This window comes from Pelomonas sp. Root1444 (genome assembly GCF_001426885.1).
Taxonomy (GTDB): Bacteria; Pseudomonadota; Gammaproteobacteria; order Burkholderiales; family Burkholderiaceae_C; genus Pelomonas.
The window spans coordinates 212,699-267,083 of record NZ_LMFP01000008.1; the positions used below are offsets into that span (position 1 = coordinate 212,699).

The 54,385-nt window shown below is 69.2% G+C and carries 52 protein-coding genes, 1 tRNA gene and 1 pseudogene; 34 read left to right on the forward strand and 20 right to left on the reverse strand.

Annotated features, from left to right (window positions below; all coding sequences use genetic code 11):
• Positions 1-166, forward strand: a pseudogene (locus ASD35_RS28000) (twin-arginine translocase subunit TatC); the annotation flags it as partial.
• 4 nt (positions 167-170) lie between these two features.
• Here ASD35_RS28000 and ASD35_RS10775 read toward each other — a convergent pair.
• Positions 171-1,355 (reverse strand): S1C family serine protease, encoded by a 1,185-nt coding sequence (locus ASD35_RS10775; RefSeq protein ID WP_056874925.1) that lies wholly within the window; start codon positions 1,353-1,355, stop codon positions 171-173.
• 17 nt (positions 1,356-1,372) lie between these two features.
• Between ASD35_RS10775 and ASD35_RS10780 the strand changes: the two genes are divergently transcribed.
• Positions 1,373-2,119: a Nif3-like dinuclear metal center hexameric protein gene (locus ASD35_RS10780; protein WP_056874926.1), complete on the forward strand. Its 747-nt coding sequence runs from the start codon at positions 1,373-1,375 to the stop codon at positions 2,117-2,119.
• On the opposite strand, the gene ASD35_RS10785 is transcribed toward ASD35_RS10780, so the two are convergent.
• Positions 2,116-3,036, reverse strand: coding sequence for a DUF2817 domain-containing protein (locus ASD35_RS10785; RefSeq protein WP_056874927.1), 921 nt, complete (start codon positions 3,034-3,036; stop codon positions 2,116-2,118). The genes ASD35_RS10780 and ASD35_RS10785 overlap by 4 nt on opposite strands.
• 41 nt (positions 3,037-3,077) lie before the next feature.
• On the opposite strand from ASD35_RS10785, the gene pdxA reads away from it, so the two are divergent.
• Positions 3,078-4,094, forward strand: a complete 1,017-nt coding sequence (pdxA, locus tag ASD35_RS10790) for a 4-hydroxythreonine-4-phosphate dehydrogenase PdxA (RefSeq protein ID WP_056874928.1) — start codon at positions 3,078-3,080, stop codon at positions 4,092-4,094.
• Here the strand turns inward: pdxA and ASD35_RS10795 are convergent.
• Together ASD35_RS10795 and mscL are read right to left on the reverse strand one after the other, a co-directional pair.
• Positions 4,081-6,459: a DUF1631 family protein gene (locus tag ASD35_RS10795; RefSeq protein WP_056874929.1), complete on the reverse strand. Its 2,379-nt coding sequence runs from the start codon at positions 6,457-6,459 to the stop codon at positions 4,081-4,083. The genes pdxA and ASD35_RS10795 overlap by 14 nt on opposite strands.
• A 130-nt stretch (positions 6,460-6,589) precedes the next feature.
• Positions 6,590-7,003, reverse strand: coding sequence for a large conductance mechanosensitive channel protein MscL (gene mscL / locus ASD35_RS10800; protein ID WP_056874930.1), 414 nt, complete (start codon positions 7,001-7,003; stop codon positions 6,590-6,592).
• 168 nt (positions 7,004-7,171) lie between these two features.
• On the opposite strand from mscL, the gene petA reads away from it, so the two are divergent.
• The 6 genes from petA to ASD35_RS10830 all read left to right on the forward strand — a co-directional run bounded on the left by petA (position 7,172) and on the right by ASD35_RS10830 (position 11,383).
• On the forward strand, positions 7,172-7,768 hold the full coding sequence (gene petA / locus ASD35_RS10805; protein ID WP_056874931.1) for a ubiquinol-cytochrome c reductase iron-sulfur subunit: 597 nt from the start codon (positions 7,172-7,174) through the stop codon (positions 7,766-7,768).
• Between the two features lie 20 nt (positions 7,769-7,788).
• A complete protein-coding gene (locus tag ASD35_RS10810; RefSeq protein WP_056874932.1) occupies positions 7,789-9,195 on the forward strand; it encodes a cytochrome bc complex cytochrome b subunit in 1,407 nt (468 codons plus the stop codon).
• Positions 9,196-9,215: 20 nt separating this feature from the next.
• Positions 9,216-9,986, forward strand: a complete 771-nt coding sequence (locus tag ASD35_RS10815) for a cytochrome c1 (RefSeq protein WP_056874933.1) — start codon at positions 9,216-9,218, stop codon at positions 9,984-9,986.
• A 139-nt stretch (positions 9,987-10,125) separates the two neighbouring features.
• A complete protein-coding gene (locus tag ASD35_RS10820) occupies positions 10,126-10,743 on the forward strand; it encodes a glutathione S-transferase N-terminal domain-containing protein (protein WP_056874934.1) in 618 nt (205 codons plus the stop codon).
• On the forward strand, positions 10,743-11,252 hold the full coding sequence (locus tag ASD35_RS10825; protein ID WP_056874935.1) for a ClpXP protease specificity-enhancing factor: 510 nt from the start codon (positions 10,743-10,745) through the stop codon (positions 11,250-11,252). Before ASD35_RS10820 ends, ASD35_RS10825 begins: the two co-directional genes overlap by 1 nt.
• Positions 11,253-11,307: 55 nt before the next feature.
• A tRNA-Thr gene (locus ASD35_RS10830) sits at positions 11,308-11,383 on the forward strand.
• Between the two features lie 69 nt (positions 11,384-11,452).
• Here ASD35_RS10830 and ASD35_RS10835 read toward each other — a convergent pair.
• Entirely contained in the window at positions 11,453-11,791 is a 339-nt protein-coding gene (locus tag ASD35_RS10835) for a hypothetical protein (RefSeq protein WP_056874936.1), read from the reverse strand.
• A 173-nt stretch (positions 11,792-11,964) separates the two neighbouring features.
• Between ASD35_RS10835 and secA the strand changes: the two genes are divergently transcribed.
• The 5 genes from secA to ASD35_RS10860 all read left to right on the forward strand — a co-directional run bounded on the left by secA (position 11,965) and on the right by ASD35_RS10860 (position 19,794).
• Positions 11,965-14,709, forward strand: coding sequence for a preprotein translocase subunit SecA (gene secA, locus ASD35_RS10840; RefSeq protein WP_056874937.1), 2,745 nt, complete (start codon positions 11,965-11,967; stop codon positions 14,707-14,709).
• A 225-nt stretch (positions 14,710-14,934) separates the two neighbouring features.
• Positions 14,935-15,477, forward strand: coding sequence for an FxDxF family PEP-CTERM protein (locus tag ASD35_RS10845; RefSeq protein ID WP_056874938.1), 543 nt, complete (start codon positions 14,935-14,937; stop codon positions 15,475-15,477).
• Between the two features lie 8 nt (positions 15,478-15,485).
• Positions 15,486-16,082, forward strand: coding sequence for an FxDxF family PEP-CTERM protein (locus ASD35_RS10850; protein ID WP_056874939.1), 597 nt, complete (start codon positions 15,486-15,488; stop codon positions 16,080-16,082).
• An 85-nt stretch (positions 16,083-16,167) separates the two neighbouring features.
• The gene (gene argJ, locus ASD35_RS10855) at positions 16,168-17,397 is read left to right on the forward strand and encodes a bifunctional glutamate N-acetyltransferase/amino-acid acetyltransferase ArgJ (protein ID WP_056874940.1); all 1,230 of its coding nucleotides are present in this window, start codon (positions 16,168-16,170) and stop codon (positions 17,395-17,397) included.
• Positions 17,398-17,664: 267 nt separating this feature from the next.
• Entirely contained in the window at positions 17,665-19,794 is a 2,130-nt protein-coding gene (locus ASD35_RS10860) for a prolyl oligopeptidase family protein (RefSeq protein WP_056874941.1), read from the forward strand.
• A 31-nt stretch (positions 19,795-19,825) separates the two neighbouring features.
• Here ASD35_RS10860 and ASD35_RS10865 read toward each other — a convergent pair whose 3' ends face one another.
• The 3 genes from ASD35_RS10865 to ASD35_RS10875 are packed head-to-tail and all read right to left on the reverse strand — an operon-like array spanning position 19,826 to position 22,266.
• The gene (locus ASD35_RS10865; RefSeq protein ID WP_056874942.1) at positions 19,826-21,106 is read right to left on the reverse strand and encodes a hypothetical protein; all 1,281 of its coding nucleotides are present in this window, start codon (positions 21,104-21,106) and stop codon (positions 19,826-19,828) included.
• Positions 21,107-21,164: 58 nt separating this feature from the next.
• Entirely contained in the window at positions 21,165-21,824 is a 660-nt protein-coding gene (locus tag ASD35_RS10870) for an alpha/beta hydrolase (protein WP_056874943.1), read from the reverse strand.
• Positions 21,817-22,266, reverse strand: a complete 450-nt coding sequence (locus ASD35_RS10875) for an N-acetyltransferase (RefSeq protein ID WP_056874944.1) — start codon at positions 22,264-22,266, stop codon at positions 21,817-21,819. Before ASD35_RS10875 ends, ASD35_RS10870 begins: the two co-directional genes overlap by 8 nt.
• Positions 22,267-22,317: 51 nt before the next feature.
• Here ASD35_RS10875 and ASD35_RS10880 point away from each other — a divergent pair, with 51 nt between their 5' ends.
• Positions 22,318-22,989, forward strand: a complete 672-nt coding sequence (locus tag ASD35_RS10880) for a histidine phosphatase family protein (RefSeq protein WP_056874945.1) — start codon at positions 22,318-22,320, stop codon at positions 22,987-22,989.
• Positions 22,990-23,072: 83 nt separating this feature from the next.
• Here the strand turns inward: ASD35_RS10880 and ASD35_RS10885 are convergent, their stop codons facing one another.
• On the reverse strand, positions 23,073-23,681 hold the full coding sequence (locus ASD35_RS10885; protein ID WP_056874946.1) for a PEP-CTERM sorting domain-containing protein: 609 nt from the start codon (positions 23,679-23,681) through the stop codon (positions 23,073-23,075).
• Between the two features lie 209 nt (positions 23,682-23,890).
• On the opposite strand from ASD35_RS10885, the gene ASD35_RS10890 reads away from it, so the two are divergent.
• Both ASD35_RS10890 and ASD35_RS10895 read left to right on the forward strand, forming a co-directional pair.
• Complete coding sequence (locus ASD35_RS10890; protein WP_056874947.1) at positions 23,891-25,114, forward strand: SAM-dependent methyltransferase; 1,224 nt, start codon at positions 23,891-23,893, stop codon at positions 25,112-25,114.
• 61 nt (positions 25,115-25,175) lie between these two features.
• On the forward strand, positions 25,176-26,978 hold the full coding sequence (locus tag ASD35_RS10895; RefSeq protein WP_056874948.1) for a thiamine pyrophosphate-requiring protein: 1,803 nt from the start codon (positions 25,176-25,178) through the stop codon (positions 26,976-26,978).
• Positions 26,979-27,295: 317 nt separating this feature from the next.
• On the opposite strand, the gene ASD35_RS10900 is transcribed toward ASD35_RS10895, so the two are convergent.
• The 3 genes from ASD35_RS10900 to ASD35_RS10910 all read right to left on the reverse strand — a co-directional run bounded on the left by ASD35_RS10900 (position 27,296) and on the right by ASD35_RS10910 (position 30,659).
• A complete protein-coding gene (locus ASD35_RS10900) occupies positions 27,296-27,823 on the reverse strand; it encodes a YcnI family protein (RefSeq protein ID WP_056874949.1) in 528 nt (175 codons plus the stop codon).
• Between the two features lie 11 nt (positions 27,824-27,834).
• Positions 27,835-30,192 carry a TonB-dependent receptor gene (locus ASD35_RS10905; protein WP_082580077.1) on the reverse strand — a complete coding sequence of 786 codons (2,358 nt, stop codon included), beginning with the start codon at positions 30,190-30,192 and terminating at the stop codon, positions 27,835-27,837.
• Between the two features lie 80 nt (positions 30,193-30,272).
• Positions 30,273-30,659, reverse strand: a complete 387-nt coding sequence (locus ASD35_RS10910; RefSeq protein ID WP_056874950.1) for a DUF2946 family protein — start codon at positions 30,657-30,659, stop codon at positions 30,273-30,275.
• Positions 30,660-30,778: 119 nt separating this feature from the next.
• On the opposite strand from ASD35_RS10910, the gene ASD35_RS10915 reads away from it, so the two are divergent.
• The 3 genes from ASD35_RS10915 to ASD35_RS10925 are packed head-to-tail and all read left to right on the forward strand — an operon-like array spanning position 30,779 to position 33,495.
• The gene (locus ASD35_RS10915) at positions 30,779-31,408 is read left to right on the forward strand and encodes a hypothetical protein (RefSeq protein ID WP_056874951.1); all 630 of its coding nucleotides are present in this window, start codon (positions 30,779-30,781) and stop codon (positions 31,406-31,408) included.
• A 3-nt stretch (positions 31,409-31,411) separates the two neighbouring features.
• Positions 31,412-32,206: a hypothetical protein gene (locus tag ASD35_RS10920; protein WP_056874952.1), complete on the forward strand. Its 795-nt coding sequence runs from the start codon at positions 31,412-31,414 to the stop codon at positions 32,204-32,206.
• The gene (locus tag ASD35_RS10925) at positions 32,206-33,495 is read left to right on the forward strand and encodes a hypothetical protein (protein ID WP_157275491.1); all 1,290 of its coding nucleotides are present in this window, start codon (positions 32,206-32,208) and stop codon (positions 33,493-33,495) included. The genes ASD35_RS10920 and ASD35_RS10925 overlap by 1 nt, the downstream gene beginning before the upstream one ends.
• Here the strand turns inward: ASD35_RS10925 and ASD35_RS10930 are convergent.
• From ASD35_RS10930 to puuE, 4 genes are read right to left on the reverse strand one after another with little or no spacing between them, the layout of a single operon-like run.
• Positions 33,484-34,704, reverse strand: coding sequence for an ArgE/DapE family deacylase (locus tag ASD35_RS10930; protein WP_056874954.1), 1,221 nt, complete (start codon positions 34,702-34,704; stop codon positions 33,484-33,486). The two genes, ASD35_RS10925 and ASD35_RS10930, sit on opposite strands and share 12 nt — an antisense overlap.
• Positions 34,705-34,706: 2 nt before the next feature.
• Positions 34,707-35,168, reverse strand: coding sequence for a hypothetical protein (locus ASD35_RS27125; protein ID WP_157275492.1), 462 nt, complete (start codon positions 35,166-35,168; stop codon positions 34,707-34,709).
• 9 nt (positions 35,169-35,177) lie between these two features.
• Positions 35,178-36,947: a 2-oxo-4-hydroxy-4-carboxy-5-ureidoimidazoline decarboxylase gene (gene uraD, locus ASD35_RS10935; protein WP_056874955.1), complete on the reverse strand. Its 1,770-nt coding sequence runs from the start codon at positions 36,945-36,947 to the stop codon at positions 35,178-35,180.
• Positions 36,944-37,900: an allantoinase PuuE gene (puuE, locus tag ASD35_RS10940; protein WP_056874956.1), complete on the reverse strand. Its 957-nt coding sequence runs from the start codon at positions 37,898-37,900 to the stop codon at positions 36,944-36,946. The genes uraD and puuE overlap by 4 nt, the downstream gene beginning before the upstream one ends.
• 32 nt (positions 37,901-37,932) lie before the next feature.
• Between puuE and uraH the strand changes: the two genes are divergently transcribed.
• The 5 genes from uraH to ASD35_RS10965 all read left to right on the forward strand — a co-directional run bounded on the left by uraH (position 37,933) and on the right by ASD35_RS10965 (position 42,539).
• Positions 37,933-38,286, forward strand: a complete 354-nt coding sequence (uraH, locus tag ASD35_RS10945) for a hydroxyisourate hydrolase (RefSeq protein ID WP_056874957.1) — start codon at positions 37,933-37,935, stop codon at positions 38,284-38,286.
• Entirely contained in the window at positions 38,276-39,043 is a 768-nt protein-coding gene (gene xdhC, locus ASD35_RS10950) for a xanthine dehydrogenase accessory protein XdhC (RefSeq protein WP_369819201.1), read from the forward strand. The genes uraH and xdhC overlap by 11 nt, the downstream gene beginning before the upstream one ends.
• A 106-nt stretch (positions 39,044-39,149) precedes the next feature.
• A complete protein-coding gene (locus tag ASD35_RS10955) occupies positions 39,150-40,331 on the forward strand; it encodes a urate hydroxylase PuuD (RefSeq protein ID WP_056874958.1) in 1,182 nt (393 codons plus the stop codon).
• On the forward strand, positions 40,328-41,623 hold the full coding sequence (locus ASD35_RS10960) for a glycerate kinase (RefSeq protein ID WP_056874959.1): 1,296 nt from the start codon (positions 40,328-40,330) through the stop codon (positions 41,621-41,623). The genes ASD35_RS10955 and ASD35_RS10960 overlap by 4 nt, the downstream gene beginning before the upstream one ends.
• 76 nt (positions 41,624-41,699) lie before the next feature.
• A complete protein-coding gene (locus ASD35_RS10965) occupies positions 41,700-42,539 on the forward strand; it encodes an HDOD domain-containing protein (protein ID WP_056874960.1) in 840 nt (279 codons plus the stop codon).
• A 12-nt stretch (positions 42,540-42,551) separates the two neighbouring features.
• On the opposite strand, the gene ASD35_RS10970 is transcribed toward ASD35_RS10965, so the two are convergent.
• Positions 42,552-43,088 (reverse strand): histidine phosphatase family protein, encoded by a 537-nt coding sequence (locus ASD35_RS10970; RefSeq protein ID WP_162254446.1) that lies wholly within the window; start codon positions 43,086-43,088, stop codon positions 42,552-42,554.
• A 97-nt stretch (positions 43,089-43,185) separates the two neighbouring features.
• On the opposite strand from ASD35_RS10970, the gene ASD35_RS10975 reads away from it, so the two are divergent.
• Genes ASD35_RS10975 through ASD35_RS10990 form a run of 4 tightly spaced genes read left to right on the forward strand, consistent with a single transcriptional unit; the run spans position 43,186 to position 46,803 of the window.
• Entirely contained in the window at positions 43,186-44,442 is a 1,257-nt protein-coding gene (locus tag ASD35_RS10975; protein ID WP_056874962.1) for a lipoprotein-releasing ABC transporter permease subunit, read from the forward strand.
• Positions 44,435-45,124: a lipoprotein-releasing ABC transporter ATP-binding protein LolD gene (lolD, locus tag ASD35_RS10980; RefSeq protein WP_056874963.1), complete on the forward strand. Its 690-nt coding sequence runs from the start codon at positions 44,435-44,437 to the stop codon at positions 45,122-45,124. The genes ASD35_RS10975 and lolD overlap by 8 nt, the downstream gene beginning before the upstream one ends.
• Positions 45,121-45,975 (forward strand): formyltetrahydrofolate deformylase, encoded by an 855-nt coding sequence (gene purU, locus ASD35_RS10985; RefSeq protein ID WP_056874964.1) that lies wholly within the window; start codon positions 45,121-45,123, stop codon positions 45,973-45,975. Before lolD ends, purU begins: the two co-directional genes overlap by 4 nt.
• 15 nt (positions 45,976-45,990) lie before the next feature.
• Positions 45,991-46,803, forward strand: a complete 813-nt coding sequence (locus ASD35_RS10990) for a TatD family hydrolase (RefSeq protein WP_056874965.1) — start codon at positions 45,991-45,993, stop codon at positions 46,801-46,803.
• On the opposite strand, the gene ASD35_RS10995 is transcribed toward ASD35_RS10990, so the two are convergent.
• Together ASD35_RS10995 and ASD35_RS11000 are read right to left on the reverse strand one after the other, a co-directional pair.
• A complete protein-coding gene (locus ASD35_RS10995; RefSeq protein WP_056874966.1) occupies positions 46,804-47,625 on the reverse strand; it encodes an MOSC domain-containing protein in 822 nt (273 codons plus the stop codon).
• Between the two features lie 12 nt (positions 47,626-47,637).
• Positions 47,638-48,447 (reverse strand): mechanosensitive ion channel family protein, encoded by an 810-nt coding sequence (locus tag ASD35_RS11000; protein WP_056874967.1) that lies wholly within the window; start codon positions 48,445-48,447, stop codon positions 47,638-47,640.
• Positions 48,448-48,494: 47 nt separating this feature from the next.
• Here ASD35_RS11000 and ASD35_RS11005 point away from each other — a divergent pair, with 47 nt between their 5' ends.
• From ASD35_RS11005 to ASD35_RS11025, 5 genes are all read left to right on the forward strand, one after another.
• Positions 48,495-49,016, forward strand: coding sequence for a DNA-deoxyinosine glycosylase (locus ASD35_RS11005; protein WP_157275493.1), 522 nt, complete (start codon positions 48,495-48,497; stop codon positions 49,014-49,016).
• A 1-nt stretch (position 49,017) separates the two neighbouring features.
• Positions 49,018-49,800 (forward strand): spermidine synthase, encoded by a 783-nt coding sequence (locus ASD35_RS11010; RefSeq protein WP_369819202.1) that lies wholly within the window; start codon positions 49,018-49,020, stop codon positions 49,798-49,800.
• 9 nt (positions 49,801-49,809) lie between these two features.
• The gene (locus ASD35_RS11015; RefSeq protein WP_056874968.1) at positions 49,810-51,630 is read left to right on the forward strand and encodes a GspE/PulE family protein; all 1,821 of its coding nucleotides are present in this window, start codon (positions 49,810-49,812) and stop codon (positions 51,628-51,630) included.
• Between the two features lie 86 nt (positions 51,631-51,716).
• A complete protein-coding gene (locus tag ASD35_RS11020) occupies positions 51,717-52,181 on the forward strand; it encodes a tripartite tricarboxylate transporter TctB family protein (RefSeq protein WP_056874969.1) in 465 nt (154 codons plus the stop codon).
• Positions 52,182-52,191: 10 nt separating this feature from the next.
• The gene (locus ASD35_RS11025) at positions 52,192-53,703 is read left to right on the forward strand and encodes a tripartite tricarboxylate transporter permease (RefSeq protein ID WP_056874970.1); all 1,512 of its coding nucleotides are present in this window, start codon (positions 52,192-52,194) and stop codon (positions 53,701-53,703) included.
• 423 nt (positions 53,704-54,126) lie between these two features.
• Here the strand turns inward: ASD35_RS11025 and ASD35_RS27575 are convergent.
• Positions 54,127-54,385 (reverse strand): hypothetical protein (locus ASD35_RS27575; RefSeq protein WP_162254447.1); only part of this gene is annotated, 259 nt, incomplete at its 5' end.

A 54,385-nucleotide genomic window follows, 5' to 3' on the forward strand; every position in this document is an offset into this window, starting at 1 on the left:
CTACTTCATCGTCGTCGCCTTCGTCGTCGCGGCCGTCATCACGCCGCCGGACATCGTCTCTCAGCTCGCGCTGGCGATCCCGATGTGCCTGCTGTACGAGCTGGGCCTGTTCGCGGCGACCTACTTCGTGCGCCACACCAAGGCGCCGGACGACGCCGCCGACTGACCGCTCACTCGTCTTCGCTGAGCCGCTGAGGCCTGGGCCGCTGGCCCACCGCGAGCAGGAAGCTCATCGCCTTGCCGCCGCGCTGCACGCCCACCTCGACCTGACTCTTGGGCTTGAGCGCCGCAACGCTGGCGAGCAGCTCGGCCGGCGTCGCGACCGTGTGCTCGCCGATGCGGGTCAGCACGTCCCCCGGCTTGATGCCGGCCTTGGCCGCCGGCGCGTCGTTGACCACGCCGCCGATCAGCACGCCCCGAAGTTGCGATTTCCCGTCGCCCAGCCGCAGCGCCTCGGCCAGTTCCGGCGTCAGCTCGCGCGTCTGCACGCCGATCCAGCCGCGGGCGACGGCGCCATCCTTCAGGATGGCCGTGGCCACCTGGCGCGCCACGTCGACGGGGATGGCGAAGCCGATGCCCAGGGACCCGCCGCTGCGCGAGAAGATGGCCGTGTTGATGCCCACCAGCCGGCCATCGGCGTCCACCAGCGCACCGCCCGAGTTGCCCGGGTTGATGGCCGCATCGGTCTGGATGAAGTTCTCGAAGGTGTTGATGCCGAGCTGGTTGCGGCCCAGCGCCGACACGATGCCCGAGGTCACCGTCTGGCCGACGTTGAAGGGGTTGCCAATGGCCAGCACCACGTCGCCCACCTGCAGGTTCGCCGCATCGCCCAGCCGGATGGCGGGCAGGTCGGGCAGGGCGATCTTCAGCACGGCGATGTCGGTCTCAGGGTCGGTGCCGACCAGCTTGGCCTGGGCCTGGCGGCCGTCGCTGAGCTGCACCTCGATGTCGGAGGCGCCCTCCACCACGTGGTTGTTTGTCAGCAGCACGCCGTCGGCCGAGATGATGACGCCCGAGCCCAGGCCCAGCTGCGGGTTGCCGCGCGGCTGGCGCAGGCCGAAGGGGAAACCGAAGATGGGATCGCGTGCGCGGGCCGCCGAACGCGGCGGCGCCTTGCTCGCGGTGATGCTGACGACGGCCGGCGCGGCGGCACGCGCGGCCTGCGCATAGCCGGCACGCACGACGGAGGCCGGCGGCGTCGGGGGCAGGGCGATCTGGTGGGCCGTGGCGGCGACGGGTGCCTCGTGCCAGCGGGACTGCTGCAGCCATTGCGGCTTGAGGGTCGCGACGACGAAGAGGGCCGCCAGCATCACCGTCACCGCCTGCGCGAAAATCAGCCAGAGCCGCTTCAACACCCGATACCTCACAAGCCATGACCGAACGCGCCGCGCTGGAACTCCGACTGAACCAGTGGCTGGAGCCCGCACGGTTCAAGGATTATGGGCCGAACGGTCTGCAGGTCGAGGGCCGCGCCGAGGTCCGCCGGCTCGTCTGCGGGGTCACCGCGAGCCTGGCCTTGATCGACGCCGCCATCGCGGTGGGCGCCGACGCCATCCTCGTCCACCATGGCCTGTTCTGGCGCGGGCAGGACGGCCGCGTGACCGGCTGGATGAAGCAGCGCCTGGCGCGCCTCATCCAGCACGACATCAACCTGTTCGCCTACCACCTGCCGCTGGACGCCCACCCCGAATTCGGCAACAACGCCCAGTTCGGCGCGCGCCTGGGCTGGGCGGCCGACGGCCGCTTCGGTGACCAGGAGCTGGGCTTCATCGGCAGCACAGCGCCGACGACCTTGGCCACGCTGGCCACGCAACTGCGCGCCTTGACCGGCCGCGACCCTGTCTGCGTCGCAGGCGACGGCCGGCCGCTGCGACGCGTGGCCTGGTGCTCGGGCGGTGCCCAGGGCTATTTCGAGGCGGCCATCGCGGCCGGCGCCGATGTTTTCGTGACCGGGGAGATATCCGAACCGCAGGCCCACTACGCCCGCGAGACCGGCGTCGCTTTCATTGCCGCCGGCCACCATGCCACCGAGCGCTACGGCGTGCAGGGCGTGGGCGAGCGCGTCGCGGCCGAGCTGGGTTTGAGCTGGCAGTTCATCGACGTCGACAACCCGGCCTAGGCATGGGCCAGTGCGTGCGAGATGGCGGCGCGCACGGCGGTGACCTGGGCCAGTACGCAGGCCTGCGGCGCCGTTCGCGGGCTGTCTGGGTAGACCTCGGTGGTGGTGCTGAAGCGCGCCCCGGTGATGGCTGCACACAGGTGACGCTTGGCGACTGCAAAACTGATGACGCCCGGCGATTGCAGCGGTGTGCCGATGATCTGCCCATTCGCGTCGGCCGGTGCGATGTGCGTGACGCGGGCGACGGCGTCGATGACGGCGCGCTGGAAAGCCGGCTGCGGGCGGTCGACGTCGTCCACCAGATAGAAGCCGTCGGGCACCGTGTCCGGCACGAACGCCTCGCCGTCGCGCGCCGCCAGCGCGGGGCGGAACTCCGACTCGTCCGAGTCCGTCGTCTCGTGCAGGTCGATGTGCATCAGCACCCGGCCGCGCAGCGGCGCGAGCAGCGCCACCAGCGCCGCGGCTTCCGGCACGGGGCTGCCGTCGCGGAAATTGCGGTTGGGGTCCTGCGCGTCGCGGTTCCAGCGCTGCACCCGCTCGTAGGACCACGGGCTGACGCAGGGCACGACCAGCAGGTTCGCGCGGCCGGCCTGCGCCAGCCCGTGCTCGGCGACGAACTGCAGGGCACCCAGCACGCCGCTGGTTTCATAGCCGTGCACGCCGCCCGTCACGACCAGGATGGGCAGTGCGTCGTTCCACGGCCGGCTGCGGATCGCCAGCAGCGGGAAATGCCCGTCGTCGTTGTCCAGCGCGCCGTACTCGGCCACGTCGAAGGCCTGCCGCAGCGGCTCGATGGCGCGCAGCACGTCGTCCGCGTAGCTGCGCTGCCGGGTCACGCGGGCGCGCCATGCGGCGACTTCCGCTGGGCCCCAGGGCTCGCCGGGGGTGCCGATGGGGTAGAAGCGCTTGTCGTTCATGGCCCGATTCTGTCGGACGCGGGCTGATGGAAGAATGCCCCATGACCCCGGACCCGTCACCCGCACCCCCTCTCGTCATCAGCATGGGCGATGCCTGCGGCATAGGCCCGGAGATCATCGCCAGCCTGTGGCGGCGCGAGGCGCCGATGGATGCGGTCGTGGTCGGTGATGTCGCCGTGCTGCGGCGGGCCATCGCGGCGACCGGCGGCGGGCTGGCCGTCGCGCAGTTGGCGTCGGTCGCGGATGCGGGTCGCGTGCCGCCGCGCTGCCTGCCGGTGTGGCAGCCCGCTGCGCTGCCGGCCGACCTCTCAACGGCGCCGCTGGGGCGGGTCGACGCGCGCGCTGGCGCCGCGGCGGCGCTGTGCATCGAGGCGGCGGTCGGGCTGATCCAGGCGGGGCAGGCGGGGGCGCTCGTCACGGCCCCCATCCACAAGGAGGCCTTGCACGCGGCCGGGTCGCCCTATCCGGGCCACACCGAGATGCTGCAAGCGCTGGCAGGCGGCGTGCCGGTGCGCATGATGCTGGCCAACGAGGAGCTGCGCACGGTGCTCGTCACCATCCATTGCTCGCTGCGCGAGGCGATAGACCGCGTGACCCGGGAGGCGGTGCTGGAGACGCTGCGCATCACCGGCGCGGCGCTGCAGCGCATGGGCGTCGCGGCGCCGCGCATCGCCGTGGCCGGCCTAAACCCGCATGCGGGTGAGGGGGGGCTGTTCGGCGACGAGGAGATCCATCACATCGCGCCAGCGATTGCCGATGCGCGGGCCGAAGGCTGGGACGCCAGCGGCCCCTATGCGCCCGACACCGTCTTCATGCGCGCGCGCCGCGGCGAGTTCGATGTCGTCGTCGCGATGACGCATGACCACGGCCTCATCCCGGTCAAGTACCTGGGCGTGGAGAAGGGCGTGAACGTCACGCTGGGCCTGCCCTTCGTGCGCACCAGCCCCGACCATGGCACGGCCTTCGACATCGCGGGCCGCGGCGTGGCCGACCCCGCCAGCCTGGGGGCGGCGCTGGCGATGGCGCGCCGGTTGACGGCTTCGGTCAGCGCGGCGTAGACAGCGCCGCCAGTTGCGCGCGCGTGCGGGCGGTCGCGCGTTCCAGCAGGTAGGCCTGCTCGAAGGCGCGCATGCGGCCGGCCTCGCAGAGCTTCCTCAGCATGCGGGCCGTCATGGTCACCGTTTCCTGGTGGCGGTTGCCGTGGGTGAAGATGAAGAAGCTGCGGCCCGCGCTGATATGGGCCAGGCGCATCTTCTGCCACTCGTCGCCGGTGTGCATCTGGTAGGCGAAGCCGAGCTGCATGTTCTCCACCAGCAGCGCGCCGCTGCTCGGTTCGGGCGCGCTCTCGGCGGCGGGCAGGCCGTCGATGGAGATGTCGACGGCCTCCAGCGGCGCGGTCGCCACGTCGTTGCCGGACAGGTCCAGGTCGAGCTCGCCCTTCCAGTCGACGCCAGTGTCCTCGACCAGGCCCAGGCTCTTGGCCTCGGCCGGCGTCAGACGCTGGCTGGCGTCAAGGTCGGCAGGAAGGGTTTCGCCGGCCATCGGCCTGGCGAGGTCGGCCTCGGCCGGTGGCGCGACGCCGAAGATCTGGTCGAGCTGCTTGATGAGCAGGTTGGTGTCCAGCGCGCTGGGCGCCTGGCCCTTCAGTGATTCCGCGTGCGCCGGCAGCAGCGCGCCGAAGAAGTCCTTGCGCGGGCCGTCCGGCCAGCGGATCAGGTCCAGCCCCTCGTTGAGCGTGCGCATCAAATGAGGCAGCTCGCGCAGGAAATCGGCGCGGGCTGCCGTGCCCCCCTTGGGCTGCACGCTCATCACCAGGCTGCGGCCCAGCGTGCGCAGCCGCAGGGCGCGCTCCGGGGCGCCCTCGCGCGACGCCACCACGATGGCCTGGCTCCAGACCTGGGCGAGGAAGTTGCGCAGGAAATCCTGCATCGGCACCTTGGCCAGCTGCTGCTGCAGCTGCAGCGCATAGCGCTGTTGCAGGCGCAGGTCGGTTTCGCGGCGCTCGACGACGGCGGCGGCGTCGCCGGAGGCCTTCAGCGTGACGCGGGTCTGCTCGGCGATGAAGCCTTCGAGGTCGTCCAGCTTGGCCGTGTAGACGTCCATGCGGTCGAAATCGCCTTGGGCCACGTCCTGCACCAGGTCGCGCACATGGGCGAGGAAGGCGCGACCGGGGTCGTCGCTGAAGTCGTCGAAGGCGCAGGCCAGCGAGCCCAGGCGGTTGACGAACTGGCGCACCGGATGGCGGCGCGACGAGAAGAAGGTTTCGTCGCTCAGCGCCACGCGCAGCACCGGCAGCTGCAGTCGCGCGAGCAGGCGCGCCATCTGCGGCGGCACCTTGGGGTCCGACAGGATCTGGTCGAACAGGCTGCCGATGACGTCGATGACCATGTGGTCCAGCCGGCCCGTGGCGGCCTGGCGCAGCTCGTCGCGGTGCTGGTGGATCAGGTTCGCCGGCAGCGGCATCTGGCCCCAGGCGCTGGGTTCGCCGGTGAGCGTATCCAGTCCCATGCGGCTGGAAAGGCCGTTGTCGTAGCCGTCATAGGCGACGGGGGCCTGCGCCAGGCGGCGCAGCAGGTTCATCATCTGCGGGTCGACAGGGCCGAAGCTGCCGGCGCCGACACGGCCATAGCCACTGCGTCCACTGCCGCCGAACCCACCGCGGCCACTCGGCTGGGCCAAGCCGCCAGGGCCGCCGAAAGCGCTGTTGCGGGTCGACATGCCGCCATGGCTGGAGTCGAACTCGCCCTGCTGGCTGCTGCCGCTGAAGCCGCCAACGCGCGACGCGCCGCCGTCCGGGGTCCCGCGCACGCGCAGATCCTGCGGGCGCAGGCCGCGCGAGCGCAGCAGCTCGGCGATGTCGGCATAGCAGGCGCGCATTTCCTGGGCCAGCGAGCGCGTCAACTCGTCGGTCAGCGTCTGGCGCACCAGCGGGTCATCGGTGATGGCCTGGACGCCATCCAGCAGCGCCTGGCCGATCAGCTCCGGCCGCAGCGGATTGCGCTCGCCGATCTGGACGCCGGCCACATAGGACTCGACCTCGCGCAGTTCCCATTCGCAATGGTGGCCGACGGCCAAGCCAATGCGATCGGCCGCGACCAGGTTGTTGACCTGGTCGTCATCCATCAGCGACAGCTCGTTCCAGGCCTTTTTGGCTGCGGGCGCCGCAACGGGCTTGGTATCAGATTGTTCGGCGATGACCTGGCGGCGCAGGCTGCTGAGGAAGTGTTGGGAGAACACGCCCTGCTGCTGCCGGAACACGAATTGCGCAGCCAGCAAAGCGTTGCGCTTCTTGGCCTGGCCGGCGGACAGCGCCGACAACCCCAAGCCTTCCGCGCAGCGCTCTGCCGCCTGCTCGCCCGCGAGGCGGATGCGGGTCAGCGAGGCTTCGAGGTGCGGATTCAGGCGTATCTCGGGCGCGTTCATCAAGTGGGTGCCACAAGCGGCCTGAAAGTATCGCGCTTGGCACTTCCCCAAGTTTTCAGCGAGTTGCCAAATCCGTGGCAAAAAAAAGCCCGGTAACCATTGCTTACCGGGCTGATGAGGGGAAAACCGCTTACCGCTTCAGCGAATCGCGGATCTCGCGCAGCAACTGGATGTCCTCGGGCGTGGCCGCGGGCTCGGCAGGCGCCGGCTCGGCGCGCTTGAGGCGGTTGATCTGCTTGATCATCAGGAAGATGACGAAGGCCAGGATCATGAAGTTCAGCGACACGGTGATGAAGCTGCCATAGGCCAGCACCGCGCCTTCCTTCTTGGCCTCGGCCAGCGTCGCGGCCGTCTGGCCGGCCAGCGGGATGAAGTAGTTGCTGAAGTCCAGGCCGCCGAAGATCTTGCTGACCACCGGCATGATGACGTCGCCCACCAGCGAGTCGACGATCTTGCCGAAGGCGCCGCCGATGATCACGCCGACCGCCAGATCGATGACATTGCCTTTGACGGCGAACTCTCTGAATTCAGAGAAGAAACTCATGCGCACTCCAGGTTGGAAAGTAGTTGCCGCGCATGTTGCGACCAAGTCGGCAAAGCCAGAAGGCGGGTAAACCTGCGTCCGGCATCCCGGCCGGCACCGGTGGGGCCGGAGTAAGCGTCCGCTAGAATCCTGGGCTGCCCCGATCAGAAGTCTCTTTAGAGGACCCTCATGAGTGACCAGCAAGTGGACCAAGGCAAGCGTACCTGGTTGATTGCAACCGGTTGCGCCGGCGCCGTTGGTGGCGTCGCGACTGCCGTGCCCTTCGTCAGCACTTTTGCGCCGAGCGAGCGTGCCAAGGCCGCCGGTGCCCCCGTCGAGGTCGACATCTCCGGCATCAAGCCCGGCGAGAAGCTGACCGTCGAATGGCGTGGCAAGCCGGTCTGGATCGTGCGTCGCACGCCGGAGCAGCTCGAGGCCCTCAAGAAGATCGACGGCCAACTGGCCGACCCCAAGTCGGATCGCAAGGCTTACCCGACCCCCGACTACGCCAAGAACGAGTACCGCTCGATCAAGCCGGAATATTTCGTCGCCGTGGGCATCTGCTCGCACCTGGGCTGCTCGCCGAGCGACAAGTTCGCCGCCGGCCCGCAGCCTTCGCTGCCCGACGACTGGACCGGCGGCTTCCTGTGCCCCTGCCACGGCTCGACCTTCGACATGGCCGGCCGCGTTTTCAAGAACAAGCCCGCGCCCGACAACCTCGAGGTGCCGCCGCACATGTACCTGTCCGACGCCAAGCTGCTGATTGGCGAAGACAAGAAGGCCTAACGAGAACAACGGGACGAGACATGGCTGAATTCAAGGAAGCTCCCGCGGGCGCCTCGGCAGGTGTGAAGACCATGACCTGGCTGGAGAACCGGTTCCCGACCGCGTTCGACGCCTACAAGGTCCACATGTCGGAGTACTACGCGCCGAAGAACTTCAACTGGTGGTACATCTTCGGCTCGCTGGCGCTGCTGGTGCTCGTGATCCAGATCGTCACGGGCATTTTCCTGGTGATGCACTACAAGCCGGATGCGGGCCTGGCCTTCGCGTCGGTCGAGTACATCATGCGCGATGTGCCCTGGGGCTGGCTGATCCGCTACATGCATAGCACCGGCGCCTCGGCCTTCTTCGTGGTCGTCTACCTGCACATGTTCCGCGGCCTCATCTACGGCAGCTACCGCAAGCCGCGCGAGCTGGTCTGGATCTTCGGCTGCGCGATCTTCCTGTGCCTGATGGCCGAAGCTTTCATGGGCTACCTGCTGCCCTGGGGCCAGATGTCCTATTGGGGCGCCCAGGTCATCGTGAACCTGTTCGCCGCCGTGCCGCTGGTCGGCCCGGACCTGGCGCTGATGATCCGTGGCGACTACGTCGTCGGCGATGCGACGCTGAACCGCTTCTTCAGCTTCCACGTCATCGCCGTGCCGCTGGTGCTGCTGGGTCTGGTCGTGGCCCACCTGCTGGCGCTGCACGATGTCGGCTCCAACAACCCCGACGGCGTCGAAATCAAGAAGGGTCCCAAGGACGCGCAAGGCCGCCCGCTGGACGGCGTGCCCTTCCACCCGTTCTACACGGTGCACGACATCTACGGCGTCTGCCTGTTCCTGATGGCGTTCACGGCGATCCTCTTCTTCGCGCCGGAGTTGGGTGGTTACTTCCTGGAGTACAACAACTTCATCCCGGCCGACCCGCTGAAGACGCCGGCCCACATCGCGCCGGTCTGGTACTTCACGCCGTTCTACTCGATGCTGCGCGCCACGACCGACCCCATGGTCAACGTGCTGTGCGGCGTCATCGGCATCGCGGCGCTGGTGAGCTTCCTGAAGGGCAAGTTCGGCGGCGCTGCCAAGGTGGCCCTGCTGGTCGGCGCAGCCGTGTTGATCTTCCTGCTCAAGGTCTTCGACGCCAAGTTCTGGGGCGTGGTCGTCATGGGCGGCGCGGTCATCATCCTGTTCTTCCTGCCCTGGCTGGACCACAGCCCGGTCAAGTCGATCCGCTACCGCCCCGATTGGCACAAGTACCTGTACGCCGTCTTCGTCGTGCTGTTCCTGATCCTGGGCTACCTGGGCATCCAGCCGCCCAGCGACCTGGGCACGCTGGTTGCACAGGCCGGCACGTTGTTCTACTTCGGCTTCTTCCTGCTGATGCCGTGGTGGAGCCGCATCGGCACACCCAAGCCGGTGCCGGACCGTGTGACCTTCCACGCCCACTGAGCCGCGGAGCAAGAACACCAATGAAAAAGCTGATCGCAATCCTGCTGGCCACGCTGGGCCTGGCCGGCGCCGCGCACGCTTCCAGCGGCGGCATCGAGTGGGACAAGTTCCCCAAGGACAAGATGTCGGACATGGCCGCGCTGCAAAACGGCGCCAAGCTGTTCGTCAACTACTGCCTGAACTGCCACTCGGCCGCCTACATGCGCTACAACCGCATGCGCGACATCGGCCTGTCCGAGACCGACATCAAGAACAACCTGCTGTTCGCGGCGGACAAGGTGGGCGAGACCATGAAGGTCAGCCTGGACGCGAAGGACGCCAAGGCCTTCTTCGGCGCCAATCCGCCCGACCTGACCGTCATCGCGCGCTCGCGTGCCGACGGTGCCAAGGGTTCGGGCGCGGACTATCTCTACACCTACATGCGGAACTTCTACCGCGACGACACCAAGGCGACGGGCTGGAACAACCTGGCCTTCCCGAGCGTCGCGATGCCGCATGTGATGTGGGAACTGCAAGGCCAGCGTGTCGCCAAGTTCGAGGAAGTCGCCGACCCGCACGACCACGAGAAGAAGACCCATGTCTTCGCCGGCTACCAGCAGGTGACGCCCGGCACGCTGAACGAACGTCAGTACGACGAAGCCGTGGCCGACCTGGTCGCCTACCTGCAGTGGATGGGCGAGCCGGCGCAGGCGCAGCGCTTCCAACTGGGCGTCATCGTGCTGATCTTCCTCGGCTGCCTGACCGTGTTCGCGTGGCGTTTGAACGCCTCGTATTGGAAGGACGTGAAGTAAGCCCGTCCATCCCGGCGCTGTCTCAAAGCGGCGCCGAACCACGCAGTGGGGCGCGCTTCGGCCACCCACTGCGTTTGCTTTTTCGGCGCGGCCAGCCGCCGCGCGCTTTTGATTGACTGACCCCTCGGGAGCCCAAGCCATGATGGTCCTTTACTCCGGCACCACCGACCCCTACTCGCACCGCTGCCGCTTCGTGCTGTTCGAGAAAGGCATGGACTTCGAAATCCGTGACGTTGACCTGTTCGCGAAGCCCGAAGACATCGCATTGATGAACCCGTACAACGAGGTGCCCATCCTCGTCGAGCGCGACCTCATCCTGTACGAATCGCACATCATCAACGAGTACATCGACGAGCGCTTTCCGCACCCGCAGCTGATGCCCGGCGACCCGGTGGCACGCGCCCGCGTGCGGCTGTTCCTGCTGAACTTCGAGAAGGAGCTGTTCGCTCACGTGAACATCCTTGAAGGCCGCGGCACGACGACCAAGGCGACCGACAAGCAGCTCGAAAAGGCCCGCGCGCAGATCCGTGACCGCCTGACCCAGCTCGCGCCGATCTTCCTGAAGAACAAGTACATGCTGGGCGACGACTTCTCGATGCTCGACGTCGCCATCGCGCCGCTGCTGTGGCGCCTGGACTACTACGGCATCGACATGTCCAAGAACGCGCTGCCGCTGCTGAAGTACGCCGAGCGCATCTTCAGCCGCCCGGCCTACATCGAGGCGCTGACGCCCTCGGAAAAGGTCATGCGCCGCTGATGGACCCGACCTCGGCCTCCGGTGGTGCGGGCAACGGCACGTCCACCCGCCCCTACCTGATCCGCGCGTTGCATGACTGGTGCACGGACAACGGCTTCACGCCCTATGTCGCGGTCCACGTCGACCGCTCGGTGCAGGTGCCGATGGAGTACGTGTCCAACAACGAGATCGTGCTGAACATCGGTTTCGATGCGACCAGCGGGCTGGACCTCGGCAACGAGTTCATCCAGTTCAAGGCCCGCTTCGGTGGTGTGGCCCGCGAGATCGTCGTGCCGGTGGACCATGTCGTGGCGATCTACGCCCGCGAGAACGGCCAGGGCATGGCCTTCCCCGCGCCGGAGCCGCTGGGCGAGGGCGACGCGGTGCCCAGCGTGCCGGCGCCGGCGGACCCGCGCCGCAGCGGCTTGCGTCTGGCCAGCGAGACGGAAGACGACGAGGGCGATGACGCGCCCACGCCGCCGGACACGCCGGGCGGTGGCCCGCGGCCAACGCTCAAGCGGGTGAAATAGCGAACGCCGCGCGCGAGCGCGTGCGGCGACCGTCTAGAATCCGCCTCCTGTTTTCGCCGGCTTAGCTCAGTTGGTAGAGCAACCGCCTTGTAAGCGGTAGGTCATCAGTTCGAATCCGATAGCCGGCACCAACAAGCGACCTACTGCTGCTCGCGGTAGGTCTCACAAAAACCCCAACGCCTCACGGCGGCGGGGTTTTTTCATTTCTGAGCCAGCTTGATGCGAATGCGTCCCGGCAGCCCTGCCTGCGCCAGCAGCGCTTCCAGACGTGGCAGCAGATGGCGCAGCTTGGCGGCGACTGCTGCGTTGGCGACCAGCAGGCTCCAGCCTTCCTCGTCCAGCGGGCCCGGCTGGACGCTCGCGATCAGGTTGCCCGGCAGCGCCGGTGTGATGACGCGCAACCGGCGCCGCGAGGCCTCCAGCCGTTCGCCCAGGCGCACCAGGCCCTCGTGGGCACGCAGCGCCTGCGCCATGGGCATCGGGTCCGGCACGCTGGCGCGCAGCGTTTTCGGGGCGAGATAGCGAGGCGCCGAGGACATGGGCGCAGTGTAGTCAGCCGTGCGGTCGCGGGGCCGCCCGCCCAAAGGCCCGCTGCTAAACTGCGCCGTTTTGCGCGGCCGGGCAAACCCGCCTTGCATTGCCTCCTCCTGCCCCCAGCTTCGCGCGTCCCGTCGGCCCTGCCGGCGCCCGCCCAGCCCTCATTCCTCGCAGCATGTTGCCCAAGCTTCTCACCTCGATTTTCGGTAGCCGCAACGAGCGCTTGCTCAAGCAGTACCGCCGCACCGTGCAGCAGATCAATGCGCTGGAGCCGAAGTACGAGGCATTGACCGACGACGAATTGCGCGCGCAGACGGCCGAGTTCAAGCAGCGCATCACCGCCGGCGAGACCGTCGACGACATCCTGCCCGAGGCTTTCGCCGTCTGCCGCGAAGGCAGCAAGCGGGCGCTGAAGATGCGCCACTTCGACGTGCAGCTGATCGGCGGCATGGTGCTGAATGCCGGCAAGGTCGCCGAGATGCGCACGGGCGAAGGCAAGACGCTGATGGCGACGCTGCCGGTCTACCTGAACGCGCTGACGGGCAAGGGCGTCCACGTCGTCACGGTGAACGACTACCTCGCGCGCCGCGACGCGGAGTGGATGGGCAAGCTCTACACCTTCCTGGGCCTCACGGTCGGCATCAACCTGCCGCAGATGCCGCGCGAGCAGAAGCAGGCCGCCTACGCCGCCGACGTGACCTACGGCACCAACAACGAGTACGGCTTCGACTACCTGCGCGACAACATGGTCTACGAGACGGCCGACCGCGTGCAGCGCGGGCTGTCCTACGCCATCGTCGACGAGGTGGACTCCATCCTCATCGACGAGGCGCGCACGCCGCTGATCATCTCGGGCCAGGCCGACGACCACACCGACGTCTACCTGAAGATCAACGCCATCGTCCCCGGCCTGAAGAAGCAGATCGGCGAGCTGGACCCGCGCACCGGCGAGGGTGTCATCGAGCCCGGCGACTTCACGGTGGACGAGAAGTCGCACCAGATTCACCTGACCGAAGAAGGCCACGAGAACGCCGAGCGCCTGCTCGCGCAGGCCGGCCTGATCGCCGAGGGCGCGAGCCTGTACGACGCGGCCAACATCACGCTGATGCATCACCTGAATGCTGCGCTGCGGGCCCACCACGTCTATCACAAGGACCAGAGCTACGTCGTGCAGAACGGCGAGGTCATCATCGTCGACGAGTTCACCGGCCGCCTGATGTCGGGCCGCCGCTGGAGCGATGGCCTGCACCAGGCCGTCGAGGCCAAGGAAGGCGTGCAGATCCAGGCCGAGAACCAGACGATGGCCTCGATCACCTTCCAGAACTACTTCCGCATGTACGGCAAGCTGTCCGGCATGACGGGCACGGCCGACACCGAGGCCTATGAGTTCCAGGAGATCTACGGCCTCGAGACCGTCGTCATCCCGCCGAACCGCCCGACCATCCGCAAGGACGAGCTGGACCTGGTCTACAAGACCGACAAGGAAAAGTACGCCGCCGTCATCGAGGACATCCGCGCCTGCCACACCCGTGGCCAGCCGGTGCTGGTGGGCACGACGTCCATCGAGAACTCGGAGCTGATCTCCAACCTGCTCAAGCAGGCCGGGCTGCCGCACAACGTGCTGAATGCCAAGCAGCACGAGAAGGAGGCGCAGATCGTCGCCCAGGCCGGCCGTCCGGGCGTCATCACCATCGCCACCAACATGGCCGGCCGCGGCACCGACATCGTGCTGGGTGGCAACGTCGAGAACCAGGTCAAGTTCATCGAGGCCGACGAGACGATTCCCGCCGACGAGAAGGCCCGTCGCATCCAGCAGCTCAAGGACGAGTGGCAGGGCCTGCACGACAAGGTCAAGGCCGAGGGCGGCCTGCGCATCATCGCGACCGAGCGGCATGAGAGCCGCCGCATCGACAACCAGCTGCGTGGCCGTGCCGGCCGCCAGGGCGACCCGGGCAGCTCGCGCTTCTACCTGTCGCTGGACGACCAGCTGATGCGCATCTTTGCCGGCGAGCGCGTGCGCGCCATCATGGACCGGCTGAAGATGCCCGAGGGCGAGGCCATCGAGGCGGGCATCGTCACGCGCAGCATCGAAGGCGCCCAGCGCAAGGTCGAGGCGCGCAACTTCGACATCCGCAAGCAGCTGCTCGAGTACGACGACGTGTCGAACGACCAGCGCAAGGTCATCTACCAGCAGCGCAACGACATCCTCGAAGCCGAGGGTCTGGTGGCGCAGATCGCCTCCCTGCGAGCCTCGACGCTGACCGATGTGGTGCGCACCTATGTGCCGGCCGAAAGCGTGGAGGAGCAGTGGGACCTGCCGGGCCTTGAGCAGGTGCTGCAAGCCGAATGGCAGATCGATCTGTCGCTGACCGAGCTGGTCAAGAAGAGCGACTCCATCACCGACGACGAGATCGTCGAGGCCGTCATCAAGGCCGGGGACCAGCTCTTCGAGAGCAAGCTGGAACGCGTTGGCATCGAGCAGTTCAACCCCTTCATGCGCATGGTGCTTCTGCAGAGCATCGACCAGCGCTGGCGCGAGCACCTGGCCGCGCTGGACTATCTGCGCCAGGGCATCCACCTGCGCGGCTACGCCCAGAAGAACCCCAAGCAGGAATACAAGCGCGAAGCCTTCGAGCTGTTCTCGCAGCTGCTGGACGTCGTGAAGATGGAAGTCACCCGCACGCTGCTGAACGTGCGCATCCAAAGCCAGGAAGAGGCCGACCTGGCTGCCGAGGCCATCGAGCGCCGTGCCGAAGCCGTGTCCAACGTGACCTACCAGCACCCCAACGAGGACGGCTCCGTCAGCCAGGAGGTTGATCCCGCGACGCTGCTGGAGCAGTACGGCCATGTCGGCCGCAACGATCCCTGCCCCTGCGGCAGCGGCAAGAAGTTCAAGAACTGCCACGGCAAGCTGGCCTGATTCACCAGGCGTGAATGCTCACGGGCCGGCATTGCCGGCCCGTTTTCATGGGGCGGCGGCCCTCGTTTGCCCCACCCATCCAGGGGGAAAACCGTGCGTTTGAGCACATGACGCCCCGTCCGCCACGTGCATGGGGGGTGCTCGGCGGCTCGTCACCCCCCTAGAGTGCAGTCCATTCCCCGGCGAAACCCGGGTAGACCCCGATAGAGAACCAGAAAGCCAACAATGAAAACGTCGATTGCCGCCTCCGTCGCCCTCGCCGCGCTGTTTACCGGCGCCGCCCAGGCCAGCACCCCCATCGTCGTGGACTTGATCGGCTCGACGGGCGGCACGCTCTCTGCCGGCATCTCGCACACCATCAGCACCGCCGGCAGCTTCGAAGACATCTACACGCTGACCGGATACAACGGTCCGAGCTCCGTCAATGGCGCGCTCAGCACGCTGATCCTGAACTCGGGCAGCTCCGACATAGACATCTCCAGCGTCACGCTGAACGGTGCAAGCTTCAGCCAGAGCCTGATCGCCTATCGCGGCAATCCCGACGGCCGTGAGCTTTACGCTTTGCCGGCGAGCAGCTTCAACGGCGCCCTGACGCTGGTCGTCAAAGGCACGCTGGTGGCCGGCCACAACGGCAGCAGCGTCGGCACCTACAGCGCCAGTTTTCGCGTCACGCCCACTTCGCCGGTTCCCGAGCCGCAGACCTACGCCCTGTTCGCCGCCGGCCTCGCCGCCGTCGCTTTCGTCGCCCGTCGCCGCCGCAGCGCCTGAATCCCCCAATGGCCCGCAACCTCATGTCGATCAAGACCATCCTCACCTCGGCGTTGCTCGCCATCGCCGTCCAGAGCGCCCATGCCGCCCCGCACCCGCTCACGCTGGAAGCGCAAGGCACCGGCTACTCCGCCGGCCTCAGCACCCAGGCCGGTTCGGCGCTGGTTACACACAGCCAGGCCGGATTCTTCCGCGACGAGTTCCTGATCCATTTCAACGGTCTGGCGCGCCTCAATGCCTGGCTGGAGACCAGCGCCGACCTGTCCCTCTGGGCCAACCAGGGCATCACCTTCGCCCGCGCTGGCTTCGTGGGCGTCAACGGTTCGGAACTGACCTTCGAAATCGACGATCTGTTCGGCACCCGATTCACGTACGGCGATGTGCAGCCTTTCGAAGCGAAGGGCGACTTTCTCTTCTTCGTGGAAGGCGTTGCTGGCGACCCCGGCGTGCAGCAGAGCGCGGAACAGGCGCGCTTCAACAGCTTCAGCTACAGCGGTGGCGTCAATCTGGAAGCCGTCGGCGAGTTGCCCGAGCCGGCCAGCCTGGCCCTTGCGGGCCTGGCCCTCGCCGGTGCGCTGGTCAGCATGCGCCGCCGTTCGCGCTGATCGCAGCATTCCTTTGCAAAGGCTCCTTCGGGAGCCTTTTTCGCTTCTTAGAATCCCCGCGCTTTCCCTGACTTCCGAGCGCGCCATGCCCGTCAATCTCATCGCCCCCGATCCCGCCTCCCTGTTGCCCGTGCCGGGCGTGCGCCTCGGCGTGACGATGGCCGGCGTGCGCAAGGCCAACCGGCGCGATCTCAGCGTCATCGCGCTGGAAGAGGGTGCCGCCGTGGCCGGTGTGTTCACGACCAACCGCTTCTGCGCCGCGCCGGTGCAGGTCTGCCGCGAGCACCTGGCCGCGGGCGCCGCCGTCCGTGCGCTGGTCATCAACACCGGCAATGCCAACGCCGGCACCGGCGCCGACGGCCTGGCCCGCGCGCGCCAGACCTGCCAGGCGCTGGCCGACCTGATCGGCTGCCAGCCGCAGCAGGTCCTGCCGTTCTCCACCGGCGTCATCATGGAGACGCTGCCCGTCGACCGCATCGCCGCCGGCCTGCCGGGTGCGCTGGCGGCGCTGCGCGACGACGGCTGGGCCGAGGCCGCCGCCGGCATCATGACGACGGACACGCTGCCCAAGGCCGCGTCGCGCCGCATCCAGATCGGCGGCGTGCCGGTCACGCTGACCGGCATCTCCAAGGGCGCCGGCATGATCCGGCCGAACATGGCCACCATGCTGGGCTTCGTCGCCACCGACGCCAACATCGCCCCGGCGCTGCTGCAGCCGCTGGTCAAGCAGGCCGCCGACGCGTCCTTCAACCGCATCACCATCGACGGCGACACGTCCACCAACGACTGCTTCATGCTGATCGCCAGCCGCAAGGCGCAGCATGCCGAGATCACGTCGCTGGACAGCGCCGATGCGGCCACGCTGCGCGATGCGCTGGTCGCCGTGGCGCAGGAACTGGCCCAGGCCATCGTCCGCGACGGCGAAGGCGCGACCAAGTTCATCGCCGTGACCGTCGAAGGCGGCCGTGACGAGGCGGAGTGCAAGCTGGCCGCCTACGCCATCGCGCACTCGCCGCTGGTCAAGACGGCGTTCTTCGCGAGCGACCCCAACCTGGGCCGCATCCTCGCCGCCGTCGGCTATGCCGGCATCGGCGACCTCGACCAGGGCCTGATCGACCTGCACCTGGACGACGTCCATGTCGTCACCCGCGGCGGCCGCCGGCCGGAGTACCGCGAGGAAGACGGGCAGCGCGTCATGAAGCAGAGCGAGATCACCATCCGTGTCGGCTTGAACCGCGGCACGGCGACCACGACGGTGTGGACCTGCGACCTCAGCCACGACTACGTCACCATCAACGCCGACTACCGCAGCTGAAATGAAGCCCCTCGCCCGGCCCTGCACCGGCTGAAAGCCGGCAGGTCCAGTCGGTCCCCCAGGGGAGACGGCGATGCTTGTGGCATTCAGCCGCAAGCACATCGCCCGCCGACCCGCCTTGGGAGCGGCCCAGCGTTCGGCCCGGAAGGTTCAGTGCTGCGAGGCCTGCTGCGGGTTATTGCTGTCAGGGCTTCATCGCATGACCATCGGCGCCCCCGAGCGGGCGCACGGACAATCCGCGGCTCCACGAATCACGGACACCGCTCGATGAAGCTCACCCTGTCTGCCATCACCCTCGCTGCCGTCGTCGCCACAAGCGCACACGCCCAGTCGCTGACCTACCCCGTCACGCGCAAGGCCGACCAGATCGACGCCTACCACGACACCGCCATCGCCGACCCCTACCGCTGGCTGGAGGACGACAACAGCGCCGAGACCAAGGCCTGGGTGACGGCGCAGAACCAGGTCACCGACAAGTTCCTCGAAGCCATGCCGCAGCGCCTGCCGGCGCGCCGCATCTACACCGAGCTCTACAACTTCGAGCGCTACGGCATCCCCTTCACCGAAGGCGGCCGCTACTTCTGGAGCCGCAACGATGGCCTGCAGCAGCAGAACGTCATCTACACCGCCAAGTCGCTGAAAGACACCCCGGTGGTGGCACTCGACCCCAACCTGCTGTCCAAGGACGGCACGGTGGCCTTGTCCGGCCTGGTGCCCTCGCGCGACGGCAAGCTGCTGGCCTACGGCACCGCCGGCGCCGGCTCGGACTGGCAGGTCTGGAAGGTGCGCGACCTCGCCACCGGCCAGGACCTGGAGGACAAGATCGACTGGGTCAAGTTCAGCGGCGCCGCCTGGACGGCCGACGGCAAGGGCTTCTTCTACTCACGCTATGACGCACCCAAGGAAGGCGCCAAGCTGACCGGTGCCAACTACTTCCAGAAGCTCTACTACCACCGCCTCGGCACGCCCCAGGCCGACGACGTGCTCGTCACCGAGAACCGCGACGACAAGGAATGGGGCTTCGGCGCCGAGGTGTCGGACGACGGCCAACTGCTGCTCATCAACGTCTGGAAGAGCGCCGGCAGCAAGAACGGCTTGATGGTGCTGCCGCTGCCCAAGGGCGCCTTCGCCGGCGGCAAGCCCCAGCCCATCACGCTGGACTTCGACGCCATGTACAGCCCCGTCGCCGTGACCGGGGGCAAGCTCGTCGTCAAGACCGACAAGGACGCGCCGCGTGGCAAGCTGGTCGCCATCGACCTGAAGAACCCGGCGCCCGCCGGCTGGAAGACGCTGGTGGCCGAAGGCCCCGACGCGATGACCGCCGCCTCCGGGGTCGGCGGACGCTTCCTGCTGAGCTACCTGAACGATGCCGCGACGCTGGTGCGCGTGCATGGCGCCGGCGGCAAGCGCCTGTCGGAAGTGAAGCTGCCGGGCGTCGGCACCGCCAGCGGCTTCGGCGGCCGCTGGAGCGACACCGAGACGTTCTTCAGCTACACCAGCCTCACGACACCGTCCGAGATCCACCGCTACGACGTCAAGACCGGCAAGATCGAGCTGTTCAAGAAGCCCAAGACCGCCTTCAACGCCGACGACTACGAGACCCGCCGCGAGTTCGTCACGAGCAAGGACGGCACGCGCTTCCCCATCTTCATCGCCGCCAAGAAGGGCCTGAAGCTGGACGGCGCCAACCCGACGCTGCTGTACGGCTACGGCGGCTTCAACATCCCCATCACGCCCACCTACGGCGTCACGGCCGCCAGCTGGCTGAAGATGGGCGGTGTCTACGTCATCGCGTCCATTCGCGGCGGCGGCGAGTACGGCTCGGCCTGGCATGAAGCGGGCACCAAGTTGCGCAAGCAGAACGTCTTCGACGACTTCATCGCCGCCGGCGAATGGCTGGTGAAGAACAAGGTGGCCAGTCCGCAGACGCTCGCCGTCAATGGCGGCTCCAATGGCGGCCTGCTGGTCGGCGCCGTCGCCAACCAGCGGCCCGACCTGTTCGCAGCCGCCGTGCCGCAGGTCGGTGTGATGGACATGCTGCGCTACCAGAACTTCACCATCGGCTGGGCCTGGGCCACCGACTACGGCACCAGCAGCGACAACGCCGAGATGTTCAAGGCGCTGTACGCCTACTCGCCGCTGCACAACATCCGCAGCGGTGCCAAGTACCCGGCCATCATGGTCACCACGGCCGACCATGACGACCGCGTCGTGCCGGCGCACAGCTTCAAGTACGCCGCCGCGCTGCAAGCCGCCGACACCGGCCCGGCCCCCAAGCTGATCCGCATCGAGACCAACGCGGGCCATGGTGCCGGCAAGCCCACCTCCAAGATCATCGAGGAGCGCAGCGACATCCTGGCTTTCATCGCCAACACGATGAAGCTGGAAGTGAAGTAGCCGCACAGAGGCGCTCACGCGCCTCGCGCTGCTAGAAGTTCACCGCCTTGGTCTTGAGCCCGCGGGCCACCAGCGTCGCGTTGACCAGCTGCGCCTGCTCACGGCTCGGGAACGGCCAGATCGTCGCGCGCCAGCCCTCGGGCGTCTGGATGACGTCGGCCTGCAGCGCCTGCGGGTTGCTGTGCACGCCGGCCAGGCCGGCCTGCATCTTCTTCAGCAGCGCCTCGGCCTCCGCCTTGCTGCCCGGCGGGCCGACCAGCGCGACGGCCACCGCGCCCGGCGCCTGGGCCAGGCGCGCCAGCCGCGGATCGGCGGGCTCGGCCTTGGCGGACACCGCGGCGGAAGCTTTGTCGGCAACCCCGTCGGCCGCCTTCTTCTCGGCTGCTGTATCCGGGGGCTTCTCGGCCGCCTTTTCGGCAGGTTTCTCGGTGGCTTTCTCGGGCGCCTTGCCACCCAGCATCGGCGGCAGCACCTTGCCGTCGGCACGCTGGACGAGGCGCGGGCGGATGTCGGGCGGCGGCTCGCTGGAGGCGGCATCGCCTGGCTCCGGCAGCGACGCCGCCGGGACCGGCGCGGCGGCGGCCTCGGGCTGAGAAGCCGGTACGGGCACGGCCGCCGAGGCGGGCTGCGGCACTTCGATCGGTGCGGAGGCCGCCACCGGCACGGGTGGCGCCACCGGCTCCGCCGCCCGCTGCGGCCAAAGCAGCCACGCTGCCACGGCGACCAGCACCGCCAGCGTGCCTGCCGCGATGCCGACGCGTTTCGGGTCCCACAGCCGGCGGCCAATGATCTGCGACGGGATGCCGCGGCCCGCCAGCACGCGGGTGCGGCTCTCGCCCACGTCGATGCCGGCACTCATCAGATAGAGCTCGAACGGCCAGCCGCTGTGCGCGTTGGCGCGCCGCTCGTCGATGACGATGACGCGCCACGGGCGCGATTCCGGCGCGGCGGGCGGCTCGGCAAAGCCATGCGCCAGCGCGAACTGCTCGATGCGCGCCGGGCTCAGGCCGGGCAGGAATTTCTCGTTGAAAGCCCGCCACTGCGTCCGCGGGCGGCGGCTCAGCAGCCGGGGCAGGTCCTTCAGCCGTTGCGACCAGACGGCCCAGCGCGAGACGGGCGGCGTGCCGGCCAGTGCATCGAAGGCGCTGACCGCGTCGGTGAGCACCGGCTCGACGAAGCCGCCGGCCTGCGCGGTCGCGCGCACGAAGGGCAGGGCGACCACGCCGATGGTGTGCACGCTGTCCGCGGTGATGCGGCGTGCAAGCGGGTGGCGGTTGTGCCAGTCAACGATCTGTTCGGCCAGGCGCTCCATGACGCATCGATCATCGCCCGGCGCCTGGCGGGCCGGCGCGCGGAAGAGCGGCCGGAATTCAGCCCAGTTGTTTCAGCAGCCAGGCATTGAGGTCTTCGATCTCCTCGGCGCAGACCGAATGCGGCATCGGGTAGTCGTGCCACTCGACCTCGTGGCCCAGCGCGCGCAGCGCGTCGCGGCTGGCCATGCCGCGCGCCGGGGCGACGATGGGGTCCTGCGTGCCATGGGCCAGGAAGATGGGCAGGTCGGCATTGGCGTCCGACCGTTCGGCGGCGGTCGTGGCGGCCAGCGGCACGTAGCCCGACAGCCCCACCACGCCGCCCAGGCGGTGCGGGTAGCGCAGGGCGGTCATCAGCGCCATCGCGCAGCCTTGCGAGAAGCCGAGGAGCACGATGCGCTCCGCCGGCACGCCGCGCTCGCGTTCGCGGTCGATGAGTTCGGCGATCTGCGCCTGCGATTCGCGCAGGCCGGCCTCGTCCTCCCGGCGCACCAGGTCGGTGACCAGGATGTCGTACCAGGCGCGCATCACATAGCCGTTGTTGATCGTCACCGGCCGCGTCGGCGCATGCGGGAACACGTAGCGGATCGCGCCCAGCGTCTGCAGGCGCAGCTCGCCGCAGATGGGCACGAAGTCGAAGCCGTCGGCGCCCAGGCCGTGCAGCACGATCAGCGTCGTGCGCGGTTGGGGGCCGGTCTCGATCTCATGGGTTTCAAGCATGGGGTTTCCAATCCTTGCGGTGCAGTTCAAAGCGTTTGTCGCCGTGGGTGTCCAGGCCGTCGCCCGCCGGCTGCCAGCCGGCGCGGCGGTAGAACGCCTCGGCGCGGGAACCCGGCTGGGTTCCGAGGTTCAGCCGGTCATGGCCCTGGGCGAACAGCCAGGCGACCATCACGTCGTGCAGCTGGCGGCCGTAGCCCTGGCCGTGCAGCGGCGGGTCCACGAACATGGCCCAGATGTGGCCGTCGCGGGCATCGCCGATGGCAAAGCCCGCGATGCGCCCGGGTGCCAGCTCGACGACCCAGCCGCGGCCGTGGTCCTCCAGGTGGGCATGCAGCTCGGCGTCCGGGATGCGCCCCGGCGTCAGCCGGTTCTCGGTGACGGCGTAGCGCACGCGCCAGAGTTCGGCGGTGTCGTCGCGGGTGGCTTGTCGGAGGCGTGACATGGCGTCATTGTCGCGACAGGCGCGGCCCCGCCCGCGGGCCATCATGCACGCATGGGAAGCCTCTACCTCGTCCGCCACGGCCAGGCCAGCTTCGGCGCGGCCGACTACGACCAGCTCAGCGCCAGGGGCCATGAACAGTGCCGCCACCTCGGTGCCTACTGGCGCGAGCGCGGCCAGCGCTTCGACGCCGTCTTCACCGGCACGCTGCGCCGGCATGCGCAGTCGCTGGCCGGCATCGCCGAGGGCTACGGCGAGGACCTGCCTGCGGTCGCGCTGGCGGGCCTGAACGAATACGACAGCGAGGCGGTGGTGCGTGCCATCCATCCCGGGCCGCTCAGTGCACCGACCGACCCCGAGACCGTCAAGCAGCACTTCCGCCTGCTGCGCCAGGGCCTGCTGGCCTGGATGCGCGGCGAGACCGCGCCGGTGGGCATGCCGGCGCATGCGGACTTTGCCGCCGGCGTGGCCGATGCGCTGGCCCGCGTGCTGGCGCTGGGCGTCGGCAAGCAGGCGCTCATCGTGTCCAGCGGTGGGCCGATTTCGACGGCGGTGGCCCAGGTGCTGGGCGCGCCGGCCGAGACCTGCGTCGAGTTGAACCTGCGGCTGCGCAACTCGGCCGTCACCGAGTTCGCCTTCAACCCCAAGCGGCACCACCTCGTCACGTTCAACACGCTGCCGCACCTGGACACCGCCGACACGCGTGGCCACGTCACGCACGCCTGAGCCGCTGAACTCTGAAGGGCAATGCACAAGGCCCCGCTGCCGGGTGGCAGTCGGGGCCTTGATCGCCGCGATGCGGCGCCGGGTCAGGCGCGGATGCGGCGGCGGGCGAGGGCCAGGCCGGCCAGCGCGAGGCCGGCGAGTGCCAGCGAAGCCGGCTCGGGCAGCTTGTTGGCAGCCGCGGTGCTGGCCAGCGTCTGGGCGAGCAGGTCGCCGGTGCCGACGAAGCTGGCCGGCTTGTTGCGAGTGGCCTCCTGCCAGACGGTGAAGCTGGCCTTCAGCTGCGGCGCCGTGACGCTGCCGATGTTGATGCCGTTGCCGAGCAGGTCGATCGTGAACAACAGGTCGTTGCTCAGCGGCAGGTCGGGTGTCGCGTCCAGGCAGATCGACTGCGAGTTCGCGTTGGCATTGCAGCCATTGCCGGTCACTTCACCGGCCGTGTAGAGCCACTGGATGCTGCTGGCGGGCGCGGGGTTCACCGTCACCTGCACGCCGGTCAGCGTGCTCAGGTTGCCCAGGCCCTTGAAGCCCAGGTAGCCCAGGTGGGTGGCGGGCGCCCAGTTGCCGGTGGCGTCCAGGGCGTTCTGGATGCGCAGCGTGAAGGTGTTCGCATCCACGCCGTGGTACGTGAAGTCCACGCCCTGCGTCGAATAGCTGAAATCCGCGTGTGCGGACGTGGCGGCCAGGGCAGTCATTACAGCGGCTGCCAGCAGGCGAATGGACTTGGACATCGTTCGGGCCCCCCTTGAAGTTATGTTGAGCCCGGACGGGCTTCAAACTAGGGGGTGACTCTAGGGATGCCGCTTGTGCGACGCATCCCCGCGCCACGGGGGTGCGGGATGGCCAGACAGTCAGCGGAAGGCTTTGTAATGACGCGGCGGGCGGGCCGCGACAATCCCGGTCGATGTTCACCCGCCTGATCACCCAACCTCCCGCCGCCACGGCCCCGGCCCACGAGCGCTTTGTCCATCTGGTGCGGCTGGCCCTCGCCGGCGGGCAGTTCGGCAAGCTGCTGCTGTCCGGCCCGGTGGGCGACGAGGACGACGTCGAACGCCTGACCGTGCGCGCCATCGAGCTGCGTGGCGAGCCGGCGCTGAGCTTCCTTTGGCGGCACCGCACCAAGGACGTCACCAAGAACCACGCGCCCGAGGCCGGCCTGGCCGAGATCGCCGCGCTGCTGGGCGCGCGCTTTCGCAACGCCCACCTGCACACCGCGACGGAGGAGGTGCAGTTCGCCGTCAGCCGCAAGGGCCGCGAGACGCTGCGGGCGACGCGCATCGATGGCGCCGAGGCGCCGGCACCGGGCGCGCACGACAAGGCCAAGCAGCGACCGCTGGACATCGCCCACCCGGTCTGGTCGGCGCTGGGCCTGACCCACCTCGTCAAGGGCGAGCCGGCGCTGGTGCCGGCCATGGCGCGAAAGTGGAAGCAGATCAACCGCTTCGTCGAGATCCTGTCCTCGGCCGTCGAGGAAGCCGGCCTGCGGGGCCCCGTGCGCGTGGCCGATTTCGGCTCCGGCAAGGGCTACCTGACCTTTGCCGTGCACGACTGGCTGCAGTCGCACGGCCTGCAGCCGCGCGTCACCGGCATCGAGCTGCGCGACGACATGGTCAAGCTCTGCACGGCCATCGTCGAAGGCGAGAACCTCGCCGGCCTGCGCTTCGACCAGGGGGACGTGCGCACGCAGGCCGTGCAGCCGCTGGACGTGATGATCGCGCTGCATGCCTGCGACATCGCGACCGACCATGCGCTGCACGTCGGCCTGCAGTCGGGCGCCAGGGTGATCATGAGTTCGCCCTGCTGCCACAAGGAACTGCGCCCGCAGATGACGCTGCCGGCGGTGCTGCGGCCGATGCTGCAGCATGGCATCCACCTGGGCCAGGAGGCCGAGATGGTGACCGACTCGCTGCGCGCCCTGCTGCTGGAGAGCCAGGGCTACCGCACGCAGGTGTTCGAGTTCATCGCGCTGGAGCACACCAGCAAGAACAAGATGATCCTGGCCGTGAAGGCGCAGGGCGCCGCCGCCGAGGCGCTGGCCGCGCGCCGGCCCGAGCTGCTGGCGCAGGTCGCCGAGATCAAGCGGTTTTACGGGCTGCGGGAGCAGCGGCTGGAGCAGTTGCTGGCCTGACGCCCGCCGCCCGGGCGCGCGGCTTGCCGCGTTGGCCGCCTGTGCAACGTCAGGAACAGGCATGAGCAAGACCGTGAGCGACCAGCTGCTGCAGCGGCTGCATGAGTGGGGCGTCCGCCGCATCTACGGCTATCCGGGCGACGGCATCAACGGGCTGATGGGCGCCTTCAACCGCATGGGCGACCAGATGGAATTCGTGCAGGCCCGCCACGAGGAGCTGGCGGCCTTCATGGCCACCGCGCATGCCAAGTTCACCGGCGAGGTGGGCGTGTGCCTGGCCACCTCGGGGCCGGGCGCCATCCACCTGCTCAACGGCCTGTACGACGCCAAGGCCGACCACCAGCCGGTGGTGGCTATCGTGGGCCAGCAGGCCCGCTCGGCGCTGGGGGGCGACTACCAGCAGGAGGTGGACCTGCTGAGCCTGTTCAAGGACGTGGCCCACGAATACGTGCAGGTGGCCATGGTGCCGGCGCAGGTTCGCCACCTGGTGGACCGCGCGATGCGCATCGCGCGCGACCAGCGCTGCGTGACCTGTGTCATCGTCCCCAACGACCTGCAGGACATGGACGCCGTCGAGCAACCGCCGCGTGAGCACGGCACGGTGCATTCCGGCATCGGCACGACCTACCCGCCGCTGGTGCCCGACGCCGAAAGCCTGCGTGCTGCGGCCGCTGTGCTCAACGCCGGCCAGCGCGTGGCCATCCTCGCGGGCGCCGGGGCGCTGCACGCCACCGACGAGCTGATCGCCGTGGCCGACGTGCTCGGTGCGGGCGTCGCCAAGGCCTTGCTCGGCAAGTTCGCGGTGCCCGACGACCTGCCCTGGGTGACCGGCGCCATCGGCCTGCTGGGCACCGTGCCCAGCTGGGAGCTGATGAGCGGCTGCGACACCTTGCTGATGGTGGGCTCCAGCTTTCCCTACTCGGAGTTCCTCCCGAAGGAAGGCCAGGCGCGGGGCGTGCAGATCGACCTGGATGGCCGCAAGGTGTCGCTGCGCTACCCGATGGAGCTCAACGTCGTGGGCGACAGCCGGCGCACGCTGCAGGCACTGCTGCCGCTGCTCGAGCGCAAGGCGGACCGAAGCTGGCGCGACCGCATCGAGGCCAGCGTGCGCGACTGGTGGGCCGTGCTGGAAAAGCGGGCGATGAACGAGGCGTCGCCCGTCAACCCGCAGCGGGTGTTCTGGGAGCTGTCGCCGCAGCTGCCGGACAACGCCATCCTGACCGTCGATTCCGGCACCAGCGCCGCCTGGTATGCGCGCGACGTCAAGGCGCGGCGCGGCATGATGGGCTCGCTCTCGGGCGGCCTGGCCACCATGGGCAACGCCGTGCCCTACGCGATCGCCGCCAAGATGTGCCACCCCGGCCGCCCGGTGATCGCACTGGTGGGCGACGGCGCGATGCAGATGCTGGGCATCAACGGCCTGATCACCATCGCCCACCACTGGAAGCGCTGGGCCGACCCGCGGCTGGTGGTGATGGTGTTGAACAACGGCGACCTCAACATGGTCACCTGGGAGCAGCGCGTGTCCGAAGGCGACCCGAAGTTCAGCGCCTCGCAGGACCTGCCGGCCTTCCCCTTCGCCGAGTACGCACGCCTGCTCGGCCTGCAGGGGCTGCGGGTGGACCGGCCGGAGCAGGTCGCCGGCGCCTGGGCGCAGGCCCTGGCGGCCGACCGGCCCGTGCTGCTGGAGGTGATGGCCGACCCCAACGTGCCGCCGCTGCCGCCGCATCTGGACCTTCGGCAGGCCGGGCATTACCTGAAGGCGCTGCTGCAGGGCGACCCGGATGCGAAGCAGGTCATCACCGCGACGATGCGGGAGGCCTGGGACGGGCTGGTCACACGCCATGTCAAGGCAAAAAACTGAAAACAAAACGCCCCGGACGGCAGGGCCGTCGGGGCGCAAGAGCGCTTCACGCCGCCCGGGACTGGCACCTTGCGGTGCGCGTGGGGCTGCGGCGTGCATCACAGCGCAGGCGGCTCCGCGGGCGACACGGGGGTGACGCTTGCGGGCCGGAACTTTCGTGCTTCTCAGGGTCGCGGGCGGCTCGCGTACCGCCTCGCCAGGGGCCGCAACGTTGCCGGGGGCCGTGCACTGGTGACGGGATGAATCATCGGCGCTGACCCCCCGGAACAATGCCGCGATCAACCGGGGCTGAGGGGCGCTAATTCCGCTTCAGGACCTCAGTGCGCGTGCGCCGGCGCGCCCGCCGGCACCAGCTTCAGCCGCACCGCCGGGGCGCGCGGCCTGGGGTTGGCGGCGGTCGGCAGCTCCGCCCAGTGCCATTCGCCCTGCGTGCAGACCTGCCGCACCGGGAACCACAGCTCTACAGCGTCCGCCGGCAGCGTGGCGCGCAGCACGAACTCGTCGTACCAGGCGTCCTGAAGGAAGTGGGCCTCGCCGTCGGCCGTCCAGCGCACCTCGGCCAATTCGTCGGTGACGGGCTTGCCATGGCTGTCATAAGGCGTCTTCAAGGCGCGGCGCTTCGTCGTCATGGTCCAGCCTGGCTTGGGCATGGGCTTGGCGCCGCGCAGGCCCTCGGGCAGCGTGACGACGATCTCCTTCGTCGGCGCGCCGCCTTCGCAGCCGTGGCCGACCTTGAAGGTGGCGCGGTAGCTGCTGCCGGCCGCAGCCTCGGGCTGCTCGAGCGTGATGTGGGCGTGGGCAGCGCCGGCGAGGGCGCACAGCAGGGTGGCGAGGGTGGTTTTCATGGCTCGGGTCCTCAGAGATCGAACTTCAGCTCGGCGCAATAGCTGCGCTGCGGGTAGGGGTGGAAGTTCCAGTACTTGGCGTTGTTCAGGTTGTCGATGCCGAACGCGGCGCTCCACTGGCGGTCGATCTTCCACAGCACGCGCAGGTCGGCCGTCGCGTACCGGCTGACACCCATGTAGGCAAAGCCGTTCACGTCGGCATTGTTCAGCGTGCGGTACTGGCGGCCGCTGTAGCGGGCGGCGAGGCTGGCGCTCCAGTGCGTGTCCAGGCGCCATGTGGCCAGCGCGGTGGCGCGCCAGCGCGGGATGTTGGGCTGCCACCTGCCGAGCGTGTCACCGGCCGTCGCGACGAAGCCGCGGTTGGCCTTGATCCTGGAGTCGGTGTAGGTGGCGCTGGCGGACAGGTCCAGCCCCTGGACCAGCCAGTCGGTCGCGGCGAGCGTGGCCTCCAGGCCGGTGGTGCCGATCCTGTCGATGTTCTGCACGCGGGTGATGTTGCGGTTGGCGGCGGCGTCGAAGGCGGTCTGCGAATACAGCGAGTCCCGCGTCGTCTCGGCGAACAGGGTCAGGCGCGACTGGAGGGCACCCAGCGTCGTCTCGGCGCTCAGCTCGGCCGTCCAGGATGTCTCGGGCTTCAGGTCAGGATCGTTGATGTATTGGGCATTGGTCGTCGACGTGGCGCCGTACAGCTCCGCCACCGTGGGCATGCGTACCGCGCGGCCCAGCGAGGCCTTGATGACCGTCTCCGGCGTGGCCTGCCACGACAGCGCCGCCTTGGGCGACAGGAAGGTCGCGCTGCGCGCCGCGTAGGCCCGGCCGGCGGCGGCGGAGAAGTCGGTGCGGCCGTCGCGCGCCTGCCAGTGCTCGGCGCGCACGCCCAGCACCGCCTTCCAGTCGTCCGCCGGCAGCCAGGCGTCCTGCGCGTAGGCGCTTTGCAGCCGCGTGCGGCCGCTCACGTTGGAGGTCAGCGCGCTGGCGCCGTCGGCCAGGTAGTTGCCGACGATGCTGGACGTGGCGTGGCTGAGCTTGTAGCTGTCCTGCTGCACGCCGAGGTCCACCACATGCGCGGTGCCGGCGGGCCGCCAGATGCCCTTCAGCGCCAGCGTGTGCCAGCCCGTGCCGCTGCCATCGGCCAGCGTGCCGGCGCCACCGGTGCGGGCTGCAGGCTGCGTGTTGGTGACGGCGTTCTGGCGCTTGTCGTCGGTGCGGTAGTCGTACAGGCTTGCGGCGGCTTCCCAGTCCCATTCGCCGCCGCCGCGGCTCTTGATCGACACGCCGTGCATCACGTGCAGCAGCTTCTCGCGCGTCAGCGCGAAGTCGGCGCCGGTCAGCGCCGCATAGGGCTTGCCGTCGATGACGATGGCGCCGCTGGTGATGGTGTCGCCCGCCGCGTTGCGCAGGTAGCTTTCAGAGTTGCCGTCCGCGTCGTTGCGCCACAGGCCCATCACGTAACTGGCCCGCAGCGTGGCGCCGACGTCGTACGCCAGCTTCAGCTTGAGGTGGTCCTGGCGGGTGCCGTACTGCGTGCCGGCGCCGAGCAGGTACCAGGGCTGGCCGCTGCTGTTGGGCACCAGGACGGCGCCCGTCACCGGCGTGCCCTGGGCGGCTGCGGTACCTGCACTGGCCAGCCGGTTGGCAAAGGTCAGCGGCTGGCCGTCGCTGTCGGTGCGGTTCAGGTTGACCCACCAGCTCAGGTCACCGGCGCGGTCGCCCACGGACGCGCTGGCCTGCCAGGCGCGGTAGGTCGCCTTCGTGCCGTAGAGCTCGAAGGGTTGCGACACGTAGGCCAGCTTGGCGTGGGCCTCGAACCGGCTCGGCATGCGCGTCACGTAGTCGACCACGGCGCCGGCCGAATTGCCCGGGTAGGCGGCGGAGAACGGGCCGTACATGACGTCCACGCGCGCGATCTCCTCCGGCGTCACCAGCCCCCAGCGCGGCGGGAAGCTCAGGCCGCCGACGCCGTTGCCCAGGTAGTTGGACAGCAGGATGCCGTCGGCATAGACGGCCGAACGCGCGCTGTTGCCGGTGCCCGAGGCGCGGCTGGACAGGATGGCGTGGTTGTAGTCGCCGATGTAGCGCTTGCGCACCAGCAGGCTGGGCAGGTACTTCAGCGCGTCTTCCGAGTCGGTCGCGTTGACGCTGCGCTCGATGTCTTCACGCATCACCGTCTCGCGCGTGGTGGGGATGTTGCTGGGCAGCGAGCTGGGCGAGGCGCCCTGCACGCGCACCAGGGCGAGCTTGGTGCGCGAGGCGGCCGGCGCGGCGGCGAGCGCCTCGTGCAATTCGGGGTCGCATTCGTCGCAGGCGTGGGCGGAGAAAGCGGCGGCGCAGAGTGCGGCGGCCGCAGCGAGCGGGTGGCATCGGATCATGGGAATCGCTTCAGACTGAGCGGGCGTGCGAAGGCACGGCGGCGCCAGGCGTGCGTTCACGCCGGCGGGCGGGCAGGGGCTCAGTGCAGGGCGGGCGGCGCGCGGGCCGGCGCGCTCACCCAGGCATGGGCGGTGCGCGGTGCGCTCCAGAAGCGCTCGGGGGCGCTGAAGGCGAGGTCGCTGCGCAGCAGCGGCAGCAGCCCGGCCGGCGGCGGTGCCGCCGGGTCAGCACTGCCGTGGTGGCAGGCCGGGCAATGGCCCTGGGCCAGCAGGTCCAGGGCGGCCTCGACCGGCTTGGGCTTGCTGACGCCGACCGACGGCGCGCGGCAGACGTCCTGCCAGCCGCCGATGTCACCGCGCGCATGCGCCAGCGCCGCACTGAGGCCCGGCGCCAGCAGCGCCAGCACGAATACCGCCAGCAGCCACCAGGATTGGCGGCGCGCGCGGGCGTGGGTGAGGCGTGGCATGGGCGGAAGTTTAGGCGGCACCCCCTGCGCGCGCTTGTCGCAGGTCAAGCGGCGCTGCGGCGCGACGTTCTCTCCTTTGGGGTTGCCGGCGGGCCAGGCGCAGGCAGACACTGCGCGCCATGGAAGCCGCCGCGCCGCCGAAGTCGCTGCCAGCCCGCATGCTCGGCTGGATGGGTGCGGAGGCGCCCAAGCTGATCGCCAGCGTCGTCGTCCTCGTGCTGGGCTTCTGGATCAAGGACTCGGTGGACCTCGCCATCAAGCAGCGCCAGCTCGACCTCAGCTACACGAAGGAGATGCTGGGCCTGCTGCAGAAGCTCACCGAGGAGGAGGACCTCGACAAACTCCGCAACAGCGCGGTCGTGCTGGCGTCGTTTGGCGAGCCGGCGCTGCCGGCCCTGCTGATGGAGCTGCGCCGGCCCGGCCTGCATGCGCTGGCGGCGGTGTGGGGCCTGGAAGCCATGGCCGTGCGCGAGCCGCAGACCTTGTGCCGCGTGCTGCCGCCGCTGCTGCTCAAACGCAACCGGCACTACGACATCGGCGCTCACCGCGAGCTGCTGGGCCTGATCGGCGACAACGGCTGCCGCAAGGCGCTGCCGCAGCTGCGCCGCTACCGCGACTTCGTGGACGCCGCCGTGGCCGGCAAGCCCGCCGAGCTGGGCCAGCGCCTTCGCGATGAAGTGGCCGCGCCGGCCGAGGCCTATCCGCGCCTGAAGCAGGCCGTGGACGAGGCCATCACCAACCTGGAGTGATCCATGCTGCGATCCTGCCTGCCGGCCCTGCTGCTGCTTGCCGCGAGCACGCAGGCCGCCGTCGTCAACTGCGCGCCGGCGTCGAGCGGGTTCACCGTGCTGCTCAGCGAACCCAGCGGCGGCGCGCTGCCCGACCGTGCGGCCGTCGAGCGCTTCCTGAACAAGCTGCAGTTCCAGCTCGACCAGGAGCGCGACGAACGCTGGATCAACCCGGGTGCCGCGCCGGTGGCCTTCCGCGCCTGCCTCAAGCGCGCGCCGGCGCTGGATGGCAGCGAGTTCAGCGCCGAGGTCGTCGAGCAGCTCAACGACCAGCGCGTGCTGCTGGAGGTCTGGGGCGTCGTCGAACGCGACGGCACGCCGCCGGCGCTGAGCGCGCAGATCAACTACCTGCTGGTGCCGCTGCGCTTCGCGGCCGACCAGCGCGAGACGGTGCCGGCCGGCCTGCAGCGCCTGCGCTACCCGGAGGCGGGCGCCGCGCCGACGCAGGACGCCGTGCAGCTCGTCTCCCGCCCGCTGGACCTGGACGCCTTCATCGCCACCAGCCTGGGGCTGAAGCTGCTGCGCGAACGCGCCTACGAGCCGGCGCACGCCAACCTCTGCCGCGCCCACGGGCTGCTGGGCGCCATGCTCAAGCGCGGGCTGACCGGCCGCAGCAAGGCCGAGCTGACATCCCTGCACGCCCATGTGCTGGCCAGCGCCACGCGCACGCTGCGCGAGGCCCTGGCCGACCCGGCCTACCCCAAGGCCGGCCTGCTGCGCCTGCAGCAGCCGGCCCAACCCTGCGCGGGAGGCGAATGATGCTGCGCCGTCTGCTGACGCTCCTGCTGGCCCTGGCGCTCACCGCGCTTACTGCGCTCATGGCGCCCGCGCGGGCCGCGATGTTCAACCGGCCCTGCTCCGACCCCGTCGTCTTCCGCGGCGCGGCCGTCAACGCGCTGGTGCTGCCCTGGCGGGCCGACGGCGGCTCGGCGGCGCTGCAGGCCGCCAGCCGGCAGGCCTCGTCGCTGGCGCACCTGCAGCTGCTGATGGGCATGTTGCCGCTGGGCTCGGTGGGCGCCGTGGACCTGGTGGCCGAGCCGGGCGGCGTGTGCGATGTGGACGAGGTGCTGGCCCGTGTCAGCCGCGGCGGCGAGAGCGCTGGCAGGCTGGCGCGCGGCCAGGCGGTGCTGGCCCTGTGGGGCCGGCTGTTCGAGCAGGACGGCGAACTCTTCGTGCAGACCTATCTGCGCTTCTCCCGCCAGGGCGAGGCCGGCCTGATGCCCGAGACGCTGGCGCTGACCTGGGGCGGCGCCGAGCTGAAGGCCGGCCTGCCGATGCAGGCGCTGGCCTTCGCGCCGCGGCGCATCCGGCTCGACGATCTGGCCCGCATCGACGCCGCCAGCCGCAACGCGCTGCGCGTGCGCGCGGCGCCGTATGCGGATTCGCCGGGCGTGGAGATCGGCAGCTCGCCGCGCCAGAGCTTTCCCTACTCGGTGACCGAGCAGCGCGGCGACTGGCTCAAGCTGGCGCCGATGCGGGCGGGGCTGCCGCAGGGCTGGGTGAAGGCGCGCAGCGGCGACGAGGTGCCCGACTGGTCGCTCTCGCGCTGGCTGCCCGAACTGGACTACGCCGAGGCCGTGGCCGGCTGGCTGCGGCTGCAGGTGGGGGGCATGAGCGAGGCCGAGCGGGTGCGCATGGCGCGCGATGTCGAGGCCGGGCTGGCGCGCTATGAGGCGGCCGTGCCGCTGGAGGCGGCACCCGCGGCCTGGGGCCTGGCCGCCGCGCTGCGCGGCCACCTGGCCTGGGCGCGCGGCGACCGTGCGGCGGCGGCCGCGCTGTTCGCCGCGGCCCGCGAGAGGCTGCCTGCCTCGGCCGCCGCGGCCAATCTGGCGGCGGTGTCGGCGCTCAGCGGCGTGCCGGCCGGGCCGGACACCGCCCAGCGCCTGGGCCGAGGCCTGCTCGGCGGGCTGGCGCTGGCGCCGGAAGACGCGATGCTGCGCGCCAACCTCGCGGCGCTGTATCGCATCTATGCCGACAAGCCGGGCTGGAGCCCCTTCGGCGCGACGGAGCTGGCCGAGCGCCAGCAAGTGCTGCGTTCAGCGCGCTAGCAGTTCGGCCAAGGTGCGTGCGACGACTTGCGTCGCGCGCCGGAGGTCGTCCAGCACCAGGTGCTCGTCGGCGCGCTTGGCATTACTCTCCAGCACCGTGCGCGGCCCGGCGCCGTAGATGGCGGCCGGGATGCCGTGCGCCGTGTACAGGCGCACGTCGGTGTACAGCGGCGTGCCCGAGGTCGGGATGGGCTCGCCGAACACCGCCTCGCCATGCTTCTGCAGCGCGGCGATCAGCGGCGCGGCGCCGGGCAGCGGCTTCATGGCATGGGCGAGCAGCAGGCGCTTGATCTCCAGCTTCACGCCGGGGCTCTGCGCGACGGCGGCCTCGATCAGCGCGCGCACCTCGGCCTCGACGGCGGCCGGGTTCTCCTCGGGGATCATGCGGCGGTCCAGCTTCAGCACCACCTTGCCGGGCACGACATTGGTGTTGCTGCCGCCTTCGATGCGGCCCACGTTGAGATAGGGATGCGTGATGCCCGGCACCTCGGACAGCCGCGTCTTCAGCACGTCGTTGTGCGCGTACAGCGCCGTCAACAGCTTGTTGGCGGCCTGCAGCGCGTCGATGCCGGTGCTGGGGTAGGCCGCATGCGAGGCCAGGCCATGCAGCGTCACCTCCATCTGCAGGCAGCCGTTGTGCGCGGTGACGACCTGGTAGCTGAAGCCCGCGGCGATCAGGAAGTCGGGCTTGGTCAGGCCCTGCTTGAGCAGCCAGCCGGGGCCCAGCTCGCCGCCGAACTCCTCGTCGTAGGTGAAGTGCAGCTCCACGGCACCCTTCAGTGGCAGGCCCGAGTGCTTCAGTGCCAGCAGCGCGAAGGTGTAGGTCGCGAAGTCGCTCTTGCTGACGGCGGCCGCGCGGCCATACAGCTTGCCATCGACGATCTCGGCGCCATAGGGGTCATGCGTCCAGCCTTCACCCGGCGGCACCACGTCGCCGTGGGCGTTCAGCGCGATGGTCGGGCCGTAGCTGCTGAAGCGGTGGCGCACGATCAGGTTGGTGACGGACTGCATGCCGGCCTTCTTGACCGCGGGTGCGGGCACGGCGTGCTTCTCGACCTCGAAGCCCAGTTCAGCCAGCAGCTCGGCCATGCGGTCCGCATGCGGCGCGTTGTTGCCGGGCGGGGTGTCGGTGGGGATGCGGACGAGGGCTTGCAGGAAGCGGACTTCGTCGTCGAAGTGGCTGGTGATCCAGGTGTCGGTTGAATTCATGCTCAGTTGGTCGATGTGAAGTCAGCAATGATCTGGCCGTTGGAAAGTGCGATGCATGCCATGAATTCAAGCCGAGCGTCGTGGGATAGCTGGCCCTCGGTCAAGTGGATCGGTTCATGCAAAGCTTGTGCTTTGCGATGGAGCGCAGCAACTTCTTCGAGTCGTTGTTTGAAGTAGGCCCGGTAGTCCTCCGAAAGCGTCTCTGCGAACGCGAGAGCGTTGAGATAGCTGCCCACCGCTTGGAACGCAGCCTCTCCTGATAGAACGAAACGCTTTCCAACCTCGATCGCCAGTTCGGGATGGAGACGCCGAAGTTCTTCGCGACGCGTGTTGAGGTCCGGTGATTCATCGGGTTTGCAGTGGTAAACCGCAAAAAAATATCTCGCGAATGCCTCTTCGCTGCCATCTAGCGTTTCCTCCAGCGCATTCGTGGAGGCGAACCTCAGACGCAATTGCTGGTTCATTAGGCGCCTCTAGCTTAGGTCAGCGGTGTTTTGACAAAGCAAGCAGAACGTTTTGACCGCCAGCTCCGCGTCATCCACCGTCACCGACTCCAGCGGGTTGTGGCTGATGCCGCCATTGCCGCCGCGCACGAACAGCATGGCCTGCGGCAGCAACTCGTGCAGCTTCATCGCATCGTGCCCCGCGCCGGAGGGCAGGCGGTGCAGGGGCAGGCCCAGTTCGGTGACCGCAGCCTCCCAGCGCGCCTGCCAGGCGGGATCGCTCGGCGCGGCATTGGCGGCCAGCGTGGGTTGCAGTGTGAAGCTCAGGCCGCGGCGCTGGCAGATCTCTTCCAACTTGGCGCGCACATCGGCGTCCAGTGCGTCGCGTGCTTCGTCGGTCGTTGCGCGCAGGTCCAGGCTGAAGCGGCAGCGGCCGGGGATGACGTTGATGGAGCCGGATGGCACCTCCAGCATGCCGACCGTGCCGACGACGTCGGGCACGGCGGCGGCGCGTTGTTCGGTGAACAGGATCAGCTCCGCCACGCCCGCGGCGGCGTCGCGGCGCTGGCCCATGGGCGTGGTGCCGGCATGGCTGGCCAGGCCGACGATCTCGCCGGTGTAGCGGCGGCTGCCGTTGATGCTGGTGACGATGCCCAGCGGCAGGTCCAGGCTGTCGAGCACGGGGCCTTGCTCGATGTGGACTTCGACGAAACCGAGGTAGCGCGACGGGTCACGCTTGATGGACTGGATGCTCTCCATCGTGCCCGGCAGCCCGGCGGCCTGCATCGCGTCGCGCAGCATGATGCCCGCCGCGTCGGCGCCTTCCAGCCAGGCCGGCTGGAAGGCGCCGACCAGTGCGCTGGAGCCGAGGAAATCGGCCGGGAAGCGCTGGCCCTCTTCCTCGGAGAAGCCGACGACCTCCAGGCCGAAGGGCAGGCGCCGACCGGCGCGGTGCAGTTCGCGCACGACCAGCATGGGCACGAAGATGCCCAGCCGCCCGTCGAAGCGGCCGGCGCGGCGCACGGTGTCGTAGTGGCTGCCGGTCAGCAGGCGCTGTTGTGTGGAGATATCACCGGTGCCGTTGTAGACGCCCACCACATTGCCCACCGCGTCGCGGCGGACCTCGTCGAAGCCGCAGTCGCGCATCCAGGCCATCAGCTGCTCGGCCACGGCCGTGTGCGTGGGCGTGGCGTAGGTGCAGGTCAGGAAGCCTTCCGTCTCGCTGTGCGCGGCCAGCGCGGCGGCCCAGTCCCAAAGTTGCTCGCCCAGCTCCGGCCTGACACCGAACTTGTCGTTCAGGCGGATCTCGGCGATGCGGTGGATCTGGCGCAGGCATTCGGCCCGCTCCACGTCCGGGTGGGCGCGCAGCCGGCGCTCGAAGGTGGCGATGATCTCGGCGCGCGTGAAGCCGGTGCCCCGCGGGCCGCGCACCGCGAGGATGAAGGGCCAGCCGAAGCGCGCGTTGTAGTCGGCGTTGAGCTTTTGCAGCTTGGCGAATTCTTCGGGCGTGCAGGCGGTCAGCCCCGCCTTCTGCTGCTCGTTCGTCGACTCCGCCGTCAGCTCGCCCGCGACGGCGGCCTTGCCGGCCAACTCGGGGTGGGCGCGGATCAGGCCGAGTTGCTCGTCGATGCCGGCCTCCCGCACGACGCGTGCCAGCGCCACCTTCAGCGCGGCCAGCGACTTGAAGGGCCTGGCCGCCGCGGCGCGTTCGGCGATCCACGGCGAATGTTCATAGGTGCCGTCCAGCAGCGCGACGAAGTCGGCCGCGGCGGCGTCGTTGAGGTCATCGAGTTTCATCATTCCCAGACGAAGGCCGTCTTGGCATCAAAGGGGTGGACGGTCTTCCAGTGCCGCGCGATGTCCAGCCGCCGGCAGACCCACACGCGGTCGTGCGCCTCGATGTGGTCGAGGAACTTCTGCAGCGCGCGCAGGCGCCCCGGGCGGCCGAGCAGCCGGCAGTGCATGCCGATGCTCATCATCTTGGGCGACTCGGCGCCCTCCGCGTAGAGCACGTCGAACGAGTCGCGCAGGTACTCGAAGAACGGCTCGCCATGGCTGAAGCCCTGTGGCAGCGCGAAGCGCATGTCGTTGCAGTCCAGCGTGTAGGGCACGACGAGGTGGGGCGCCAGGCTGCCGTCGGTCTTCTTCACCTGCAGCCAGAAGGGCAGGTCGTCGCCGTAGCAGTCGCTGTCGTACTCGAAGCCGCCGAAGTCGGCCACCAGGCGACGCGTGTTGGGGCTGTCGCGGCCGGTGTACCAGCCCAGGCCGTGTGGGTCGCGGCCGAGGGTCAGGCGCTTCAGCGACGCCATCGCCTGCGCCATGTGGGCACGCTCGGTGTCCTCGTCCATGCCCTGGTAGTGGATCCAGCGCCAGCCGTGCGAGGCGATCTCGTGGTCCAGCTCGACGAAGGCCTGCGTCACATCGGGGTGGCGCTCCAGCGCCATGCCGACGCCGAAGACGGTCAGCGGCAGCGCACGCTGCTCGAACTCTCTCAGCAGCCGCCACACGCCCACGCGCGAGCCGTATTCGTAGATGCTTTCCATGCTGAGATGACGCGCCGGATAGCTGGCCGGATTGAACATCTCCGACAGGAACTGCTCGCTGCCGGCATCGCCGTGCAGCACCGAGTTCTCGCCGCCTTCCTCGTAGTTCAGGACGAACTGCACGGCCACCCGGGCGCCGCCGGGCCATTGCGCCTGGGGCGGGTTCTCGCCGTAGCCGACCAGGTCGCGGGGATAGCGGACGTTGCTCATCCCTACACTTTGCATCAATCGACGGAGATTCCATGGGCAAGCTGACAACACATGTGCTGGACACCGCCAACGGTTGCCCGGCCGCCGGCATGGCCGTGCGCCTGTACCGCCTCGACACGGAAGGCCCCAAATGGCTGCGCAGCCTGCACCTGAATGGGGACGGCCGCGCCGACGGCCCGCTGCTGGACGGTGCCACGCTGACGGCCGGCCGCTACCGCCTCGTCTTCGAGGTGGCGGCGTATTTCCGTGCCCTGGGCCAGGCGCTGCCCGAGCCGGCCTTCCTGGACGAGGTGCCGCTGGACTTCGGTATTGCGGACCCGGACAGCCACTACCACGTGCCGCTGCTGGCGTCGCCTTGGAGCTATTCGACCTATCGTGGCAGCTGAAGCGCGCATCCTCGTCACCGTCGCCCGCACGAGCGGCAGCGTGCCGCGCGAGGTCGGGGCGTGGATGGCGGTGGCGACGGGTGGCGTCACCGGCACGGTCGGCGGCGGCCATCTGGAGTTCGACGCCATCGCGCGCTCGCGCGCCGCATTGGCAGGCGGTGAGCTGGCCGAGGAAGTGCGCTATCCACTCGGCCCCCGCCTGGGGCAATGCTGCGGCGGCGTCGTGTGGCTGCACTTCGAGCGCATCGCAGCGGATGAAGACCTGGCCGCCCGCCTGCCCGACGTGGCGCTACGGCCATTGGCCTTGTTCGGCGCCGGCCACGTCGGCCTGGCCATCGCCCGCATCGCGCGTGACCTGCCGCTGGCCCTGCACTGGATCGACAGCCGCGCCGACCAGTTCCCCGCTGACCCGCCCGCCCGTGGCTGGCGCCAGGAGGCGCTGGATCCACCCGCCGACGCGGTGCGCGACCTCGCGACCGGGTCGGCCGTGCTCATCATGAGCCACAGCCACGCGGAGGACTTCGACATCGTCGCCGCCTGCCTGAAGCGCCAGCGCGACCACTGCGACCTGCCCTTCATCGGCCTCATTGGCAGCCGCACCAAGTGGGCGAGCTTCCGCCAGCGGCTGGAGGTGCGTGGCTTCACCGAAGGCGAGCGCGACCAGGTTGTCTGCCCCATCGGCGTGCCCGGTGTGGCCGGCAAGCAGCCAGGCGTCATCGCCGTGGCGGCATTGGCACAGATCTTGTCGCTGCGCTGAATAAACTCGCGACCCGTCGCAGCGGTGTCGGGCGCTGGCAGCCCGCGGACGCGACCCATTGGCCTCACAGCACCCGCCGTGGTGGGGCCCGGAGAACCGCCGCTTCATGGACATCTACCTGCTCGACTGGGCCAGCCTGCTGCTTCGCTGGCTGCACGTCATCACCGTCATCGCGTGGATTGGCGCGTCGTTCTACTTCGTCTGGCTGGACAACCACCTCGTCAAGCCCACCGCCGGCGACCTCAAGGCCAAGGGCGTGGACGGCGAGCTGTGGGCCGTGCACGGCGGCGGCTTCTACAACCCGCAGAAGTACATGGTGGCGCCGGGCAATCTCCCCCAGGACCTCCATTGGTTCTATTGGGAGAGCTACTGGACATGGATGAGCGGCTTCGCGCTGTTCGTCGTGCTCTACCTGGCCAACGCCAGCCAGATGTTGATCGACCCGCGCGTGTACGCCTGGGGTGCGCCGTGGCAGGCGGTGGCGGCAGCGCTGGGCTTTCTGGTCGTCGGCTCGGCGGTGTACGACATCGCCTGCCAGGCGCTGGGGCGCACGCGCGATGGACAGATCGGCAACGACGGCCGCGTGCTGGCGGTGGTCGCGGCCTTCGTCGTCTTCGAGAGCTGGCTGGCCTGCCACCTCTTTGCCGGTCGCGCGGCCTTCCTGATCGTCGGTGCGACGCTGGCGACCATGATGGCGGCCAACGTCGCGCACTGGATCATCCCGGGCCAGAAGAAGGTCATCGCGCAGATGCGTGCGGGCCAGAAGCCCGACCCCATCCATGGCCAGCGCGGCAAGCAGCGCAGCGTGCACAACACCTGGTTCGGCCTGCCCGTGCTGATCACGATGCTGAGCAACCACTACGGCATGCTCTACCAGCATCCGCACAACTGGGTGGTGCTGTGCGTGCTGATGGCCGCGGGCGTGGCCATCCGCGTGTTCTTCGTCAAGCGCCACAAGGGCGTCAACAGCTGGGGCGCCGTCGCGCTGGCGCTGGCGCTGCTGGCTGCGCTCATCGTCTGGATGGCACCGCCGCCGCAGCCGGCCGCCGCGGCGGCGGCGCCGGTCACGCTGGCACAGGTGCAGGCGATCACCGCACAGCGCTGCCTGGCCTGCCACACCGGCGAGGTGGCGCAAAAGGGCGTGCGCCTGGACTCGGCCGAGGCGCTGACGGCGCACAAGGCGCAGGTCTACCAGCAGGTCGTCGTGCAGCGCGCGATGCCGCTGAACAACGCGACGGGCCTGACCGAAGACGAACGCGCGCTGATCGGCCGCTGGGCCAAGCCATGACGCTCGACCCGCGCGCGCTGTTGCGCCAGCTCTACGACGTGGCCGTCGCGCGCGCGTTGCCGGGCCGAGTGCTCGCCGCGCACCTGCCGCCGCCGCCGGACCCGGCCAAAGGGCGCACGCTGGTGCTCGGCGCCGGCAAGGCCGGCGGCGCGATGGCGCAGGCGCTGGAGGCCGCCTGGCCCGCCGAGGCGCCGCTGTCGGGCCTGGTCATCACGCGCTACGGCCATATGCCCAAGGGCTGGCGGCCGCGCCGGCTGGAGGTCGTCGAGGCGGCCCATCCCGTGCCTGATGCGAATGGCCTTGCCGCGACCGAGAAGCTGCTCGGGCTGACCCGCGGCCTCACGCGCGACGACCTCGTCATCTGCCTGATCTCCGGCGGCGGCTCGGCGTTGCTGAGCCTGCCCGCGCCCGGCCTGACGCTGGCCGACAAGCAGGCCGTCAACCGCGCGCTGTTGAACAGCGGCGCGGCCATCGGCGAGATGAACTGCGTGCGCAAGCACCTCTCGGGCATCAAGGGCGGGCGGCTGGCTGCGGCCTGCGCCCCGGCGCGGGTGCTGACGCTGGCGATCAGCGACGTGCCGGGAGACGACCCCGCCGTCATCGCCTCCGGCCCGACGGTGGCCGATGCGAGCACCTGCGCCGACGCGCTGGCCATCTGCCGGCGCTATCGCATCCAGCTGCCCGACGCCGCCCGCGCCGGCCTGGCGTCCGGTGCCTTCGAGACGCCCAAGCCCGGCGACGAACGCCTGGCCGGCCATGAACTTGTCATGCTCGCCACGCCGCAGGCCAGCCTGGAGGCCGCCGCTGCCGCGGCACGCGAGCAAGGCGTCGCCGCCTACATCCTCAGCGACGAGATCGAGGGCGAGTCGCGCGTCATCGGCGGCATGCATGCCGCGCTGGCCCGTGCCGTCGCGCGCCATGGCCAGCCATTCGCCAGGCCTTGCGTCATCCTGTCCGGCGGCGAGACGACGGTGACCGTCGATGCCGCCCGGCGCACGGGGCAGGGCGGCCGCGCGACCGAGTTCCTGCTCGGCTGCGCACTGGCCCTGCAGGGCGAGCCGGGCGTGCATGCGCTGGCGGCCGACACCGACGGCATCGACGGCGTCGGCCCGCATGCCGGCGCGCTGCTGACGCCCACCAGCCTGGCCCGCGCGCGGGCGCTGGGCCTCAACCCGCAGGCGCTGCTGGACGCGCACGACAGCGCGGCGTTCTTCGCGCCGCTGGGCGACCTGCTCACCCCGGGGCCCAGCTTCACCAACGTCAACGATTTCCGCGCGTTGCTGGTCGTTTAAGGGTGGTGAAGTCCGTGGCGCGGCGCGGTCTGTCGTCCTAGACTGGGTTCATCCAAACGCCCCCCGGAGGCCCGCGATGAGCGCAGCTGCGGAACGCTTCTTCCTCAAGCACAACGCCTTGCCGATCATGCCGGAGGTGGCCACGCGGCTGCTGAAGAGCTTCGACGACGACGCCGTCGGCCTGAGCCACATCGCCGCGCTGATCGAGAAGGACGGCGCGCTGTCGGCCAAGGTGCTGCGCCTGGCCAACACGGCCCACTACAGCCCCTCGCACCAGATCGCCAGCGTCATCGATGCCGCCCATGCACTGGGCCTGGAGACCCTGCGCAACCTCGCCATGGCAGCCTGCCTGAGCGGCGCCTTCCCGCAGGTCCCGGGGCTGGACCGCGCGACCTTCTGGCGCCACAGCGTGGCCACGGCCAACTACGCGCGCATCCTGGCCCGCATGCTGGGCGCCGATGCCACCACCGCCGATACCACCTACCTCGCTGGCCTGATGCTGCGCACCGGCCAGCTGCTGATGGCCGCCGACGCGCCGCAGCTGGTGGCCGACGTCGAGACCCATGCGGCCGAGCCCGGCAGCCGCTTCTCGCTGGAGGAGCACCGCTTCGGCTGCACGCATGCCGACGTGACGGCCTCGCTGGCGGCGCACTGGCATTTCCCGGACGCGATGGTGGAGGCCTTCAAGGACGCCAACGCGCCGCTGGAGATCCGCCCCTTCTCGCTGATCGCCGCCGTGCTGCACGTCGCCGAGGTGCTGGCCGACGCGGCCGAGCACCACGACGAACCGGTGCAGGCACTCAAGGTGGCCGTGCCCGAGCTCATCGTCCACCTGCACCTGGACCTCGACCTGCTGGCTGCCAAGATCGCCGCGACGGGCGACCCGGCGGCCGAGGTCGAGCAGATGCTGCATTGAGCGCGCAGTCTCCTACAGGCAGCCCGCCTCCGGCGCGGCGCTCGGCGCGCCATAGTTGAACTGCGCCCAGCGCGGCGGCTCGGCGGCGGGTTGCAGCACGAAGGCGTGATGGAAGCTTGTCTCGCACAGCGCCGCCAGCTTCGGCCCGCCCAGTGCCGCAAGCACGGCGGTCACCGTGTTGCTGTGGCCCACGACGAGCACGGCACCTGTCTGCGCCCGCACCGCGTCTGCCACCGCCTGCACATGCGCGGCCGTGCCGCCGCGCTTGGCTTCGACCGGTTGCACCTGCAAGCCCAGCGCCTGGGCCAATGGCGCGGCGGTGTCGCGTGTGCGCCGCAGCTGCGTGGTCAGGATGGCGTTCACGCGCAGGCCAACCAGCGCCTGCGCCAGGGCTTGCGCGCGCTGCTCGCCGGCCGGTGTCAGGGCAGGGTCGCCCGCGGGCTCGCTCGCGCGTTCGGCATGGCGCACGAGGATGACCAGCTCGGGCATGGCCGCAACCGGCAGGGCGAGAGCGCCTGTCAGCAGACAGGCCAGGAGCGGGACGGACAAGGGCTGCATCGGCGTTCCAGAAGAGGGCTTGGGGCATTCTCGCCATGGACTGCCAGTTACCATGCCGGCCCCATGCAGCACGCCATCGCACCGCCCCATGCCCTCGCCGTTTGAACTCCAGGTCGGCTGGCGCTATGTGCGCGCCGGCCGCGGCGGGCGGCGCAACCGCTTCATCAGCTTCATCTCCGGCGTGTCCATCTTCGGCATCGCGCTGGGCGTGGCGGCGCTGATCATCGTGCTGTCGGTGATGAACGGCTTCCAGCGCGAGGTGCGCGACCGCATGCTCAACGTCATCGCCCATGTCGAGCTGCTGGACTATTCGGGGCAGGCGCTGCCCGACTGGCAGGCCACGGCGGCCAAGGCACGCCAGAACCCCGAGGTCATCGGTGCAGCGCCCTTCATCGCGAGCCAGGGCCTGATCGCCCGTGGCGAGGACATGCGCGGCGCCATCATCCGCGGCATCTCGCCCGCCGAGGAGGCCAGCGTCACCGGCCTGGGCGCGGCGCTCAAGGACGGCGTCTTCGCGAAGCTGCAGCCGGGCGCCTGGAACATCGTGCTCGGCGCCGAGCTGGCCCGGCAGCTGGGCGTCGGTGTGGGAGACAAGATCACCGTCGTCGCGCCCGGTGGCCAGGTCACGCCGGCCGGCGTGGTGCCACGGCTGCGTGCCTTCAATGTGGCCGGCACCTTCAGCGCCGGCCACTACGAATACGACTCGGGCCTGACGCTCATCCATGTGGACGACGCGGCCAAGCTGTTCCGCACGGAGGGCCCGACCGGCGTGCAGCTCAAGCTGCGCGACGTGCACGACGCCCGCCGCGTCGCCGCGGAGTTGAAGCAGGCGATGGGGCCGGACATCCTCGTGCGCGACTGGACGCGCGCCAACGCGAACTGGTTCGACGCGGTGCAGATCGAGAAGCGCCTGATGAGCATCATCCTGACGCTGATCGTCGCCGTCGCTGCCTTCAACCTGGTATCCACGCTGGTCATGACCGTCACCGACAAGCAGAGCGACATCGCCATCCTGCGCACGCTGGGCGCCAGCCCGCGCTCCATCATGGGCATCTTCATCGTGCAGGGCGCGGTGGCCGGCGTCATCGGCACGCTGTCGGGCGTGGGCCTGGGCCTGCTGGTGGCCTGCAACATCGACGTCATCGTGCCGACCATCGAGCGGCTGCTCAACGTCAGCTTCCTGCCGGGCAGCATCTACGTCATCAGCCAGATGCCCAGCGACCCCCAGAGCGCCGACATCGTGCCGATCGCGCTGGTGTCGCTGGTCCTGTCCTTCCTCGCCACGCTCTACCCGAGCTGGCGCGCCAGCCGCGTGCAGCCGGCGGAGGCGCTGCGTTATGAGTGATCCCCACATCCTTCAGGCGACCGGCCTGACCCGCCGCTTCGAGGAAGGCGGCCTCGACGTGACCGTGCTGCGAGGCGTCGACCTGGCCGTGCAGCGCGGCGAGACGCTGGCCATCGTCGGCGCCTCCGGCTCGGGCAAGTCCACGCTGCTGCATCTGCTCGGCGGGCTGGACGTGCCGACCGCCGGCAACGTCACGCTGATGGGCAAGCCCCTCGCGGGCATGGACGAGGCCGAGCGCGGCCGCTGGCGCAACCAGCACCTGGGTTTCGTCTACCAGTTCCACCACCTGCTGCCCGAGTTCTCGGCGCTGGACAACGTCGCCATGCCGCTGCGCATCCGCCGCCAGACGCCGGCCGAGGCGCGCGAGCAGGCGGCGCAGATGCTGGCCCGCGTCGGCCTCAAGGAGCGCGTGCTGCACCGGCCGGCCGAGCTGTCCGGCGGCGAGCGCCAGCGCGTGGCCATCGCCCGCGCCCTCGTCACCCGGCCGGCCTGCGTGCTGGCTGACGAGCCCACCGGCAACCTCGATCGCGACACGGCGACCGGCGTCTTCGAGCTGATGCTGGAGCGCGCCCGCGAACTCGGCACCGCCTTCATCCTCGTCACCCACGACCGCGACCTCGCGGCGCGCTGCGACCGCCAGCTGCGCCTGGTCGCGGGGCAATTCCAGGCGACTCCCGCATGACTCCGCGTTTTGTTCTGAAGCTCTCCTGCCCCGACCGCGCGGGCATCGTGCATGCCGTCACCGGCGTGCTGCTGCAGCAGGGCGGCAACATCATCACGTCGCACCAGCATGGCGACGCCGACCATGCGCGCTTCTTCATGCGCATCGAGTTCGAGGCCCAAGCGGAAGAGGGCGCGCTGCAGGCCGCCTTCGCGCCGCTGGCCGCGCAGTTCGAGATGGACTGGGAGCTGGTGGCGCGTGCCCGCAAGACGCGCGTGCTGCTGCTGGTCTCCAAGCTGGGCCATTGCCTGAACGACCTGCTGTTCCGCGTGCAGACCGGGCACCTGCCCATCGAGATTCCGGCCATCGTGTCCAACCACCGCGACTTCTACCAGCTCGCGGCGTCGCACAACATTCCCTTCCACCACTTCCCGCTGCTGGGCGGCACCGACGCGCAGAAGGCCGCGCAGGAAGACAAGATCCGCGAGGTCGTGGCCGACAACCAGATCGACCTCGTCGTGCTGGCGCGCTACATGCAGATCCTGTCGCCCGAGCTGTGCCGCGACCTGAGCGGTCGCGCGATCAACATCCACCACAGCTTCCTGCCCAGCTTCAAGGGCGCCAAGCCCTACCACCAGGCCTACGAGCGTGGCGTGAAGCTGATCGGCGCGACGGCCCACTACGTGACCAGCGACCTCGACGAGGGGCCCATCATCGAGCAGGAGGTCGCCCGCATCGACCACAGCATGCCGCCCGAGCAACTGGTCGGCATCGGCCGCGACATGGAGTGCGTGGCGCTGGCACGGGCCATCCAGTGGCATGCCGAGCACAGGGTGTTACTCAACGGCAACCGCACGGTGGTGTTCCGCTGAGATACAAGGGAAGGCATGTGGATCGACACCCACTGCCATCTCGACGCGGCCGAGTTCGACGCCGACCGTGACGCCGTCGTCGCGCGCGCCAAGGCGGCGGGCGTCAGGCAGATCGTCATTCCCGCCGTCGATGCGCACAACCTGGAGCGCGTGCGCGAGCTGGCGCATGAACACGACCTGACCTATGCGCTCGGCATCCATCCGCTGTGCGTGATGGGCGCGAAGCCGGACGACCTGGATCGCGTCGCCGAGGCGCTGGAGCGTCACAAGGACGACGAGCGGCTGGTCGCCGTCGGAGAGATCGGGCTGGACTATTTCGTCGAGGGCATCGACGAGGATACGCAACTGCGCTTCTACGTCGAGCAGCTCAAGCTCGCCAAGCATGCGGGCCTGCCGGTGCTGCTGCATGTGCGCCGCAGCGCCGACAAGCTGCTGGCCGGCCTGCGCCGTGTCGGCTTTTCGCACGGCGGCATCGCGCATGCGTTCAACGGCAGCGAGCAGCAGGCGCAGGCCTTCATCGACCTCGGCTTCAAGCTGGGTTTCGGCGGCACGCTGACCTTCGAGCGCTCGCTGCAGATCCGCCGCGTCGCGGCCAGCGTGCCCGACGATGTGCCGGTCATGGAGACCGATGCGCCCGACATCCCGCCGCAGTGGCTCTACAAGACGGCGGAGCAGCGCGAAGCCGAGCCGGGCCAGGCGCGCAACGAGCCGGCCGAGTTGCCGCGCATCGCCGAAAGCCTGGCCGCGCTGCGCGGCTGGACCGTGGAGCAGGCGGCCGAGATCACCAGCGCGAATGCGCGCGCCGCGCTGCCGCGGCTGCCGCGCTGATCAGCCGGTGCCGAAGTTCAGCGACAGCTCGACCCGGTCGCCCACGCACAGCGCTCCTGCGCCGTTGCCGCGTGCATAGATGCCGAACTGCACCGGCTCGCCCGGTGCCCGCTCGGCGCTGAGCCGGGTCAAGGCGTCCAGCGCGAACGGCTGGGGTTCGCCGGTGGCCGGGTCCACCGTGGGCATCACGCAGCGCACGCAGGCCGAAGTGCGGCCCAGCGCCAGCGCGCCGATGCGCGCTTCGATCATGATGTCTTCGATGAAGGGCGGCAGCTCGCCGCCGTTTTCCGCACTCAGCAGGACATTGGGCCGCGCGCGTTGGGCCAGCCCGTTCAGCGGCTCGGCGAGCGCCTCCTGCCAGGACTGCAGAGAACCCTCGCTGACGATGTGCAGGGCGTTCAGGATCGGCCGACGTTGCGCTTCGATGCTCAACCGCACCAGCCGCAGCCGTTCGCCCGTGGTGGCTTTCAGCAGCGCGGCGGCGTCCTCGCCAGCGTCCCAGACCTGCAGCACATCGAAGGCCTGCCGTTCGCCGTTCCAGCCGCGCACCTCCAACGCGTCACCGCCGTCACCCGGTACGGTCAGCGACCGCCCCTGGGCCAGAAGCTCCAGATCCGGGCCGACCGACCGCGCATGGACCAGGGCGAGCCGCGGGTGAGCGCCCATCCAGGTCAGCTCGCCGCCGGCATCGACGATGCCCCAGCCGCGGTCCCCGACGGGCCAGCCGTCGGCGTCGAGCTGCAGCGTGTCGACCGACTCGCCGGCGCAGGACTTGACCGGATAGCGCCAGAGGCCGGCAATGCGGGCGGTGAGATCGGTCATGGTGGTGCCTTGTCAGCGGTTGCGCGGGGCGATCGGCGTCTCGGGCACGGGATAGCCGGCGGCGCCGAAGGTTGCGACGATGGCCTTGTGCGTGTCGAAGTAGACCTGCCAGTAATGGTCGGTGTGGCAGTAGGGCCTCACGCAGAGCAGCGGGCCCTCGGGTGTGAACTCCAGGATCTCGATGTCCGGCGGCGGCTTGTCCAGCACGTTGGGAATCGCGGCGATGGCCGGGCGCAGCTTGGCGATGGCTTCCTGGGCGTCGACGCTGTTGGCGACCTTGGCTTTGCAGTCCACGCGCCGGTGCGGCAGCATGGAGTAGTTCTGGATGGCGCCGCTGAAGACGGTGTTGTTGCCGATCAGCGTGTGCACGTTGTCCGGCGTGTGGATGGTCGTGCCGAACAGGCCGATCTCGGTCACGGTGCCGGTCACGCCGCCGGCCTGCACGAAGTCGCCGACCTTGAAGGGCCGCAGCACCTGCATGAAGACGCCGGCCGCGAAATGCGTCAGCAGCCCACCCCATGCGGTGCCGATGGCCAGGCCCGCGCCGGCCAGCAGGGCGGCAAACGAGGTCGTCTTGACGCCGAAGATGTCCAGGATCGCCAGGATGAGGACGAGGTTCAACAGCACGCCCAGGATGGAGCGCAGGTAGGTCGCCAGCGTCGAGTCGATGCGGTGGCCGCGCTGCAGCGCGGCGGAGAAGACGCGCAGCGCGACCGAGATAAGCCACCGGCCGATGACCCAGGCGGCAATGGCCGCGAGAATCTTCAGGCCGAAGTCCACGCCCTGGGTGCTGAGAAACAGCCAGATGGCTTCAGTGTTCATGCGTCGTCCTCCCAGTCAAAAGTCCTGCATCGTCGCAGCTGCCGCCCGTGCCCGCCAAGCCCCCAAACCCTGAGACTGAGCGGCTCATCGGTCTCGCGCCGGTCTTCGACACGCGTGCCCGGCTGCTCGTGCTCGGCAGCTTCCCCGGCGCGGCCTCATTGCAGGCGGCGCAGTACTACGCCCATCCGCGCAACGCCTTCTGGCCGGTGATGGGCGCGCTGCTGGACGAGTGCGACATGCGAGCGCGGCCGTATGAGGAGCGTCTGCAGACGCTGCGCCGCCACCGCATCGCGCTGTGGGACGCGGTGGCCGCATGCCAGCGCGAAGGCAGCCTGGACACGGCCATCGAAGCCGCCGAACCCAGCGACCTGGGCGAGCTGGTCGCACGCCTGCCGACCCTGCGGGCGATCGCCTGCAATGGCGCGCTGGCGCACAAGCAGACGCTGCTGGCGCTGCCGGGCACCGAGTTGCCGGTGCTGCGCCTGCCGTCGACCAGCCCTGCGCATGCGGGCCTGGGCCTGGCCGACAAGATCGATGCGTGGCGCAAGGCGCTGGCGCCCTACCTCTAGGATGCCGGCCATGACATCCAAGCGGCAAACCTGGGGCCCGGCGACGCTGAGCGAATTCGACGGCGTGCGCTTCCTGCACCTGGACTCGATCTGGGTCCAGGGCGCGATGCGCATCCGCAAGCCCGACCAGCTCGAACTCGAATACATCCAGCGCATGTGCGCCTGGATGCTGTGGCGCGACCCGGCCACTCTGGGCGAGGGCCATGCGGTGCAACTGGGCCTGGGTGCCGCGGCGCTGACGCGCTTCTGCCATGGCCAGCTGAAGATGCGCACGACGGCCGTGGAGATCAACCCCGAGGTGATCGCCGCCTGCCGGCAGTGGTTCCGCCTGCCGGGCAATGACGCGCGGCTGAACGTCTTGAACGAAGACGCGGCCCGCTGGGTGGTGGACGATGCCAACTTGCAGACCGTCGACGTGCTGAACGTCGACCTGTATGACCACGACGCGGCGTCGCCCGTGCTGGACGACGAGGCCTTCTACGCCGCCTGCCGCGGCGCGCTGGCCGATGGCGGGCTGATGACGGTGAACCTGTTCGGCCGCAGCGCCAGCTTCGCGCGCAGCGCGCTGCGCATCGCCAAGGCCTTCGGGTCGGACCAGGTCTGGAGCCTGGCGCCCACCAAGGAGGGCAACACCATCGTCGTCGCGGCACGCGGCGTGCAGGTGCCGCACCGCGATGTGCTGGAGCAGCGCGCGGCTAATATCGAATCGCGCTTCAAGCTGCCGGCCCGCAAATGGCTCAGGCTTGTCAGGCCGCTGCCGATGAGCATCCTCCACGCACTCTGAGTCCCGCCGATGTCGACCAAGCTCAAGCCTCAGGCCCCCGCCTTCAAGTCCGACGGCCGACTGGAATGGCGCACGCTGTTGAAGTGGTTGCTCGAGGACGGACTCATCGACGAGACGCAGGTCCAGCGCACCGAGCAACGCCTGGGTGCCGGTGACAGCTCGCTGCACCCGCTGGTGCGCCTGGGCCACGCCAATCTGGTGCGCCTGACAACCGGCAAACCGATGGATGTGGACGCGTTGACGGAATGGCTGGCCGTGCGCGCCAGGCTGCCTTATCTGCGCATCGACCCGCTCAAGGTCGACGTCGGCCGCGTCGGCGACGTGATGTCCATCGGCTATGCGGAGGCCAAGCGCTGCCTGCCGGTGCAGTTCGGTGTCAACGACGTGACGATCGCGACGTCCGAGCCCTTTGACACCGGCTGGGTCGCGCAGATCGAGTCGCATGTGCGCAAGCCCATCAAGCTGGTCATCGCCAACCCGCTGGACATCGCCCGCTACACGACCGAGTTCTTCACGCTGGCGCGTTCGGTGCGGCAGGCCGCCAAGGCCGGCGAGCAGAGCCAGGTCGCCAGCTTCGAGCAACTCGTCGAACTGGGCCGCAGCACCAAGCAGCTGGACGCCAACGACCAGGGCGTCGTGCAGGTGGTCGACTGGCTGTGGCAGTACGCGTTCGACCAGCGCGCGTCGGACATCCACCTCGAGCCGCGCCGCGAAATGGGCGTCATCCGCTTTCGCATCGACGGCGTGCTGCACACGGTCTACCAGCTGCCGCCCACCGTGATGGCGGCGATGACGTCGCGCATCAAGCTGCTGGGCCGCATGGACGTCGTCGAGAAGCGCCGCCCGCTGGACGGCCGCATCAAGACGCGCAACCCGGCCGGCGACGAGGTGGAAATGCGGCTGTCGACGCTGCCGACTGCCTTCGGCGAGAAGATGGTCATGCGCATCTTCGACCCGGAAACGGCGGTCAAGGATTTGTCGTCGCTGGGCTTCGGCCAGCATGACTCGGACCGCTGGGAGGCGCTGGTCAAGCAGCCGCACGGCATCATCCTGGTGACCGGCCCGACCGGCAGCGGCAAGACCACGACGCTGTATTCGACGCTCAAGCGGCTGGCGACCGACGAGGTCAACGTCACGACCATCGAAGACCCGATCGAGATGATCGAGCCGGCCTTCAACCAGACCCAGGTGCAGAACGTGCTCGACTTCGGTTTCGCCGAAGGCCTGCGCGCGCTGATGCGCCAGGACCCGGACATCATCATGGTCGGCGAGATCCGCGACCTGGAGACGGCCGAGATGGCCATCCAGGCTGCGCTGACCGGCCACCTGGTGTTCAGCACCTTGCACACCAACGATTCGGTCTCGGCCATCACGCGCCTGACCGACCTGGGCGTGCCGAGTTATCTAATCAGCGCGACCATCATCGGCGTGCTGGCCCAGCGCCTCGTGCGCACGCTCTGCCCGCACTGCAAGCAGCCCGATCCCCTCGTCACGCGCGAGAGTCTCAACGACCTGGTGCGCCACTGGCGGCTGGGTGGCGGCGTGCGGCCGTACAAGCCGGTGGGCTGCCTCGAGTGCCGCAACACCGGCTTCCGTGGCCGGGCCGGCCTTTACGAGCTGCTGACGGTGACCGAAGGCGTCAAGTCGGCGATGCATCCGTCGCCCGACCTGCCAGCCCTGCGCCGCCAGGCCGTGCAGGAGGGCCTGCGCCCGCTGCGCCTCGCGGGTGCGATGAAGGTGGCCGAAGGGGTGACGACGGTCGAGGAAGTGCTGCGCAGCACACCGGCCTGGGATGACGACGGCCGGCGGGCGCCGGGTGCTTACGTGTAATCCACAGGCCGGCGGCCGCCCCCCGCTGAGAGAATCGCCCGCACGAAATCGCGCGCATTCCCGCGGCGCGCTGGAGACATGACGCAATGAAAATCAAGAGCCAGCGGGACTTCTGGTCCGGCCTGCTGTTCCTGGTGGTGGGCGTGGCCTTCGCCTGGGGCGCAACCAATTACTCCTTCGGTACTTCGGCCCGACCCGGCCCGGGGTACTTCCCCTTCGGTCTGGGCATCCTGCTGGCGCTGATGGGCAGCCTCGTGCTGTTCAAGGCGCTGACGCTGGAGTCAGAAGGCGGCGACCCGATCGGCGACGTCGCCTGGCGGCCGCTGATCATCATCATTGCGGCGATCGTCGTGTTCGGGCTGGCGCTGCCCCGCCTGGGCATGGCGTGCACGCTGCCGTTGACCATCCTGCTGTCGTCGTTGGCCGGCCGTGAGTTTCACTGGCTGGACTGGCTGATCAGCAGCGTCGTGCTGACCGTGGGCAGCTGGGCGCTTTTCATCCTGGGCCTGAAGCTGACCATTCCGCTCTGGCCCATCTACTTCAACGGCTGAGGGGCGGCACATGGATCTGTTGAACAACCTCAGTCTCGGGTTCCAGACGGCGCTGACGCTGCAGAACCTGATGTACGCCTTCTTTGGCACCGTGCTCGGCACGCTGATCGGCGTGCTGCCGGGCCTGGGCCCCGTCGCCACCATCGCGATGCTGTTGCCGTCGATCTATGCGCTGGACGCGACGCCCGCCCTGATCATGCTGGCCGGCATCTACTACGGCGCGCAATATGGCGGCTCGACGACGGCCATCCTCATCAACGTGCCGGGCGAATCCAGCTCGGTCGTCACCGCCATCGACGGCTACCAGATGGCGCGCCGCGGCCGCGCCGGCGCGGCGCTGGCCGCTGCCGGGCTGGGCAGCTTCTTCGCCGGTTGCGTCGGCACCATCATCATCGCGGCGTTCGCGCCGCCGCTGACGGAACTCGCCTTCAAGTTCGGCTCGGCGGAATACTTTTCGCTGATGGTGCTGGGCCTCGTCGGTGCCGTCGTGCTGGCATCCGGCTCGTTGATCAAGGCGATCTCGATGATCGTGCTGGGCCTGCTGCTGGGCCAGATCAACACCGATGTGATCACCGGCACGGCGCGCTTTTCCTTCGACATCCCGGAATTGACCGACGGCATCGGCTTCGTCGTCATCGCGATGGGCGTGTTCGGCTTCGGCGAGATCATTGCCAACCTGGGCCAACCGGAGGAGCACCGCGAGGTCTTCACCAAGGAGGTCAAGGGCCTGTGGCCGACGCGGGAGGACTTCCACGACGCCTGGCCCGCGGTGCTGCGCGGCACGGCGCTGGGATCCATACTCGGCGTGCTGCCGGGCGGCGGGGCATTGCTGGCCTCGTTCGCCTCGTACACGCTGGAGAAGAAGGTCGCCCGCAACCCGCGCGTGCCTTTCGGCAAGGGCGCCATCCAGGGCGTCGCCGGCCCGGAGAGCGCCAACAACGCCGGCGCCCAGACCAGCTTCATCCCGATGCTCACCCTCGGCATCCCACCCAACGCAGTGATGGCGCTGATGGTGGGCGCGATGACGATCAAGGGCATCCAGCCGGGCCCGCAGGTCATGACGAGCAACCCCGAGCTGTTCTGGGGGCTGATCGCGTCGATGTGGCTCGGCAACCTGATGCTCATCGTGCTGAACCTGCCGCTGATCGGCATCTGGATCAAGCTGCTGACGGTGCCCTACCGCTTCCTCTTCCCGGCCATCGTCGTCTTCTGCTGTATCGGCACCTACTCGCTGAACAACAACAACTTCGATGTGTTCATGACGGCGGGGTTCGCCCTGCTGGGGTACGTCTTCTACAAGCTCAGCTGCGAGCCGGCACCGTTGCTGCTCGGATTCATTCTCGGGCCGATGATGGAAGAGAACCTGCGTCGTGCGCTCTTGCTCGCCCGCGGAGACTGGAGTACGTTCATGACCCGCCCCTTATCCGCGGGCCTATTGATCGCCGCAGCGCTGATGATCGTTGTCGTCATGCTGCCGTCCATCAAGAGCAAGCGGGAAGAGGCGTTTCAAGAAGAGGCTTGAGGCTTTGATGAGTGGTGGCCGGCGCGGTTCTCGCCGCCTGGCTTGGCGCGCGACCAACCGTGCGGGGATGCTTGTTCAGTGCAGGCCCCTCTCTAGCGTCCAGTTGCAAACGACGGAGCGATGGAGCAGGGTCCGTAGCGGTCAGATGCGGTGAGAGCCTCGCCCATACTGGGATATGGGCGCCCGTTGGTGCGACGGCGATGCTGTCGTTACTGACACCGCCGGTGGGACTGGCCGACGCCGCCGCGTCAGGCGTGGCTCGTGCCAGCCCCGACGCAGTCGTCCCAATATAAGAGGGGGCAGAAGACGCGAGCGCTTCGGCAGGAGCATGGGCGGCCTGTCGAGTTTGCAGGGCATCGCAAAAACGGTCCACACCTCTTGCGCCGGCTGAAAAACCTGTGCTAAAGTCGTGGGCTTCGCTGATCACAGCGCTGCAGCCGGAAATGGCGGCGGAGCGGGACGAGCGAAGGCGGGCCGAGAGGCTTGGCAGGCGGGCTTGAGAGAGTCGGCGAGTGCTGAGAAGTTCAAAGAATTTTTCAAAAAGCGCTTGACGACGCTGCGAAAGCAGATCAAAATCTCGCCTCTTTGCTGCTGACGACTGAATGCGAAAGCAAACAGTATGAGGCGACAAAGAAAGAAGCAAAGTTGCTGAGTATCGAGAAAAGAAATTTTCAAAAATACT

Coding starts and splice junctions, on each gene's coding strand:
- ASD35_RS10780 (WP_056874926.1), top strand. CDS start 1,373: ATGACCGAACGCGCCGCGCTGGAACTCCGACTGAACCAGTGGCTGGAG.
- ASD35_RS10785 (WP_056874927.1), bottom strand. CDS start 3,036: ATGAACGACAAGCGCTTCTACCCCATCGGCACCCCCGGCGAGCCCTGG.
- pdxA (WP_056874928.1), top strand. CDS start 3,078: ATGACCCCGGACCCGTCACCCGCACCCCCTCTCGTCATCAGCATGGGC.
- ASD35_RS10795 (WP_056874929.1), bottom strand. CDS start 6,459: ATGAACGCGCCCGAGATACGCCTGAATCCGCACCTCGAAGCCTCGCTG.
- mscL (WP_056874930.1), bottom strand. CDS start 7,003: ATGAGTTTCTTCTCTGAATTCAGAGAGTTCGCCGTCAAAGGCAATGTC.
- petA (WP_056874931.1), top strand. CDS start 7,172: ATGAGTGACCAGCAAGTGGACCAAGGCAAGCGTACCTGGTTGATTGCA.
- ASD35_RS10810 (WP_056874932.1), top strand. CDS start 7,789: ATGGCTGAATTCAAGGAAGCTCCCGCGGGCGCCTCGGCAGGTGTGAAG.
- ASD35_RS10815 (WP_056874933.1), top strand. CDS start 9,216: ATGAAAAAGCTGATCGCAATCCTGCTGGCCACGCTGGGCCTGGCCGGC.
- ASD35_RS10820 (WP_056874934.1), top strand. CDS start 10,126: ATGATGGTCCTTTACTCCGGCACCACCGACCCCTACTCGCACCGCTGC.
- ASD35_RS10825 (WP_056874935.1), top strand. CDS start 10,743: ATGGACCCGACCTCGGCCTCCGGTGGTGCGGGCAACGGCACGTCCACC.
- ASD35_RS10835 (WP_056874936.1), bottom strand. CDS start 11,791: ATGTCCTCGGCGCCTCGCTATCTCGCCCCGAAAACGCTGCGCGCCAGC.
- secA (WP_056874937.1), top strand. CDS start 11,965: ATGTTGCCCAAGCTTCTCACCTCGATTTTCGGTAGCCGCAACGAGCGC.
- ASD35_RS10845 (WP_056874938.1), top strand. CDS start 14,935: ATGAAAACGTCGATTGCCGCCTCCGTCGCCCTCGCCGCGCTGTTTACC.
- ASD35_RS10850 (WP_056874939.1), top strand. CDS start 15,486: ATGGCCCGCAACCTCATGTCGATCAAGACCATCCTCACCTCGGCGTTG.
- argJ (WP_056874940.1), top strand. CDS start 16,168: ATGCCCGTCAATCTCATCGCCCCCGATCCCGCCTCCCTGTTGCCCGTG.
- ASD35_RS10860 (WP_056874941.1), top strand. CDS start 17,665: ATGAAGCTCACCCTGTCTGCCATCACCCTCGCTGCCGTCGTCGCCACA.
- ASD35_RS10865 (WP_056874942.1), bottom strand. CDS start 21,106: ATGGAGCGCCTGGCCGAACAGATCGTTGACTGGCACAACCGCCACCCG.
- ASD35_RS10870 (WP_056874943.1), bottom strand. CDS start 21,824: ATGCTTGAAACCCATGAGATCGAGACCGGCCCCCAACCGCGCACGACG.
- ASD35_RS10875 (WP_056874944.1), bottom strand. CDS start 22,266: ATGTCACGCCTCCGACAAGCCACCCGCGACGACACCGCCGAACTCTGG.
- ASD35_RS10880 (WP_056874945.1), top strand. CDS start 22,318: ATGGGAAGCCTCTACCTCGTCCGCCACGGCCAGGCCAGCTTCGGCGCG.
- ASD35_RS10885 (WP_056874946.1), bottom strand. CDS start 23,681: ATGACTGCCCTGGCCGCCACGTCCGCACACGCGGATTTCAGCTATTCG.
- ASD35_RS10890 (WP_056874947.1), top strand. CDS start 23,891: ATGTTCACCCGCCTGATCACCCAACCTCCCGCCGCCACGGCCCCGGCC.
- ASD35_RS10895 (WP_056874948.1), top strand. CDS start 25,176: ATGAGCAAGACCGTGAGCGACCAGCTGCTGCAGCGGCTGCATGAGTGG.
- ASD35_RS10900 (WP_056874949.1), bottom strand. CDS start 27,823: ATGAAAACCACCCTCGCCACCCTGCTGTGCGCCCTCGCCGGCGCTGCC.
- ASD35_RS10905 (WP_082580077.1), bottom strand. CDS start 30,192: ATGATCCGATGCCACCCGCTCGCTGCGGCCGCCGCACTCTGCGCCGCC.
- ASD35_RS10910 (WP_056874950.1), bottom strand. CDS start 30,659: ATGCCACGCCTCACCCACGCCCGCGCGCGCCGCCAATCCTGGTGGCTG.
- ASD35_RS10915 (WP_056874951.1), top strand. CDS start 30,779: ATGGAAGCCGCCGCGCCGCCGAAGTCGCTGCCAGCCCGCATGCTCGGC.
- ASD35_RS10920 (WP_056874952.1), top strand. CDS start 31,412: ATGCTGCGATCCTGCCTGCCGGCCCTGCTGCTGCTTGCCGCGAGCACG.
- ASD35_RS10925 (WP_157275491.1), top strand. CDS start 32,206: ATGCTGCGCCGTCTGCTGACGCTCCTGCTGGCCCTGGCGCTCACCGCG.
- ASD35_RS10930 (WP_056874954.1), bottom strand. CDS start 34,704: ATGAATTCAACCGACACCTGGATCACCAGCCACTTCGACGACGAAGTC.
- ASD35_RS27125 (WP_157275492.1), bottom strand. CDS start 35,168: ATGAACCAGCAATTGCGTCTGAGGTTCGCCTCCACGAATGCGCTGGAG.
- uraD (WP_056874955.1), bottom strand. CDS start 36,947: ATGATGAAACTCGATGACCTCAACGACGCCGCCGCGGCCGACTTCGTC.
- puuE (WP_056874956.1), bottom strand. CDS start 37,900: ATGAGCAACGTCCGCTATCCCCGCGACCTGGTCGGCTACGGCGAGAAC.
- uraH (WP_056874957.1), top strand. CDS start 37,933: ATGGGCAAGCTGACAACACATGTGCTGGACACCGCCAACGGTTGCCCG.
- ASD35_RS10955 (WP_056874958.1), top strand. CDS start 39,150: ATGGACATCTACCTGCTCGACTGGGCCAGCCTGCTGCTTCGCTGGCTG.
- ASD35_RS10960 (WP_056874959.1), top strand. CDS start 40,328: ATGACGCTCGACCCGCGCGCGCTGTTGCGCCAGCTCTACGACGTGGCC.
- ASD35_RS10965 (WP_056874960.1), top strand. CDS start 41,700: ATGAGCGCAGCTGCGGAACGCTTCTTCCTCAAGCACAACGCCTTGCCG.
- ASD35_RS10975 (WP_056874962.1), top strand. CDS start 43,186: ATGCCCTCGCCGTTTGAACTCCAGGTCGGCTGGCGCTATGTGCGCGCC.
- lolD (WP_056874963.1), top strand. CDS start 44,435: ATGAGTGATCCCCACATCCTTCAGGCGACCGGCCTGACCCGCCGCTTC.
- purU (WP_056874964.1), top strand. CDS start 45,121: ATGACTCCGCGTTTTGTTCTGAAGCTCTCCTGCCCCGACCGCGCGGGC.
- ASD35_RS10990 (WP_056874965.1), top strand. CDS start 45,991: ATGTGGATCGACACCCACTGCCATCTCGACGCGGCCGAGTTCGACGCC.
- ASD35_RS10995 (WP_056874966.1), bottom strand. CDS start 47,625: ATGACCGATCTCACCGCCCGCATTGCCGGCCTCTGGCGCTATCCGGTC.
- ASD35_RS11000 (WP_056874967.1), bottom strand. CDS start 48,447: ATGAACACTGAAGCCATCTGGCTGTTTCTCAGCACCCAGGGCGTGGAC.
- ASD35_RS11010 (WP_369819202.1), top strand. CDS start 49,018: ATGCCGGCCATGACATCCAAGCGGCAAACCTGGGGCCCGGCGACGCTG.
- ASD35_RS11015 (WP_056874968.1), top strand. CDS start 49,810: ATGTCGACCAAGCTCAAGCCTCAGGCCCCCGCCTTCAAGTCCGACGGC.
- ASD35_RS11020 (WP_056874969.1), top strand. CDS start 51,717: ATGAAAATCAAGAGCCAGCGGGACTTCTGGTCCGGCCTGCTGTTCCTG.
- ASD35_RS11025 (WP_056874970.1), top strand. CDS start 52,192: ATGGATCTGTTGAACAACCTCAGTCTCGGGTTCCAGACGGCGCTGACG.